We start from the raw sequence: 56306 nt of genomic DNA on the forward strand, positions 1-56306 counted from the left end.
ATCGACTGGCCGCGCGGCAAGCCGGTGCGCGTGCTCACGGCGACCAGCCCGGCGCTGAAGCTGGCGGTGGGCAGCGGCGCGGACTGGTTGTCGGTCGATGGCGAGCTGCGTGTCGACGAGCAGCGCGTGCTCGGCCTGCAGCAACTGCTGCAGCTGGTGCAGGACTCGCGCCGCAGCCGCTTCGTCGCGCTGGGCGAAGGCGAGTACCTGGCGCTGAGCGAGCAGCTGCGCCAGCAGCTGGCCGACCTGCAGGCGCTGGGCCAGCCGGCCAGGAAGGGCCTGCAGGTGCCGGCTGCGGCCGCCGCCTGGCTGGCCGAGACGCTGGAAGGCAGCGCGCTGTCCGGCGACCGGCGCTGGTCCCAACGCCTGAAAGCCCTGGAGGCCGCGGCCGCGCTGCAACCGGAGCCGCCGGCCGCCTTGCAGGCCCAGCTGCGCGGCTACCAGGCCGAGGGCTTTGCCTGGATGATGCGCTTGGCCCATGCCGGCCTGGGCGCCTGCCTGGCCGACGACATGGGCCTGGGCAAGACCGTGCAGACGCTGGCGATGCTGCTGGCGCGCGCGGCCGAGGGCCCGGCGCTGGTGCTGGCGCCGACCTCGGTGTGCGGCAACTGGGTGGCCGAGGCGCAGCGCTTCGCACCGGCCCTGCGCGTGCGGCTGTACGGCGAGGGCGATCGCGCGCAGGCGCTGCAGGGCCTGGGCCCGGGCGACCTGGTGGTGGCCTCTTACGCGCTGGCCCAGATCGACGACGAGGCCTTCGCGCCGGTGGCCTGGGCCACGCTGGTGCTCGACGAGGCCCAGGCGCTGAAGAACGCCGCCACCAAACGTGCAAAAGCCGTGGCCACGCTGCAGGCCGGCTTCCGCCTCGCGCTCACCGGCACGCCGGTGGAGAACCGGCTGGCCGACCTGTGGTCGATCATGAACCTGCTGAACCCGGGGCTGCTGGGCAGCGCGACGCAGTTCGCCGACCGTTTCGGCAATGCGATCGAGCGCGCCCGTGACGAGGCCGCGCGCCAGCGCCTGCGCCGGCTGGTCTCGCCCTTCCTGCTGCGCCGGACCAAGGCCCAGGTGCTGGACGACCTGCCGCCGCGCACCGAGATCATCCACCGCGTCGAGCCCGGCGCCGAAGAGCGCGCCTTCCTCGAAGCCACACGCCGGCAGGCGCTGGAGCGCGTCGAATCGCTGGGGCTGGAGCCCGGTGCGCCGCAGGCCTCGTTCCACCTGCTGGCCGAGCTGACCCGGCTGCGCCGCGCCGCCTGCGACCCGCGCCTGGTGGCGCCCGAATCGGGCCTGGTCGGCGCCAAGGTGCTCGAATTCGAACAGCTCGCGCTCGAACTGGTGGCCGGCCGCCACAAGGCGCTGGTGTTCAGCCAGTTCACCGACTTCCTGCGCCTGCTGGCCGAGCGCCTGCAGGCCGTCGGCATCGCCCACCAGTACCTCGACGGCAGCACGCCGGCCGCGGCACGCACGCAGCGCGTCGACGCCTTCCAGCGCGGAGAGGGCGATCTGTTCCTGATCAGCCTGAAGGCCGGCGGCTTCGGCCTGAACCTCACCGCGGCCGACTACGTGATCATCGTCGACCCCTGGTGGAACCCGGCCGCCGAAGACCAGGCCATGGGCCGCGCGCACCGTATCGGCCAGCAGCGGCCGGTCACCGTCTACCGGCTGGTAACGGCGGGCTCGATCGAGGAGCGCATCGTCGCGCTGCACCACGACAAGCGTGCGTTGGCCGAAGGCATCCTCGAAGGGCAGGACGGCGGCGCGCCGTTGCGGCCGGACGAGTTGCGCGTTCTGCTGTCTGCCGATTGACGCGTCAGCGACTTCGGGTTTTCACCGAGGCCTCCGCCCTTGTCGCTCCAGCGACATGCTCCGACGATGGTCGATCCATAGAATCGAACGATCGTGCTTTTTCCTGTTCCGACCTCCCCGCTGAAAGGGACTGCCTCATGAGCGCCAGCTACGAAGTTCGCGACGGTGTTGCCGTCATCACGATGAACAACCCGCCGGTCAACGGCCTGGGCTACGACACGCGGGTGGCGATGGCCGATGGCCTGGCGCGTGCGCAGGCCGATGCGGCGGTGAAGGCCATCGTGCTGACCGGTGCCGGCAAGGCCTTCTCGGGCGGAGCCGACATCCGCGAGTTCGGCTCGCCCAAGGCGATTGCCGAGCCGAACCTGCTGACACTGATCCGCATGGCCGAGCTGTGCGGCAAGCCCATCGTCGCGGCCATCCATTCGGTGTGCATGGGCGGCGGGTTGGAACTGGCGCTGGGCTGCCACTACCGCGTGGTGTCGCCCGGCACGCAGGTGGCGCTGCCCGAGGTGAAGATCGGCCTGATCCCCGGTGCCGGCGGCACGCAGCGCCTGCCGCGCGTGCTGGGCCTGGAGACCGCGCTGAACATGATCGTCAGCGGCGAGCCGGTGAAGAGCGAACTGCTGGCGATGCAGCCGGGCCAGAAGCTGTTCGACAAGCTGGTCGACGGCGACCTGATGGCCGGGGCCATCGCCTTCGCGCAGGAGGTGGCCGGCAAGCCGCTGCCGCCGCTGGTGCGTGACCTGAAGGTCTCGCACCCGAACCGCGAGGCCTACATCCAGTTCGCCCGCAACATGGTCAAGGGCATGTCCAAGAACTTCCCGGCGCCGGCCAAGTGCGTGGATGCCGTGGAGTATTCGCTAACGCGCAAATTCGATGACGGCATGGCCGGCGAGCGCGAGATCTTCACCGCGCTGATGTTCACGCCCGAGGCCAAGGCGCTGCGCCATGCCTTCCTGGGCGAGCGCGCCGCCAGCAAGATCCCCGACGTGCCCGAGTCGACCCCGGTGCGCGACATCAAGAAGGTGGGCGTCATCGGCGCCGGCACCATGGGCGGCGGCATCTCGATGAACTTCCTGAACGCCGGCGTGCCGGTGACCATCCTCGAGATGAAGCAGGAAGCGCTGGACCGCGGCGTGGCCACCATCCGCAAGAACTACGAGGCCCAGGTCAAGAAGGGCAAGTTGAAGCAGGACAAGTACGACCAGCGCATGGCGCTGCTGAGCACCACGCTGAGCTACGACGACCTGAAGGACTGCGACCTGATCATCGAGGCGGTGTTCGAGGAACTGGGCGTCAAGGAAACCGTGTTCAAGACGCTGGACGCCGTCGCCAAGCCTGGCGCCATCCTGGCGTCCAACACCTCGACGCTGGACGTCGACAAGATCGCCGCGTTCACGAAGCGCCCTCAGGACGTGGTCGGCATGCACTTCTTCAGCCCGGCCAACGTGATGAAGTTGCTGGAAGTGGTGCGCGGCAAGGCCACCGCGAAGGACGTGCTGGCCACCGTGATGGCCATCGGCAAGAAGATCAAGAAGACCGCGGTGGTGTCCGGCGTGTGCGACGGCTTCATCGGCAACCGCATGATCGAGCAGTACAGCCGCCAGGCCGGCTTCCTGCTGGACGAAGGCTGCACGCCGGCGCAGGTGGACAAGGCGATCGAGAAGTTCGGGTTCGCGATGGGCCCGTTCCGCATGGGCGACCTGGCCGGCAACGACATCGGCTGGGCCATCCGCAAGCGCCGCGCGATCGAGCACCCCGGCATGCGCTACAGCAAGACCGCCGACCTGCTGTGCGAGATGGGCCGCTACGGCCAGAAGACGCAGGCTGGTTGGTACGACTACCAAGCCGGCAAGCGTGACGCGATCCCGAGCGCCAAGGTCGACCAGATGATCGCCGACTACCGCAAGGAGCAGGGCATCACGCCGCGCAAGGTGAGCGACGAAGAGATCGTGCAACGCCTGGTGTTCGCGCTGGTCAACGAGGCGGCGAAGATCCTGGAAGAGGGCATTGCCAACAAGGCCAGCGACATCGACATGGTCTACCTCACCGGCTACGGCTTCCCGCTGCACCGCGGCGGCCCGCTGTGCTATGCCGACCAGGTGGGCCTGTACAACGTGGTCAGCACGATGAAGCGCTTCGCGGCCAACCCGCACGACGACGCGAGCTTCTGGCAACCCGCGCCGCTGCTGGCGAAGCTGGCGGCCGAAGGCAAGAGCTTCACCTGATCCATCGACGCTGACCTGCAAAAGGAGCGGCCATGAACGCCCGTGCCGAATTCACCCGGATGGAGGAATCCACCGCCGCCGACTGGCAGAAGATCGGCGCGGAGTTCATGCCCTTCGCGCAGAAGCTGCCCGAGCGGGTGCTGGCGCACCTGAAGCTGCTGGACGGCGACTACGGCGGCTTCCCGATCGACCGCTACCAGCATTCGCTGCAGACGGCGACCCGCGCGCTGAAGGACGGGCGCGACGAGGAATACGTGGTCTGCGCGCTGCTGCACGACATCGGCGACACGCTGGGCAGCTTCAACCACTTCGACATCGCCGCGGCGATCCTCAAGCCCTTCGTCTCGGAAGAGAACCTGTGGATGGTGCAGCACCACGGCATCTTCCAGGGCTATTACTTCTTCCACCACATCGGGCTGGATCGGAACCTGCGCGAGCAGTTCCGCGGCCATCCGCACTTCACCCGCACCGAGGAGTTCTGCGCGCTGTACGACAACCCGGCCTTCGACCCGAAGGCCGAGACGCTGCCGATCACCGAGTTCGAGCCGATGGTGCGCCGCGTGTTCGGCCAGGTGCGCCAGAGCGTGTACAAATCGGCCACGTCGGCCGTGGTGAGCTGACGCGGATAAGGAGCGTCCTCTCGTGGTCAAGCGTGCATTGCTGGGATTGGTGCTGTTGCTCGTGCTGCTGGCCGCCGCGCTGGCGGTGAACACCTGGCGCCAGGGTTCGGGCCAGCTCGATGTGCCGGCGGTGCAGGGCGTGGCGGTGGACGAAAAGGCGGTCGGCGAATCGCTGTCCGCGGCAATCCGGGCCCGCACCGTGTCGTCGCTGACCGAACCCCGGCTCAATGCCGAGCAGTTCGAGGCGCTGCACCTGCACCTGCAGACGCGCTACCCGAAGGTGCATGCCGCGCTGAAGCGCGAGGTGATCGGCGATTTCAGCCTGCTCTACACCTGGCCCGGCAGCGACCCCGCGGCGCCCGGCATCGCGCTGATGGCGCACCAGGACGTGGTGCCCATCGCCCCCGGCACCGAGGGCGACTGGCAGGCCGAGCCCTTTGGCGGTGCCCTCAAGGACGGCTTCGTCTGGGGCCGCGGCTCCTGGGACGACAAGGCCAACCTGATCTCCGAACTGGAAGCGGTGGAGATGCTGCTGGCCAGCGGCTTCAAGCCCAAGCGCACCATCTACCTGGTGTTCGGCGCCGACGAGGAAGTGGGCGGCGAGCGCGGCGCGCTGCAGATCGCCAAGCTGTTGCAGCAGCGCGGCGTCAAGCTCGACTTCGTGATCGACGAGGGCCTGCTGATCACCCAGGGCCTGATGCCCGGGCTGAAGGCACCTGCCGCGCTGGTGGGCGTGGCCGAGAAGGGCTACCTCTCGCTGGTGCTGCAGGCCAAGGCCACGCCCGGCCACTCGTCGATGCCGCCGGCGGCCCCGGGCCGCTCGGCCATCGGCCAGATGAGCGCGGCGCTGCAGCAACTGGACACGCACCCGCTGCCGGCCTCGATCAGCGGCGTGGCCGGCGAGATGTTCGATGCCGTGGCGCCCGAAATGAGCGGCTTCGGCCGCGTGGCCCTGAGCAACCGCTGGCTGCTGGGCCCGCTGGTGAAGAAGCAGCTGGAGCAGGGCAACAGCACCAACGCGCTGTTGCGTACGACCACCGCGCTGACGATGTTCAACGCCGGCAACAAGGACAACGTGCTGCCCGGCCGCGCCGAGGCCACGGTGAACTTCCGCATCCTGCCCGGCGAGACGCGCGAGAGCGTCACCGACTACGTCCGTCGCACCATCGCCAACGACGGCATCGAGCTCAAGCCGCTGGCCGGATCGAGCGACCCTTCTGCCGTGGCACCGACCGCCGGTGCGCCCTACCAGCTGATCAACCGCACCGTGCGCGAGCTGTTCCCGGGCACGCTGGTGGCGCCGGGGCTGATGCTGGCGGCCACCGATTCGCGCCACTTCCAGCCGCTGTCGGCCAACATCTTCAAGTTCTCGCCGGTGCGCGCCGGACCCGAGGACCTGAGCCGCTTCCACGGCACCAACGAACGCATCTCGCTGGCCAACCTGGCCGAGATGGTTCGCTTCTACCACCGGCTGCTGCAGCAATCCGCCGGCAGCTGACGTACCGACACCACCCGATTCACTGCATGCCACCAAGGAGCCTCGCATGAGCAACGCCGTCATCGTTTCCACCGCCCGCACCCCGCTCGCCAAGAGCTGGAAGGGCGCCTTCAACATGACGCATGGCGCCACGCTGGGCGGGCATGCGGTGCAGCATGCGGTGCAGCGCGCGGGCATCGACCCCGGCGCCATTGAAGACGTGCTGATGGGCTGTGCCAATCCCGAAGGCGCCACCGGCATGAACATCGCGCGCCAGATCGCGCTGCGCGCCGGGTTGCCGATCACGGTGAGCGGCGTGACGATCAACCGCTTCTGCTCCAGCGGGCTGCAGACCATCGCGATGGCAGCGCAGCGCATCATCGCCGGCGAGGGCGATGTGTACGTGGCCGGCGGCGTCGAGAGCATCTCCTGCGTGCAGCAGGAGATGAACCAGCACATGCTGATGGACCCGGCGCTGCAGAAGAGCAAGCCCGAGATCTACTGGACCATGCTGCAGACCGCCGAGAACGTGGCCAAGCGCTACAACATCTCGAAGGAGCGCATGGACCACTACGGTGCCGGCAGCCAGCAGAAGGCCTGCGCCGCGCAGGAGGCGGGCCTGTTCAAGGACGAGATCGCGCCGATCACCGTGACCGCCGGCGTGGCCGATGCGCAGCTGGGCCTGCGCAGCAAGGAGGTGACCGTCAGCGCCGATGAGGGCCTGCGCCCAGGCACCACCTACGAAGGCATCGTCGGCATCCGCTCCGCCATGCCGGGCGGCGTGGTGACGGCCGGCAATGCCAGCCAGTTCAGCGACGGCGCCGGTGCCTGTGTGCTGGTCAGCGACAGCTACGCGCAGCAGAAGGGCTTGAAGCCGCTGGGCCGCTTCCTCGGCTTTGCGGTGGCCGGCTGCGAGCCCGACGAGATGGGCATCGGCCCGGTCTTCGCGGTGCCCAAGGTGCTGGCCAAGCTGGGCCTGAAGGTGGACGACATCGACCTGTGGGAGCTGAACGAGGCCTTCGCGGTGCAGGTGCTGTACTGCGCCGACCGGCTGGGCATCCCGATGGACAGGCTCAACGTCAACGGCGGCGCCATTGCGGTGGGCCACCCCTACGGCGTCAGCGGCCAGCGCCTGACCGGCCATGCGTTGATCGAGGGCAAGCGCCGCGGCGCGAAGAAGGTCTGCGTGACGATGTGCATCGGCGGCGGCATGGGCGCGGCCGGGGTGTTCGAGGTGCTCTGACCATGACAGCGCTGCGCACTCCGGACGAACGGTTCCAGAACCTGCCGGGGTACGCGTTCGCGCCGCACTACCTCGAGAACCTGCCCAGCGCGCAGGGCCTGCGGCTGCACTACCTGGACGAAGGCCCGGCCGATGCGGCGGTGACGGCGCTGTGCCTGCACGGCAACCCCAGCTGGAGCTACCTGTACCGGCACATGATCCCGGTGTTCGCCGCCGCCGGCCTGCGGGTGGTGGCGCCGGACCTGATCGGCTTCGGCCGCTCCGACAAGCCCGCGGCGGAGGCTTGGCACCAGTTCGACCGGCACCGCCAGGTGCTGCTCGAGTTCGTCGACCAGCTCGACCTGCAGAACGTGCTGCTGGTGTGCCAGGACTGGGGCGGCCTGCTGGGCCTGACCTTGCCGCCGGCGCTGCCGATGCGCTTCACCCGCCTGCTGGTGATGAACACCACGCTGGGCACCGGAGAGGTGACCGAAGGCTTTCGCCAATGGCGCGCCTACTCGAACAGCCAGCCCGACATGGCCGTGGGCAAGCTGCTCGCGCGCGGCAAGCCGGACATGACACCGGCCGAGGCGGCCGCGTACGATGCGCCTTATCCCGATGCCGCGTTCAAGGCCGCGCTGCGCCGCTTCCCGAACATGGTGCCCGACGGTGCCGACGCACCCGGCGCCGCGGTCAGCCGCGAGGCCGCGGCGTTCTGGCGCCAGCAATGGCAGGGCGAGAGCTTCATGGCCGTCGGCATGAAGGACCCGGTGCTGGGGCCGGCCGCGATGGCCGCGCTGCGCGAGACGATCCGCGGCTGTCCGCCGCCGATGGAAATCGCCGAGGGCGGCCACTTCGTGCAGGAGTGGGGTGCGCCGATCGCGCGCGCCGCGCTGGCGCACTTCAAGCTGGGGTGACGAACATGACGCCGGAAGAACTCGAACGCTTCCTCGAACTCGGCCGCGAGGTGCTGGCCAAGCAGCCGTTCTCGGTGCTGGTCGGCGCGCAGCTGCTGCAGCTGAAGCCCGGCTTCTGCGAGCTGATGGTGCCGATGAGCGAAGAGATCCAGCAACAGCACGGCTTCGTGCACGGCGGGGTCATCAGCTACATGGCCGACAACGCGCTGACCTTTGCCGGCGGCACCGCGATGCGGGTGCCGGTGGTCACCGCCGAGTTCAAGATCAACTACCTGCGGCCGGCGGTCGGCGAGCGCTTCATCGCGCGCGCCGCGGCGGCCTACGTGGCGCGCAGCCAGTCGGTCTGCCGCTGCGAGGTGTTCGCGGTGAAGGACGGGCAGGAGAAGCTGTGCGCGATGGCCCAGGGCACGATCGCCAAGCTCGGCGAGGCGCCGCCCACCGGCACCGAGATGCAGTAGCGCTGCGCATGTCCGAAGCCTTCACGCTCGATCGCTGCCAGGCGATGTTCCGCGCCGCGCCCTTCGTCGCCGATGTCGGCATCGAGGCCACGGCCGTGTCGCCCGGCGAATGCCACAGCGCGCTGCAATTGCAGCCGCGCCACCTGCAGCACACCGGCGTCGTGCATGCCGGCGTGCTGACGACGATGGCCGACCACACCGCCGGCGCCGCCGCGCAGAGCAGCGTGCCGTCGGGCGGCGGCGTCATCCTCACCGCCGAGCTGAAGGTCAGCCTGTTGCGCGCGGCCCGCGGCCAAAGCCTGCGCTGCGCCGCCAAGGTGCTGAAGCCGGGGCGGCAGGTGGTGTTCGTCGAATCCGAGGTCTACGCGATCGACGGCGACAAGGAACAGCTGGTGGCCAAGCTCAGCGCGACGATGGCGGTGGTGGCCGCTGCCTTACCGGTTTAGCAATCTCACGAACGACGCCCTGCGATGCGACAGACCCTGGACTTCCTGCTCACCGACTGGCTGCGCGTGGCCGCGCTGACCGAGCGCCCGCGCTTTGCCGACCACACGCCCGAGACCTTCGGCCAGGTGCTGGACACCTGCGAACGCATCGCGCGCGAGAAGTACGCACCGTTCAACCGGCTGGTCGATACCGAAGAGCCGCGCTTCGACGGCGACAAGGTGATCCTGCCGGCCGCCACGCAGGCGGCCTGGAACGCCTATGCCGAGTCCGGCATGCTCAGCGCCGCGCAGGACTACGACATCGGCGGCATGCAGCTGCCCTACACGGTGGAGGCGGCGGCCAATGCCTTCTTCGCCAAGGCCTCGGTCAGCATCAGCAGCGCGCTGCTGACGGTGGGCAATGCCAACCTGCTGATGGCCCATGGCACCGAGGCGCAGAAGCGCGTGTTCGCGATGAACGAGTTCGCCGGCCGCTGGTCGGGCACGATGTGCCTGTCCGAGCCGCAGGCGGGCTCCAGCCTGTCCGACGTGGCCACCCGCGCCACGCCCGACGGCGCGGACTTCGAAGCCGACCTGCTGGGCCCGCGCTTCCGGCTGCGCGGCAACAAGATGTGGATCTCCTCGGGCGAGCACGAGCTCACCGAGAACATCGTGCACCTGGTGCTGGCCAAGATCCCGGGGCCGGACGGCAAGCCGGTGCCGGGCACCAAGGGCATCTCGCTGTTCATCGTGCCGAAGAAGCTGGTGGATGCCGAAGGCCGGCTGACCGGCGAGCGCAACGACGTGGCGCTGGCCGGCCTGAACCACAAGTGCGGCTGGCGCGGCACCACCAACACCTTGCTGAACTTCGGCGAAGGCCGCTTCACCCCCGGCGGCCAGGCCGGCGCGGTGGGCTACCTGGTGGGCCGCCCCGGCGAAGGCCTGCGCTGCATGTTCCACATGATGAACGAGGCGCGCATCGGCGTGGGCATGGCCGCCACGATGCTGGGCATGGCAGGCTACGAGGCCTCGCTGGCCTATGCGCGGCAGCGGCCGCAGGGCAGGCCGATCAGCAAGGGCGGCAAGGACGCCGCGCAGCCGCAGGTGCCCATCATCGAGCACGCCGACGTCAAGCGCATGCTGCTGGCGCAGAAGGCCTATGCCGAAGGCGCGCTGGCGCTGGAGCTGTACTGCGCGCGGCTGATCGACGAGCAGCACACCGGCGCGCCCGAGGCCGCCCGCGAGGCGGCGCTGCTGCTGGAAGTGCTGACGCCGATCGCCAAGAGCTGGCCCAGCGAGTGGTGCCTGGAAGCCAACAGCCTGGCGATCCAGGTGCACGGCGGCTACGGCTACACGCGCGACTTCCCGGTGGAGCAGTACTGGCGCGACAACCGGCTGAACATGATCCACGAAGGCACGCACGGCATCCAGGGCCTGGACCTGCTGGGCCGCAAGGTGGTGATGGACGGCGGCGCGGGGCTGAAGCTGCTGGCATCCAAAGTGAGCGACACCCTCCAGCGCGCCGGGCAGGTCGAAGGCCTGGCCGAGCACGGCCACGCGCTGGCCGGCGCGCTGCAGCGCCTGGGCGCGGCCACCAAGGCCGCCTGGGCCACCGGCGTGCCCGAAGAGGCCCTGGCCAATGCCACCGCCTACCTGCAGGCCTTCGGCCACGTGGTGCTGGCCTGGATCTGGCTGGACGTGGCGCTGGCCTCGCAGGCTCGGCTGGCCGAGGCACCGGACTTCCACCAGGGCAAGCTGCAGGCCTGCCGCTACTTCTTCGGCTACGAGTTGCCGAAGATCGACGGCTGGCTGGGCGTGGTGGCCAGCCGCAATGCCACCTGCCGCGAGATGCAGGACGCCTGGTTCTGAGCTTTACAGCGCCCGTCGTCCCCGTCGCCATCAACTCCGCGTATCGTCGCCGTCATGAACGCTTCGAAACTCGAAACCTGGGTCTGGGTGCTGATCTACGGCGGCCTGCTCACCGTGGTGCTGGGCCTGGCCGTCGAAGGCAAGGACTTCCCGTTGGGCTGGTCGATGGTGACCACCGGCGGCATCGCCGCCGCCTTGGGCGTGGTGCTGATCTTCGTGCGCGCCCGCCTCAAACCCTGAACACTTCCATCCTTTCATCATGAGCACACCGGTTCAACAACTGTTCGATTTGCGCGGCCAGGTCGCGCTGGTCACCGGCGGATCGCGCGGCCTCGGGCTGCAGATCGCCGAGGCGCTGGGCGAGGCCGGCGCGAAGATCATGCTCAGCTCGCGCAAGGCGGCCGACCTGGAGGAGGCCGCCGCGCACCTGAGCGAGCGCGGCATCGACGCGCGCTGGATCGCCGCCGACGCCGCGAACCCCGATGACGCGCGGCGCGTCTGCGCCGAGACGCTGGAGCGCCTGGGCCAGGTCGACATCCTGGTCAACAACGCCGGCGCCGCCTGGGGTGCACCGGCCGAGGACCATCCGCTCGAGGCCTGGGACAAGGTGATGAACCTGAACATCCGCAGCCTGTTCGTCTTCAGCCAGGCGGTGGCCAGGGACAGCATGATCCCGCGGCGCCGCGGCCGCATCCTGAACATCGCGTCCATCGCCGGGCTGGGCGGCAACCCGCCGGGCATGGAGACCATCGCCTACAACACCAGCAAGGGCGCGGTGGTGAACTTCACCCGCGCGCTGGCCTGCGAGTGGGGCGAGCACGGCATCACGGTGAACGCGCTGGCTCCCGGTTTCTTCCCGAGCAAGATGACCCGCGGCACGCTGGAGAAGTTCGGCGAGGACGCGATGGCCGCGCATGCGCCGCTGCGCCGGCTGGGCGACGACGACGACCTGAAGGGCGCGGCGTTGCTGCTGTGCTCGGCCGCCGGCAAGCACATCACCGGCCAGATCCTGGCGGTGGATGGCGGCGTGTCGGTCCTGACCGGCGGCTGATCCCTGATAACACCTGAAGAACGCGACACCATGAGCGCCATCGTCAACCACCAGATCCTGCTGGCCTCGCGCCCCGAAGGCGAAGCCAGCACCGCCAACTTCCGGCTGGCCCAGGCGCCGCTGCCCGCCCTGGCCGAGGGCCAGGTGCTGGTGCGCCACCACTACCTGAGCCTGGACCCCTACATGCGCGGCCGCATGAACGACAGCAAGAGCTACGCCGCGCCGCAGCCGCTGGGCCAGGTGATGGGCGGCGGCACGGTGGGCGAGATCGTCGAATCCCGCCATCCCCAGTTCCAGCCCGGCGACAAGGTCGTCGGCATGGGCGGCTGGCAGGAGTACAGCGTGGTCGACGCCGCGCAGCGCGGCACGCTGCGCAAGGTGGACACCACGCGCATCCCGCTGCCGGCCTACCTGGGCGCGGTGGGCATGCCCGGCGTCACGGCCTGGTACGGCCTGGTGAAGATCATCGCGCCCAAGGCCGGCGAGACGGTGCTCGTCAGTGCCGCCAGTGGCGCGGTGGGCGGCGCGGTGGGGCAGCTGGCCAAGGTGCGCGGCTGCCGCGCGGTGGGCATTGCCGGTGGGCCGGACAAGTGCCGCTACGTCACCGACGAACTCGGCTTCGATGCCTGCATCGACTACCGCCAGTACGCCGATGCCAAGGCGCTGGGCAAGGCGCTGCAGGCGGCCTGCCCGGACGGCATCGACGGCATCTTCGAGAACGTGGGCGGCATGGTGCTCGACGCGGCGATGCTCAACGCCAACGCGTTCTCGCGCATCGCGCTGTGCGGCATGATCAGCGGCTACGACGGCGCACCGATCCCGATGGCCGCGCCGCAACTGCTGCTGACGAACCGGATGAAGCTCGAGGGCTTCATCGTCAGCGAGCACATGGACGTGTGGCCCGAGGCGCTGAACGAGCTGGGCACGCTGGTGGCCACCGGCAAGCTGAAGTACCGCGAGACGGTGGCGCAAGGCATCGCCAGTGCGCCCGAGGCCTTCCTCGGCCTGCTGAAGGGCCGCAATTTCGGCAAGCAGCTGGTCAAGCTGACTTGAGCCGAGCGGCGATGACACCGCTCGGCTGGACCTGGCAGCGCTTCGGCGACCTGGGGGTCGATGGCGTCTACGACATGCTGGCGCTGCGCTGCCGCATCTTCATCCTCGAGCAGGGGCCCTACCTCGACCCCGACGGGCTGGACCGCGACAGCTGGCACCTGCTGGGCCGCGATGCCGGCGGCGAACTGCGCGCCTACCTGCGTGTCGTCGACCCGGGCCTGAAGTACGACGAGCCCTCGGTTGGCCGCGTGGTGCTGGACAAGGCGCTGCGCGGCAGCGGTGCAGGCGATGCGCTGGTCGCCGAAGGCGTGCGTCGCTGCGTGGCCGCGTGGCCCGGCCGCGGCATCCGCATCAGCGCGCAGGCGCACCTGCAGCGCTTCTATGGCCGCCAGGGCTTCGTCACGGTCGGCGACGAGTACCTGGAGGACAACATCCCCCATGTCGAGATGTGGAGGTCACCATGAGCGCAGCCTTGGTCACGCATGAGGTGCTGAACCAGAGCACGCCGCTGGTCGGCGCGAACCTGTTCACCGGCAACCGCGCGCTGCAGGACGCGCTCCGCTTCAACGCGCCGGCGCTGGACACCGCGCGGCTGGCCGTCCTCGGCGCCGAGATGGGCTCGGCCGAGATGCAGCAGCATGCGCGGCTGGCCAACCTGCACCCGCCGACGCTGCGCACGCACGACCGCTTCGGCCGCCGCGCCGACGAGGTCGAGTTCCATCCCAGCTACCACGCGCTGATCGGCAGCGCGATGCGCCATGGCCTGCATGGCACGCCCTGGGCGCAGGAGGCGGACGCGCACGTCGAGCGCGCCGCGGCCTTCATGCTGTTCACCGAGGCCGAGCCCTCGGTGCTGTGCCCGATCTCGATGAGCTATGCGGTGACGCCGGCGCTGCGCGCGAACGCCGCGCTGTACGCCGACTGGGCGCCGGGCCTGACCAGCACGCGCTACGACGGCCGCTTCCTGCCCTTCGACCAGAAGACCGGCCTGACCATGGGCATGGGCATGACCGAGAAGCAGGGCGGCTCGGACGTGCGCGCCAACACCACGCAGGCCGAACCTGCCGGCGAAGACCGCTGGGGCCAGCGCTACCGCATCACCGGCCACAAGTGGTTCTTCTCCGCGCCGATGTGCGACGCCTTCCTGGTGCTGGCGCAGACCCCCGCGGGCCTGAGCTGCTTCTTCCTGCCGCGCTGGCTGCCCGAATGGTGCGACGGTGGTGGCCTGAACGCGCTGCGCATCCAGCGCCTGAAGGACAAGCTCGGCAACCATGCCAACGCCAGCTCGGAGGTGGAGTTCCATGGCGCCACGGCCTGGCGGGTCGGCGACGAAGGCCGCGGCGTGCCGCAGATCCTGGCGATGGGCGCGCTGACGCGGCTGGACTGCGCGCTGGGCACCGCCGGCTTGATGCGCCAGGCGCTGTCGATCGCGCTGCACCACTGTGCCGAGCGCCAGGCCTTCGGCAGGCGCCTGGTCGAGCAGCCGATGATGCGCAACGTGCTGGCCGACCTGGCGCTGGAAAGCGAAGCCGCCACCGCCCTGGCGCTGCGCCTGGCGCGGTCCATCGACAAGACGGAAAACGGTCGCGACGAGCACGAGGCCTTGATGCGCCGCGTGCTGACGCCGATCTCGAAGTTCTGGATCTGCAAGCGCGGCAGCGCCTTCGCGCAGGAAGCGATGGAATGCCTGGGCGGCAACGGCTACGTCGAGGAGAACGGCGAGGGCGTGATGGCCCGCATCTACCGCGAGATGCCGCTCAACTCCATCTGGGAAGGCGCCGGCAACATCATGGCGCTGGACCTGCTGCGCTCGCTGCGCAGCGGACCGGTGGCCGAGGCGCTGGCGCACGAGGTGAGCCCGGCGAAGGGCGCGCACCCGGCCTTCGACGCGATGCGCGAGCGCGTGCTGCACGGCCTGGACGGCGCGACCGACGAGGCCCAGGCGCGCCGCCTGGCGCGCGACACCGCCCTGCTGGTGCAGGCCGCGCTGCTGCGCCAGCATGCGCCCGAACCCGTGTTCGCTGCCTTCTGCGCCGCCCGCCTGGGCGAGGGCAGCGACGTCTTCGGCGCGCTGCCGGCCGGCCATGACCTGGCCGCCATCCTCGAGCGCGCCCAACTCCACTAGCATCCAACATGAGCGACCTGATCCTCCACCACTACCCCAGCTCGCCGTTCTCCGAGAAGGTGCGGCTGATCTTCGGTTTCAAGGGCCTGGCCTGGCGCTCGGTGCACATCCCGGCCATCATGCCCAAGCCCGACGTGCTGGCGCTGACCGGCGGCTACCGCAAGACACCGTTCATGCAGATCGGGGCCGACATCTACTGCGACTCGGCGCTGATCGCCCGCGTGCTGGAAGCGCGCCAGCCCAGCCCGACGCTGTACCCGGCCAGCGCGCCGCTGGCGGTGCCGCTGGCGCAGTGGGCCGACTCGGCGCTGTTCTGGGCCGCGGTCACCTGGACCATGCAGCCTGCCGGCGTGTCGCACCTGTTCAACAACCCGGCGCCCGAGGTGATGAAGGCCTTTGGCGCCGACCGTGCGGCCTTCACCGGCAGCATGCGGCGGCTGACGCTGGCCGACGCCACCGCGCAGCTGGGCAGCTACCTCGGCTCGCTGGCCGCGCAGCTGCAGCAGCAGGGTGGGCCCTGGCTGTTCGGCGGCACGCCGACGATCGCCGACTTCTCGGTGGCCCATGCGCTGTGGTTCATCCGCCGCGGCGGGCCGGTGGCCGAGATCATCGGCCGCCATGCGGGCCTGAACGAGTGGCTCGACCGCGTGCTGGCGATTGGCCATGGCCGCAGCGAGCCGATGAGCAGCGCCGAGGCGATCGCAGTCGCGGCGGCGGGTGCCGCCGGTGGCCACGCCTTTTGCGAGGTAGGTGCCGGCCTCGGCTTCGAGCCCGGCCAGGCCGTGACGGTGGCCGCCACCGACTACGGCAGCGACCCGGTGGCCGGCACGCTGGTGGGCCTGAGCGCCGACGAGGTGGTGGTCCGCCGCACCGACGAGCGCGCCGGCACCGTGCACGTGCACTTCCCGCGCATCGGCTTCCAGATCAAGAAGGAGCAATCAGCATGATCGACTTCAAGGGCCGCACCGCGGTCATCACCGGCGCCGCGTCGGGCTTCGGCCTCGAGACCTCGCGCCAGTGCGCGCAGCTGGGCATGAACATCGTGATGGCCGACGTGCAGGCCGATGCGCTGGAACTCGCCGCGCGCGATGTGGCCGCGCTGGGCGCGCAGGTGCTGCCGTACCGGCTGGATGTGTCCAAGGCCGAGCAGGTGGAGGCCCTGGGCGCGGCCACGCAGGCCCGCTTCGGTGCGCCGCATTTCGTGTTCAACAACGCCGGCGTCGGCTCGGGCGGGCTGGTGTGGGAGAACAGCGTCAAGGACTGGGAGTGGGTGCTCGGCGTCAACCTCTGGGGCGTGATCCACGGCGTGCGCGTGTTCACGCCGATGATGCTGGCCGCCGCGCAGGCCGACCCGGGCTACGTCGGCCACATCGTCAACACGGCGTCGATGGCCGGCATGGTCAACCCACCGAACATGGGCGTCTACAACGTCAGCAAGCATGCGGTGGTGTCCCTGAGCGAGACGCTGTACCAGGACCTCTCGCTGGTCAGCGAGCAGGTGCATGCCCATGTGCTGTGCCCGTTCTTTGTGCCCACCGGCATCCACCAGAGCCACCGCAATCGGCCGGCCGACATCACCGACAAGCCCACCCGCAGCCAGCTGATCGGCCAGGCGATGAGCGAGAAGGCGGTCAGCAGCGGCAAGGTGACGGCGGCCGACGTGGCACGCAAGGTGATCGATGCGCTGCGCGAGAACCAGTTCTACGTCTTCAGCCATCCGAAGGCGCTGGGTTCGGTGCAGACGCGCCTGGAAGACGTGATGCAGGTGCGCAACCCCAGCGATCCGTTCAAGGACAAGCCCGAGGTCGGCGCGCAGCTGCGGCAGGCGCTGCGCGGCTGAAGGCCACTACTTCTCGGCCGGCGGCGGCGTGGTGCCGAAGGCCCAGGCGCGGGTCGACTGCGCCATCACGGCCTGAAGGCCGCCGAAGGCTTCGGCCAGCGGTGCGGCTTCTTCGAGGTCGCTTTCGTCCAGCACCTCGGCCAGCGCCAGGTAGGCGCACCACGGACCCTGGCGCTCCAGCAAAGCCAGTGCGGCCTGCGGGTGCAGCTGCAGCGCGGCCAGCGCGTCGGGCAGGGGGGTCTGCAGCAGCAGCGGCAGCATCGAAGCCAGGCCCAGCGTGAACAGCGCACCGGGCTGCGGCTCGCCTCGCGCTTCAGCCAGCAGTTCAAAGAAGCGGGCGCGGGCCAGCGCCATCGCCTGCAGCGCGGCCGAGGCCGGGCGCGCGGGCGCCTGGCGCACCAGCAGCACGCTGACCCAGCGGTAGAGCTCGTTGCGGCCCAGCAGCGCCACGGCCTGCTCGATCGACCCGAGCTCGCCACTGGCACACACCGCCGCGCTGTTGAGCTGGCGCAGCAGGCGGTAGCTCAGGCTCACGTCGGCCTTGATCGCGGCCACCAGGTCGGGCGTGTCGGCATCGCGCGCCAGCTGGTTCATCAACTTCAGCAGGCGCTGGGTCTGCGGCGTCAGCGGGCGTGCCTCGGGCGGCTCGGCGCGGCTGTCGATGTGGCAGCAGGCCAGGCGCACGCCAGCCCGCAGCGCGGCTTCGAGCGCCTCGATGCCGGGCAGGTCCAGCGCGATCAGCGGCAGGCCGCCCGGGTTTGCGCGCAGCGCGGCCACCAGGGCGGCGGCATCCAGTCCCGCGGTCGGCAGCACCTGGAAATCGGGTGCCGGCAGCACGGTGCCCACCCGGCTGCCGGCGCGCCAGCCCAGCTGCGCGCCCGCGGCGCGCCAGGCCTGCAGGCGCGGCAGCAGGGCAGTCAGTTCGGCGGGCTGCACGTCGTCGTCGTTCAGCGCCAGGAACATGTTCGCCTGCATGCTCTCGTGGCCCGTGGCATGCAGCAGCCAGGCCGCCGGCACTTCCCCGTAGGCCGCCTGGCCGTTCTGGGCGCAGGTGCGCATCGCCCCCAGCAGGCTGCCGATGCTGGCCGCCGCGGCGGCACTGTCGCCCCGGCCGCGCAGGCGGCGCAGCATGCCGTCGCCGAGGCGGAATTCGAAGCCGGCGATCTGGCCGCGCGGGCCGATCAAGGGCCGGTGCGCGCCCACCGGCACGCTGCGGCGCGCGTCGGGCGGCACGCTGGCAGGCCCGCCGGCGGCTGCGGCGCCCGGGCGCGACCGCACGCTGCCGCGCGGCGGCGGCGCCAGGGGCCTTGCGCGGCCGAGCAGGCGGTCGAACCAGGAGGCAAGCATGCGGGCGAGGCTACGCCGCTGCGGCGGCCGCGGTCTGCGAAAAAGCGCGCCAAATCAGGGGCAACCCGGAGCTTCGGTGCGCGGCCGGCGTGCCACGGTCCTCACTTGCGGGGGCGGCGACAGCGAGTCGACAACTACAATGGAAGGCTTGCCTGAACCTCGAAAACGCCTGGAAACCATGTCCCTGACCGCATCGTCGCCCACGCCAGATGCCGCGCCGAGCGCGCTCGAAGCCGAACTGGCGGTCCTGCTGGTCGAAGCGCTGAACCTCGACGTGGCCCCGGCCAGCATCGACCCCACGGCGCAGCTGTATGGCGAGGGCCTGGGCCTGGATTCGATCGACATCCTCGAGCTGGCGCTGGAGGTGTCCCGGCGCTATGGCTTCCAGCTGCGCTCGGACGACGAGAACAACCACCTGATCTTCCAGTCGCTGCGCACGCTGGCCGCCCATGTGGCCGCGCACCGCACCACCTGACGCGAGGCGGTGGCGGTGAGCCTGCGCATCACGCTGGGCCTGCTGGCGGTGGCGCTGTATGCGCTGGCCTCGCACTGGCTGATGGTGCATGCCGCCGACCGGCCCTGGGCGGTGGCCGCGCTGTTCGGCCCGCTGCTGCTGCCGGTGCTGGCGCTGGCCTGGCGCCGCGGCCAGGCCTTGCTGCTGGGCGTGTGCGCGCTGCTGGCCATGGGCCTGGTGTGGATCGTCTCGCAGGGCGGGCTGGGTAATGTACGGCGGCTGTACCTGGCCCAGCATGCCGGCGTGCACCTCGCGCTGGGGCTGAGCTTCCTGGCCAGCCTGCGCGGCGAGGGCGAGGCGCTGATCACGCAGATGGCGCGCCGCGTGCACGTGCTGACGCCGGCCATGCAGGCCTACACCGTGCGGGTCACGCGGCTGTGGGTCGGCTACTTCCTCGGCATGGTCCTGCTCTCGGTCGGCGTCTACGCGCTGCTGCCCTGGGAGGCCTGGTCGCTGCTGGCCAACGTGCTGACGCCGCTGCTGATCGGCGTGGTCTTCGTCGGTGAGCACTGGGCGCGCTACCGGCTGCACCCGGAGTTCGACCGCATCACGCTGGCGCAGATGGTGCAGTCCGTGCGCCACCCTTCCGGTGGCGCGGCGCGATGATGGTGGCCGGCACCTCGCCCCTGCTGGCCCCGCGTGACCTGGCCGCTCCTTTTGCGTGGCATCACGGGCGGCCGATCAGCGGCCACCGCTACCTGGCCGATGTGGCGGCGCTGGCCGCGCGCCTGCCGGCGGGCGCAGCGGTGATCAACCTGTGCCTCGACCGCTACCGCTTCGCCGTGGCGCTGGGGGCCGCGCTGCAGGCCGGCCGCACCAGCCTGCTGCCGCCGAACGCGCGGCCCGAGACCCTGCAGCAGCTGCGCGCCGACCATCCCCGGCTGTGCGCGCTGGCCGACGATGCCGCGCTGCAGATCGACGGCGTGCCGGTGCTGCAGGTGCCGCCCGCGGCCGAAGGCGATGCGACGCCGGCCGGCAGCGTGCCGGCCATCGACGCGCAGCTGTGCGCCGCGTGCCTGCTGACCTCGGGCTCCACCGGCGTGCCGCAGCCGCACCGCCGGCTGTGGGACGAGATCCGGCTCAGCGTGCAGGGCGCGACGCAGCGGCTGACCGAGACCCTCGGCCTGCCCTCGCTCGCCGGCCTGACGATCGTCGCCACCGTGCCGCCGCAGCACAGCTACGGGCTCGAATCCAGCGTGCTGCTGGCAATGCTGGGCGGCGCGGCCATCGACAGCGGCCGACCCTTCTACCCGGCCGACATCGCTGCCGCACTGGCCGCGGTGCCGCGGCCGCGCGCGCTGGTGACCACGCCGTTCCACCTGAAGGCGCTGCTCTCGGCCGGGCTGGCGCTGCCGCCGGTGGACGTGCTGCTGAGCGCGACCGCGCCGCTGTCGCCGCAACTGGCGCGCCAGGCCGAGCAGACGCTGGGCGGGCAGCTGATCGAGATCTACGGCTGCACCGAGGCCGGCCAGGTCGCCAGCCGTCGCACGGTCGAGAGCGAGGTGTGGTGCACCTTCGGCGAGATGCGCATCGCGCGGCTGGACCCGGGCGGCGGCGAGCCGGACCAGGACGAATGCTTCGTCGTGCAGGGCGGCCCGGTGCGCGAACCCACCCGCCTGGCCGACGTGCTGAAGCTCGAGGACGCGCGCCGCTTCCGGCTCTACGGCCGCGCCAACGACCTGATCCACGTGGCTGGCCGGCGCAGCTCGCTGGGCCACCTGAACTATCACCTGAACAGCCTGGAGGGGGTGCAGGACGGCGCGTTCTGGCTGCCCGATGAAGTGCCCGACGGCGTGGTGCGGCCGGTGGCCTTCGTCGTCGCGCCGGAGCTGAGCGCCGAGCAGGTCATCGCCGGGCTGCGCAGCCGGCTCGAGCCGGTGTTCGTGCCGCGGCGCGTGGTGCATGTGGACGCGCTGCCGCGCGAAGCCACCGGCAAGCTCACCGCGCAGGCCCTGCGCGCGCTGGCGCTGGCCCGCCTGGGCCCGGGCGCGGCACGGGGGCGCTGATGACCGGGCCCTTGCACGGCGAGCGCCGCATTCCGCCGGACCATCCCGCCTTTGCCGGCCACTTCCCGGGCCAGCCGCTGCTGCCCGGCGTGCTGCTGCTGGCCGAGGTGGCCGAACTGCTGCGCGAGGCCGGCGCACCCGAGGCGGCGCTGCACTTCGGCGCGGCCAAGTTCCTGGCGCCGGTGGGTCCGGGCGCGCTGCTGCGCATCCATGTGCAGGCGCCTGCGGCCGGCGCCGGCACGCGCCGCTTCGAGATCCTGCAGGACGAGCGGCTGGTGGCCACCGGCACGGTGGGCGCATGACGATCGAGCCGATCCACGCTTCGGCCGACGAAGCGCGCAACGCGCCCGGCTGGACCGCCGAACGCGAGCGCAGCAATGCCGCCACCCTGCGCGTGATGTGCTGGATCGCGCTGCGCTGCGGCCGGCGCGTCGCACGCTGGGTGCTGTACCCCATCGCGCTGTACTTCGTGCTGTTCTCGCCGCGCGCGCGCCGCAACAGCCGGCGCTACCTGGACCGCGCGCTGGGCCGGCCGGCCGGCTGGTCCGACGGCTTCCGCCATGTGTTCAGCTTCGCGTCGACCATCCTCGACCGCGTGTACTTCCTGCGCCACGAAGACCAGGCGATCGAGGTCGAGGTGCAGGGCCACGCGCATGTCGAGGCCTGTCTGGACGAGGGGCGCGGCGCCTTCCTGATCGGCGCGCATGTCGGCAGCTTCGAGGCCTTGCGCGTCTCCGGCCGCCACCGCGAGAACGTCGAGCTCACGATGGTGATGTACCCGGACAACGCGCGGCTGATCAACGCTGCGCTGGCCGCCATCGCGCCCGACGCGAAGCCGCAGATCATCGCGCTCGGCCGGCCGGAGTCGATGCTGCAGATCCGCGACAAGCTCGCCGCCGGCGGGCTGGTCGGCATGCTGGGCGACCGCTGGGTGCCCGGCGAATCGGTGCGCACGCGGCCGGTGCCGCTGCCCTTCCTGGGCCGCGACGCGCTGTTCAGCGACGGGCCCTTCCGCCTGGCCGCGCTGCTGCGCCAGAAGATGATCTTCATGGTCGGGCTGTACTGCGGCGGCGCACGCTACCAGGTGCGCTTCGTGCCGCTGGCCGACTTCAGCGTGCGCGATGCCGATGCCGCCGCGCGCGAGCAGCGCATCCAGGCGGCGATGGCCGCGTATGCCGCGCTCCTAGAATCGCTGTGCCGTGAGATGCCCTACAACTGGTTCAACTTCCATGACTTCTGGCAGGAAGATGCGGACTGAGTTCGCATCGGCACGGCGGCGCTGCCTGGCTGTCGTGCTGGCGCTGATGGCCGGCAGTGGCCTGGCGGCGGCGGCCCCGCTGCAGCTGGACGAACTGATGACCCTGCTGGCCCAGGTGCGCAGCGGCGAGGCCCGCTTCACCGAACAGCGCATCGTCAAGGGGCTCGACGCGCCCTTGCTCAGCAGCGGCACGCTGAGTTTCGCGGCGCCCGACCGCTTCGCCCGCCGCACGCTGGAGCCGCGGCCGGAGAGCATGGTGGTCGAAGGGCCGATCGTCACGCTGACCAAGGGTGGCCGCAGCCGCAGCCTGGTGCTCGACGCGTCGCCGGAGACCGAAGCCATCGTCGAAGCGGTGCGCGGCACCCTGACCGGCAATGCGCAGACCCTGAAGGCGCATTTCAAGGTCGCCGTCAGCGGCAGCACCGACCAGTGGGCGCTGGAGCTGCAGCCGATCGAGCCGCGGCTGCAGGTGATGCTGGCCAGCGTGCGCATCGCCGGCCGCCGCGCCGAGGTGCGGACGGTGGAAATGCGCATGGCCGATGGCGACCGCTCGGTGATGAGCATCGAGCCGCTGTCCGCCGACAAGAAGCCGTGAAGCCGGCCGATCCGGCCGCGCCGCTCACCTGGCGCCGCCGCCTCGCGGCGCTGCTGCTGTGGCTGGCCGCGCTGGCGGCCGGCGCGGTGTTCATCGCGCACAGCCGCTTCTCGGCCGACCTGTCGGCCTTCCTGCCGGCGAGCCCCGACGCGCGCCAGCAGTTGCTGATCGAGCAGATCCAGAGCGGCGTCGCGTCGCGGACGCTGATGATGGCTGTGAGCGGCGGCGACGCCACGCAGCGCGCCGAGGCTTCGCGCCAGCTCGCGCAGGCCTTGCGCGCCGGCGGCGGCTTCGAGCAGGTGCACAACGGCGACATCGCGTTCTGGCAGACCAGCGGCGCCGGCGAATGGCTGTTCGCGCACCGCTACCACCTGAGCCCGGCGGTCGATGCGCGACGCTTCACGGTGGAAGGGCTGCGCGACGCCATCGACGACACCGTCTCGCTGCTCGGCACGCCGGCCGGTGCCGCGATCAAGCCGCTGCTGGAGACCGACCCCACCGGCGAGACGCGCCGCATCGTCGAGGCCATGCTGCCGCCCGAAGCGCCGCGCAGCGAGCAGGGCGTGTGGGTCTCGCGCACGGCGCCGCGCGCGGTGCTGCTGGCGCAGGCCAGGGTGGCCGGTGGCGACCTCGACGGGCAGGCGGCGCTGCTGGCCTCGGTGCACGCGGCCTTCGACCAGGTGCGGCGCCAGCCAGGCCTGGGCGCACTGCAGCTGCAGATCAGCGGTCCGCCGGTGTTCGCGGTGGACAGCCGCGCGCAGATCGAGCGCGAGGTCAAGCAACTGGCCATCGTCGGCACGGTGCTGATGGGCGCGGTGCTGCTGGCCGCCTTCGCCTCGCTGCCGGCGCTGGGCGTGGCCTTCGTGCCGGTGGCCAGCGGCGTGGTCGGCGGCATCGTCGCGGTGAGCCTGGGCTTCGGCACGGTGCACGGCATCACGCTGGGCTTCGGCAGCACCTTGATCGGCGAGGCCGTGGACTATGCGATCTATTACCTGATCCAGGCGCGCGGCGCCGCACGGCCCGGCACCGGCTGGCGCCAGTGGCGCGCGGCTTCGTGGCCGACGGTGCGGCTGGGGCTGCTGACCTCGGTCTGTGGGTTTGCGGCGCTGGTGTTCTCGGGCTTTCCAGGCCTGGCGCAGCTGGGTGTCTTCTCGCTGGTCGGCCTGCTGACGGCGGCATTGGTCACCCGCTGGGTGCTGCCGGCGCTGATGCCCGATGGTGCCGCCGGCCTGGGCCTGCGCCGCTGGCTGGGCCAGCATGCGGCGGCACTGGCCGCGCGCCTGCCGGCGCTGCGGCGGCCGCTGTGGGCCATCAGCCTCGTCGTGCTGGCGGGCCTGCTGTGGCAGCACGACCGACTCTGGCGCGGCGACCTGGCCTCGCTGAGCCCGGTGCCGCGGGCGGCGATGGCGCTGGACGCCGAACTGCGCGCCGACCTTGCGGCCAGCGACGCGCGCACGCTGGTGGTGGTGCAGGGCGCCGACGAGCAGGCCGCGCTGCGTGCGGCCGAGGCCGCCGGCAGCAGGCTCGACGCGCTGGTCGAGCAGGGCCGCATCGCCGGATACGACAGCCCCGCGCGCTGGCTGCCCAGCCTGGCCACGCAGCAGGCACGGCTGGCGGCACTGCCCGATGCGCAGACGCTGCGCGAACGCCTGGCCCAGGCCACCGCCGGCGGGCCGCTGAAGGCCGAGCGGCTCGCGCCCTTCATCGACCAGGTGCAGCAGGCGCGCACGCGGCCGCCGGTCGACCGCGCCGCGCTGCGGGGCAGCCCGCTGGCGCCGCTGGTCGATGCGCTGCTGTTCCAGCGCCCGGGCGGCGGCTGGAGCGCGATGCTTTCGCTGCAGCCGGGCCGGCAGGCGATGGCCCCGGCGGCCCTGCGCGCGGCGCTGCAGGACGTGCCCGGCCTGCAGGTGGTGGACATCAAGCAGGAACTCGACAGCCTGTACCAGCGCTACCTGCGCGAGGCCTTGTGGCAGTCGCTGCTCGGCGCGCTGGCGGTTGTCGCGCTGCTGGCCTTCTCGCTGCGTTCGTGGCGGCGGCTGCTGGCGGTGTGCCAGCCGCTGGCGCTGGCGGTGCTGCTGACGCTGGGCGGCCTGGCGCTGGCGCAGGTGCCGCTGGGCATCCTGCACCTGGTGGGGCTGCTGCTGGTGGTGGCGGTGGGCTCGAACTACGCGCTGTTCTTCGACCAGATCAGCCACCAGGGCGGGGCCGATGCCGACACGCTGGCCTCGCTGGTGCTGGCCAACGGCACCACCGTGCTGTCGTTCGGGCTGATCGCGCTGTCGCACATCCCGGCGCTGTCGGCCATCGGCCAGGTGGTGGCGCCTGGCGCGCTGCTGGCGCTGCTGCTGTCGGCCACCTTCGTCGGCTGGCATGCCGGGGTGCCCATGGGAGAATCCGCGCCCGCCGAGGAGCCCCTGTCTTGACCGCCCGCGCCACCACCGCCGTCACGCCTGCGCGCAGCAGCGCGCCGCTGAGCCTGTTCCTGCGTGCGACGGTGGCCGTGCATGCCCTGCTGCTGCCGGCGCTGCTGATCTGGCCCGCGCAATGGCGCTGGGCGCTGGCGGCCCTGGTGCTCAACCACGGCCTGATCACGCTGGGCGGGCTGTGGCCGCGCGCCGGCTGGCTGGGCCCGAACCTGACGCGGCTGCCGCCGGCCGCAGCCGCGCGCGGCGAGGTGGCGCTGACCATCGACGACGGGCCCGATCCGGCGGTGACGCCGGCGGTGCTGCGGCTGCTGAAGGCGCATGAGGCCCGCGCCACCTTCTTCTGCATCGCGCAGCGCGCGGCCGAGCACCCCTCGCTGGTGGCCGACATCGTCGCCCAGGGCCACAGCGTGCAGAACCACAGCCTGCGGCACCGGCACACCTTCTCGTTCCTCGGGCCGCGTGGCTTCCTGGCCGAGATCAGCGAGGCGCAGCGCCTGCTCGGCGGCTTGACCGGTGAAGCACCGCGCTTCTTCCGTGCGCCGGCCGGCCTGCGCAACCCGTTCCTGCAGCCGGTGCTGCAGCGCCTGGGCCTGCAGCTGACGAGCTGGACGCGGCGTGGCTTTGATACCCGCGAGGTCGATGCCGAACGCGTGCTCGAACGCCTGACGCGGGGCCTGGCCGGCGGCGACATCCTGCTGCTGCACGACGGCCATGCCGCGCGCAACTCGCAGGGCCAGCCGGTGGTGCTGCAGGTGCTGCCGGCGCTGCTGGCGCGTATCCGCCAGCAGGGACTGCATTGCGTGACCCTGCCCGAGGCGATGGCCGACCCGCTGCCGGGCTCCTCGGTGTTCCTGCCGCTGCAGGCCTCGCCCGAGGCCTGATTGCCGTTCGACTCGTGACGATGACTTTGCCTGCTAGCGTTTCCCCGAGCACCGCGCTGCCGCAGCGCACGGCCGCCACCGACGCCGCCTGGCGCGCGCTGCACGAGGCGGCCTGCGCGCCGTACCGGCAGTCCGGCCGCTTCGCCTGGCATTTCGCGCGCGGCAAGCTCGGGCGCGACCCGGTGTTCCGCAACCTGCTGGAGCGCGGCCAGCTGCCGGCGCAGGGCCACGTGGTCGACATCGGCTGCGGCCAGGGCCTGCTGGCCAGCCTGATGGCGTCGATCGATGCGATGCATGCGCAGGGCCGCTGGCCGGCCCACTGGCCTGCGCCGCCGCTGGGCAACCGCTACACCGGCATCGAGCTGATGCCGCGCGACGTGGCCCGCGCCGAGACGGCGCTGGCCGGCCTGGTGCCCAAGCCCGGCTTCGTCTGTGGCGACATGCGCGAGGTGCCGCTGCCGCCCTGCGACGCGGTGGTGATCCTCGACGTGCTGCACTACGTCGACCATGCGGCGCAGGCCGCGCTGCTGAAGCGCGTGGCGCAGGCCCTGCGGCCGGGCGGCCGGCTGCTGCTGCGCGTGGGCGATGCCGACAGCCGGCGCGGCTTCGTGATCAGCCAGTGGGTCGACCGCATCGTCACGATGGTGCGCGGCCACCGTGTGCCGCCCACCTATGGCCGCCCGCTGCGCGCCTGGGTGGCGCTGCTGCAGCAGCAGGGCTTCCGCGTGGAGCCGCTGCCGATGAGCCAGGGCACGCCCTTCGCCAACGTGCTGCTGGTGGCCGAACGGGGGGATAGCGCGTGAAGACGCCGGCCACGCTGGACCGGGCCGGCATCGCCGCACGCATTCCGCATGCCGGCCGCATGTGCCTGCTGGACGCGATGCTGCACTGGGACCACGAGCGCATCGCCTGCGAGACCGACAGTCACCGCGCGGCCGACAACCCGCTGCGCAGCCGCAGCGGCCTGCAGGCGGCCTGCGCGATCGAGTACGCGGCGCAAGCCATGGCCTTGCACGGCGCGCTGGTGGCGCCGGCCGGCGCGGGTCCGCAGGCCGGCTACCTGGCCAGCGTGCGCGGCGTGAAGCTGGCGGTGGCGCGGCTGGACGAACTGCCCGGCCCGCTGCAGGTGCGGGCGCAGCGGCTGGCCGGCGACGAGCGCCAGGTGATGTACGCCTTCGAGCTGGACTGTGCGCCGCTGGGCCGCATTGCCGAAGGGCGCGCGACGGTGGTGCTGAACACGCCGCTGCCGGCGGCGTCGACGGAGGCGAGGGCATGACGACGGCTTCTTCCCTGCCGCTGGCCGGCAAGCGCGCGCTGGTCACCGGCGCCAGTGGCGCACTGGGCAGCGCCATCGCACGCCGGCTGGCCACCGATGGCGCGCAGCTGCTGCTGCACGCCAGCTCGCGGCCCGAGGCCATCGAGCAGCTGGCCGCCGAGCTGCGCGCCGCCGGCGCCGGTGCCGAGTGCCACGTGTTCGACGTGGCCGATGCCGCCGCCGCGCAGGCGGCCTGCGAGCGCATGCTGGCGGCCGGCGCGGTGCAGGTGATCGTCAACAACGCCGGCGTGCACGACGACGCGGTGTTCCCCGGCATGCGCGCCGCACAGTGGCACCGGGTCATCGATGTCTCGCTGCACGGCTTCTTCCACGTCACCCAGCCGCTGCTGCTGCCGATGCTGCGCACGCGCTGGGGCCGCATCGTCAACATCTCGTCGGTGGCGGCGCTGATGGGCAACCGCGGCCAGGTGAACTACGCCGCGGCCAAGGGCGCGCTGAACAGCGCGACCAAGGCGCTGTCGCTGGAGGTGGCCAGCCGCGGCGTGACGGTGAACGCGGTGGCACCCGGCATCATCGCCTCGCCGATGGCCGACGGCAGCTTCGACGCCGCGGCCATCGCGCAGCTGGTGCCGGCCAAGCGCGCCGGGCGGCCTGAGGAGGTGGCCGACCTGGTCGGCTTCCTTGCCGGGCCGCAGGCCGCCTACATCAGCGGCCAGGTCATCGCGATCAACGGCGGCATGTGCTGACCGCGCCGGCCGGCGAAGCGCTCAGCGCTGGAACGGCGGCCGCCGCAGCAGGCGCTTGATCAGCAGCAGTGGCAGCCGCAGGATGAACTCCAGCACCAGGCGGGTGTGCATCCACGTCAATAGCGCGTTATCGCGTCCGTACTTGAAGTGCGAGACGCCGCCGTCCTCGGGCCGCGGGTAGATCACCGGCGCATCCACGTTCATCGGCTTCACGCCGCGCCAGGCCAGGCGCACCACCGCCTCGGTGTCGAAGTCGAAGCGGCGCATCCAGGGCTGGCGCTCCATCACCGCGACCAGGTCCTTGATCGGGTAGACGCGGAAGCCGAACAGCGAATCGCCGATGCCGGCGCCCAGCGTCTCGAGGTTGGTCCAGGCGTTGGACACGCGGCGGCCGCGCACGCGCAGCAGCGGTGCGCTGGCGTCGAACACCGGCTTGCCCAGCACCATGGCCTCGGGCCGCTCGCGCGAGCGCTGCATGAAGCCCGGGATCAGCGCGGCCGGGTGCTGGCCGTCGGCATCCATCGTCAGCGCGTGGGTGAAGCCGGCGGCCTGCGCGGCGCGCAGCCCGTGCAGCACGGCCGCACCCTTGCCCTGGTTCTGCGGCAGCTGGAACACGCGCAGGCCGCTGTCGGCGGCCATCTCGCGCGCCAGCGCCTCACCCGAGCCGTCGGTGCTGCCGTCGATCACCACCCACACCGGGTTCCATTGGGCGCGTGCGGCGCGCACGGTCTGCGCCAGCAGCCGGCCGGTGTTGTAGCTGGGGATCAGCACCAGGTGGGTGCTGGAAGGGCGTTGCGGCGCGTTCATCGGCGCACGCCGGCGGCGAAGTAGGCCTCGAGCTCCTTCAGCAGCGCGTCGGGGTCGGGCGAGGGTTCGAAGCGCTGGCCCATGCGCACGGTGAAGACGATGGGCAACGGCGGCAGCTTCCACAGCGGCCAACCCTTGCCGAGGTAGGGGCTGTGGGTGTCGATGAACACGGTCTGGATCGGGGCCTTGGCCAGCTTGGCCATCAGCGTGACGCCGGGTCGGAACGGGTTGATCGGCGACTGCACCGTGCGCGTGCCCTCGGGGAACACCACCAGCTGCCCGCCTGCCTTCAGGTCGTTGACGGCCAGGCGCACCATCGTCAGCGGCGAGGCGTTGCTGACATAGCGTGCCAGCTTGGCGCCGGCGCCGAGGAACACGTTGCCCAGCAGGCTGGCCTTCATGATGCAGGCGGCACGCGGCAGGCGGGCCACCAGCATCAGCGCATCGAGCATGCTGGGGTGGTTGGCCACGACGATCAGCCCGCGCTCGTCGCGCAGCGCGTCCAGCACGCCGGCTTCGAGCCGGAGCATCCCGGTGACCGCCGCAATCGCCCAGAACAGCCGGTAGCCGTAGGCGATGCCGGCGCGGCCGATGGCCCGGCCGCGCGCCTGCGGCAGCAGCGGGTACAGCAGCGCGGCGATCAGGTTCCACGCCAGCGACATCAGGCCCAGCAGCAGCAGCAGCAGGTACAGCAGCAGCGTGGCCGGCAGCACCAGCGGCCAGGGCAGGGGCCGCGAACCGCGCCGCGGGCCGGGGCCGTCTGCGCGGTCGGCCGAGGGGCTGCGCGTCGGCTTCATTCTTCGTTGACGCTCACACGCTGGTCGGAACGGGCCAGGACCCAGGATACCGCGACACCCACCGACCACTGGCTGTGCTGCCGCACCAGCGGGCTGTCGGCAAAGCGGGCCCCGGAAAGCTGGTCGAACTTGATGAAGCCGCCGAGCCAGCGCTGGCCGTCGCGCTGCGACACCGCGGCCAGCAGCGTGCTGCCGCCGTAGCCGCCGGGGGCCGCGTAGGCCGGGCGCTGCGCGGTGGCGTAGGCCGGGGCCACCTCGTAGAAGTAGCTGTGCAGGCGGCGGTCGCCGAACACCGGGCCGCCGAGCAGGCCGATGTGCCAGGGCCCCTGGCGCAGGTCGAGGTTCAGGTTCGGCGTGCTGATCCAGCCGGCCAGGCGCGGCTGCGAGCCGACCGTGATCGCCGCCCGCACCGGCAGCCGCAGGTCCAGCTTCCAGTCGCGGCCGCGGCCCAGCGTCCAGTTCAGGTTGGGGCCGATTTCCACCGTGGGCTTCAGGTCCGGCATGCCTTCGCGCGCGCGGTTGTCGCGGCTGCGCGTGGGCGCGCTGGCCGACGCGCTCAGGTCGAGCTCGAAGCGCTCGGCATCGAGCAGCAGCGCTCGCGCGCCGTCGCGGTCGGCCTTGAAGATCTTGCCGCGGTAGACGATGTAGGGCACCGGCAGCAGCCAGGTGTGCGACTGGTCGGAGCCGCGGTAGTGCGGCAGCTGCAGCACACCGGCGCCGAGGCCCAGCTCCCACAGCGGGCGATCCACCGTGCGTGGCGCCGGCTTCTCTTCCGCCGCCTGCAGCCCGGTGGCGGCCAGGGCGGCCACCAGGCCGCCGCTGACGAAGGCGAGGCGGCTCATCGCAGCTGCCCTTCGCAGCGGGCCCAGGCCTCGATCTCGACCAGCAGGTCGGCGCGGCAGATGTCGGCTTCGAGGAACAGCGCGTGGCGCAGCAGCGGCGCCTCGGCGCCCAGCGCGCGCTGCAGCGCTTCGCGCAGGGCCGGGGCGTCTGCGGCGTGGCGCACGTACACGGTGGGCCGCAGGTCTTCGAGGCGCAGGCCGGTGGCGCCGCGGCGGGCCGCGCCATCGATCACCGCGCGCAGGTTGCGCAGCGTCTCCTGCAGCTGCGCCTGCACGTCGCCCGCATGCAGCGTGGCATGGCCGACGATGCTGGCCGTGCCCGAGACCAGCAGCAGGAGTTGCCCGTCGCCGGCATCGGCCAGCACTGCGCGCGAGAAGCTCGGCGCGCGCGGGCCGTATTGCGCGGGGTAGTGGTAGGCCGAGACCTGGCGCGGGTTCTCGATCGGCACGGCCGGCGAGCGGGCGGCCAACACGCGCAGGCAGAACGGGCCGTGGTGCGAGCCCAGCGCGCAGGCGGCCGGCGCGCCTTCGAACGCGGCATGGCCGGCTTCGAGGAAGGCCTGCTGCCGGCCGGCGTTGAAGTGGCGGTAGCGCTCCAGCCCGGCCTGCTCGGCATTGATGTGCGGCAGGTAGTTCCACAGGCGCAGCGGATGGATGTAGCCGCTGCGGCGCAGGCAGGCGAAGAGATCGAGGTAGGCGCCCCGCACCACGCCGGCGAGGTCACCGTCGGCCGGTTCGTCGACTTCCATCGAGGCGTACAGCCAGCGGCCGTCGCAGCGCCATTGCAGCAGGCCTTCGCTGCCGGATTCGATGGGAGCGTGGCTCGACAGCCAGTTCTCTTGCGCCGGCTCGCCGCACAGGCGCTGCAGCGTCGGCGCCAGATCCCGGTGCCTTGCGATGCCCTGTGCTGCGGCATCGAGCAAGCCCGGCCTCGTGTGATTCATGCCTTGTCCTGTTCGTGGGGCGTCCGCCGCGTGCTCCCTCGGTGCCACGCGCGTGGCAGGGCGGCGCCTGTCGGGCGGCGATTATGCCGAAGCCACCCGTGCGCCGACCTGGCCCTTCGGAGGGATGCGCGGGGGTGGCCCTATGGCAAACTCGCGCGCCTTGTTTTCCTGCCGGCCCCTTTGTGCGGGCCTTTCCCCTTGGACAAGATTCTTCTGCAGATCGCGGCCGAACTGAAGGTCGCGCCGCGCCAGATCCAGGCCGCGGTCGAGTTGCTGGACGGTGGTGCCACGGTGCCCTTCATCGCCCGCTACCGCAAGGAGGTGACGGACGGCCTGGACGACATCCAGCTGCGCGAGCTGGAAGCGCGCCTGGGCTACCTGCGCGAGCTGGAAGAACGCCGCGCCGCGGTGCTCAAGAGCATCGACGAACAGGGCAAGCTGACGCCCGAGCTGCGGGCCGCCATCGAGGCGGTGCCCACCAAGCAGGAACTCGAGGACCTGTACCTGCCGTACAAGCCCAAGCGCCGGACCAAGGGCATGATCGCCCGCGAAGCCGGGCTCGAGCCGCTGGCCGACAAGCTGTTCGCCGACCCCTCGCTGGACCCGCAGGTCGAAGCCCAGGCCTTCCTCAACGCCGAGGCCGGTTTTGCCGACGCCTACGCGGTGCTCGACGGCGTGCGCGACCTGCTGTCCGAGCGCTGGGCCGAGGACGCCGCGCTGGTGGGCAAGCTGCGCGAATGGCTGTGGGCCGAAGGGCGCTTCGCCTCCAAGCTGGTCGAGGGCAAGGACGTCAACCATCCGGACATCGCGAAGTTCCGCGACTACTTCGACTACGACGAGCCGATCCGCACCGTGCCCTCGCACCGCGCGCTGGCGGTGTTCCGCGGCCGCACGCAGGAATGCCTGGATGCGAAGCTGGTGCTCGACGAAGAGCTGGTGCCCGGTCAACCGTCCCTGGCCGAAGGCCGCATCGCCGTGCACCTGGGCTGGCGCCATGCCAAGCGGCCGGCCGACGAGCTGATCCGCAAGACCATCGCCTGGACCTGGAAGGTCAAGCTCTCGCTGAGCCTGGAGCGCGACTTGTTCTCGCGCCTGCGCGAGGCGGCCGAGGCCACCGCGATCAAGGTGTTCGCCGAGAACCTGCGCGACCTGCTGCTGGCCGCGCCCGCCGGCAAGCGCGTGGTGATGGGCCTGGACCCCGGCATCCGCACCGGCGTGAAGGTGGCGGTGGTGTCCGACACCGGCAAGGTCCTGGGCACGCACACGGTGTACCCGCACGAGCCGAAGAATGATTGGGAAGGCTCGCTGCACACGCTGGGCCGCCTGGTCGCGACGCACGGCGTGAACCTGATCGCCATCGGCAACGGCACCGCCAGCCGCGAGACCGACAAGCTGGCAGCCGACCTGATCAAGCGCATCACCTCGCTCGCGCCCGAGCACAAGATCGAGAAGGTGGTCGTCAGCGAGGCCGGCGCCTCGGTGTACTCGGCCAGCGAGTACGCCAGCAAGGAGCTGCCCGAGCTCGACGTCAGCCTGCGCGGCGCGGTGTCGATCGCGCGGCGGCTGCAGGACCCGCTGGCCGAGCTGGTGAAGATCGAGCCCAAGAGCATCGGCGTCGGCCAGTACCAGCACGACGTGAACCAGAGCGAGCTGGCGCGCATGCTCGATGCGGTGGTGGAAGACTGCGTCAACAAGGTCGGCGTCGACCTCAACACCGCGTCGGCGCCGCTGCTGTCGCGCGTGTCCGGCCTGTCGGGTTCGGTGGCCGCGTCGATCGTGCGATGGCGTGACGCGCATGGCGCGTTCCGCAACCGCCAGCAGCTGCTGGACGTGGCCGGGCTCGGGCCCAAGACCTTCGAGCAGGCCGCCGGCTTCCTGCGCATCCGCGACGGTGACAACCCGCTGGACCTGTCCGGCGTGCACCCCGAGACCTACCCGGTGGTGCAGCGCGTGCTGGACAAGCTGCAGCGCCCGATCACCGAGGTGCTCGGCAAGGCCGACGTGATCCGCACGCTGAGGCCCGAGGCCTTTGCCGACGAGAAGTTCGGCGCCATCACCGTGAAGGACATCTTCGCCGAGCTCGAGAAGCCGGGCCGCGACCCGCGCCCGGACTTCAAGGTGGCGCGCTTCAACGACGGCGTGGAAGACGTCAAGGACCTGCAGCCGGGCATGGTGCTGGAAGGCACGGTCAGCAACGTCGCGCAGTTCGGCGCCTTCGTCGACCTGGGCGTGCACCAGGACGGCCTGGTGCACGTGAGCCAGCTGTCGAACAAGTTCGTCAACGATGCGCGCGAGGTGGTCAAGACCGGTGACATCGTCAAGGTCAAGGTGCTGGAAGTGGACCTGGCCCGCAAGCGCATCTCGCTGACGATGAAGCTCGACGCCCAGCCGGCCAAGGGGGGCGGTGGCGCACGCGGTGACAACGGCTTCCGCCCCGCCGGCCGCAACGAGCGCGCGGCCCCGGGCCAGCGCGGCGCGGCGCAGCCGGCCGGGCAGGGCGCGATGGCGGCGGCCTTCGCCAAGCTGCAGTCCGGCAAGCGTTGAGCCGGGCCATGCGGCGCGGCTCGCCCGGGCTTGCCGCGTCCTGCCTGGTCGCCGCCGCGCTGATGCCTAGCGCTGAAAAGGCGCGTGCACAAGCCGCCGAGGGCGGCACTGCCCAGCAGGTCGAGGTGACCGGCCGGTCCCAGCTGTCCGACACCGAGCAGCGCCGCCGCGAGCCGGTGGCCAAGACGGTCTACGGCCGCGATGAGCTGGACAAGTACGGCGACACCGCGGTCAGCGACGTGCTCAAGCGCCTGCCCGGCATCAACCTGCAGGGCGGCAGCCCGCGCTTGCGCGGCCTGGGCGCGGGCTACACGCTGGTGCTGATCAACGGCGAGCCGGCGCCGCCGGGCTTCTCGCTGGACAACCTGTCGCCCGCGCAGGTCGAGCGCATCGAGGTCACCAAGGGCCCGACCGCCGAACACAGTGCGCAGGCGGTGGGCGGCACCATCAACATCATCCTGCGCGAGCCGCCGCGCCAGCGCCAGCGCGAGCTGCGCGTCGGCCTGGCCTATGTCGCCACGCGACCCACGGGCTCGTTCAACGGCACCTATGGCGACCGCTTCGGGGCCTTGAGCGTGGTGCTACCCCTGTCGCTGTACCAATGGCGCGGGGCCGCCCGTTCCGAGGGCGAACGCTACGCGGCGGACGTGCAGCAGGCCCAGCTGCATGCGCGCACCGCGAACCAGGAGGCGAACTGGGGCGGCGGCTTCAACCTCGGCCCGCGGCTGAGCTGGAAGCTCAGCGACACCGACAGCTTGAACCTGCAGAGCTTCGTGCAGCGCGGCGACTTCCGCAATGCCGGCCAGACCGTCACCGAGGTGCTCCAGGGCACGCCGCCGATCAGCGTGAACGACCGTTACCTCAACCGCGGTTTCTGGCAGATGGGGCGGGTGAACCTGCAGCTGGTGCGGCGCTGGGCCGATGGCGCGCGGCTCGAGGCCAGGGCCGGCGTTCAGGCCTCGGCCAGCCACTACGACACGCAGACCGTCGGCCTCGATGCGGCCGGCATCCCGACACTGGACCGCCACGCCAGCGGCGACAACCGCGAGCGGGGCGCCAGCAGCAGCGGCAAGTGGACCCGGCCCTGGCGCGAGGACCACACCTTCGCGCTGGGCTGGGACATCGAGCAGCGGCGGCGGCGCGAGCTGCGCACGGTGATCGAGAACGGCCAGTCGCAGCTGATCGGCTTCGACGGCGAACCCTTCGAGGCCCGCATCGAACGCCAGGCCCTGTACGCGCAGGACGAGTGGAACATCGCGCCGCGCTGGTCCACCTACCTGGGCCTGCGCGGCGAGCGCCTGCGCACCACCAGCGGCGGCAGCAGCGACGCGTCGCGCAGCAGCAGCCAGGTGCTGACGCCGGTGCTGCACCTGAACCACAAGCTCGACGACAAGGGCCGCGACCTGGTCCGCGCCAGCCTCACGCGCAGCTACCGCGCGCCCGAGACCGGCGCGCTGCTGGCCCGGCCCAGCATCAATGCCAGCTACCCGCTGGACACCACCAACCCCGAGATCGCGCCGGACCGCATCGGCAACCCGGCGCTGAAGCCCGAGCTGGCCACCGGCCTGGACATCGCGTTCGAGAAGTACTTCAGCGCCGGCGGGCTGATCAGCATCGGCGCCTTCCACCGCCGCATCGACGGGCTGATCCGCCAGCAGGTCACGTTGGAGCAGGTGGCCTGGGCCAGCGCGCCGCGCTGGGTGTCGCGGCCGGTGAACCTGCGCCGTGCCAGCAGCAGCGGGTTGGAGATCGAGCTCAAGGGCCGGGCCGGCGAGCTGTTGCCGGACTGGTTCGACCCGGCGCTGGCGCTGGATGTGCGGGCCTCGGCCAGCCTCTACCGCTCGCGCGTCGACGACATCCCTGGCCCGGACAACCGGCTCGAAGGCCAGCAGCCCTGGTCGATGACCCTCGGCTTCGACCACAAGCCCAAGGCATGGCCGCTCACTTACGGTGCCAGCTTCGCGTACACGCCGTCCTACCGTACCCAGCAGACGGTGGCGCAGTTGCAGGCCCAGGGGGTCACGCGCACGCTGGATGCCTACCTGCTGTGGGCCTTCGACCGCCAGACCACGCTGCGGCTGGCCGCCAACAACCTGCGGCCCTTGGATACCATCGGGCGCACCACGCTGCCCGATGACGGCGTGATCCGTCAGGACAGCCAAACTCGACGCCACGGCCGGACCAGTTTCCAGGCCTCGTGGACCCTGAAGTTCTGAGCAACCCACGCCCGCCGCCGATGCAAGCCCTGCAGGTCCACGCCGGAGCCCGTGCGCGCCAGCGCTTGCGCGAAGCAGGCCTGCGCCCGTCCGATGTGCGCGTCGTCGCCGGCGCGGCAGGGGGGCCCAAGGGCCTGGTGCTGAACCCGCTGGACCAGCTGCTGTTCGGCCACTGGCTCGCGGCCAGCCCGCAGAGCGTGCACCTGGTGGGCGCCTCGATCGGAGCATGGCGCCTGGCCTGCGCGACGATGGACGATCCCGAAGCCGCACTCGAGCGCCTGGCGCACGACTACATCCATCAGCAGTACGACGCCGTGCCCGGCCGGGGTAGCCTGGCCGCACAGATGTCGGCTATCTTCTCTGCGCGGCTGAACGAGCACTTCGCGGGCCGCGAGGCGCAGGTGCTCGGCCACCCGCGCTACCGCCTGCATGTGTTCACCAGCCTCGGCCGCGGGCTGTTGAAGCGCGAGGGCCGGCTGCGCACGCCGCTGGGCTACCTGGGTGCCTTCACCACCAACCTGGTCAGCCGCAAGGCCATGGGCGGCTGGCTGGAACGGGTGATCTTCTCGGACCCGCGCGAGCCCTTGCCCTTTCACCTGCACGACTACCGCACGCACCAGGTGCCGCTGGACGCGCAGAACCTCTCGCCCGCCGTGCTGGCCAGTTGCTCGATCCCGTTCCTGCTGGCCGCGGTGCACGACATCCCCGGGGGCCCGCGCGGCGCCTACTGGGACGGCGGCATCACCGACTACCACCTGCACCTGGATTACGCGTCGATGGCCGACGGCCTGGTGCTGTACCCCCACTTCCAGCGCCACCTGGTGCCGGGCTGGCTGGACAAGGCGCTGAAGCACCGGCACCGCGCCAGCGAGCGCCTGTCCAACGTGGTGGTGCTGGCGCCCAACCCCGAATGGGTGAAGACGCTGCCCAACGCCAAGCTGCCCGATCGCAGCGACTTCAAGGCCTACGGCAGCGACCATGCGGCCCGCATGCAGGCCTGGCGCAGCGCGCTGGTGCAAAGCCGGCAATTGGCCGACGAGTTCGCCGAACTCGCGCAGCGGCCGTCGATCGAGGCGATGCCACTGAGCTGATCGTTCTTCGGCGCCGCGCATCCGATTCGGGCGGGCCTGCGTATCAGGCCGCAGACACCCGGATCGACGCTTTCCCCAGGGTGTCCAGCAAGTCCGCTGCTGCCAAGCCGCGGGCGGATGGAATCCACACGCTTCGAGGACGACCCCATGACCCGACTTTCCACCCCGGCGCAGCGCCTGCTGCCCATCACCGTGGCGGTGCTCGCCGCCATCGCCGGCACGGCCTTCGCGCCGGCCCAGGCCTCCAGCCATCGCGAGGCGCCCAGCATCACGACGACCCCCAAGGTCGACGGCACCGACTTCTACATGTTCTCCAGCTACGAGCCCGGTCGCAGCGGCTACGTCACGCTGATCGCCAACTACCAGCCGCTGCAGGCGCCGTACGGCGGGCCGAACTACTTCTCGATGGACCCGAACGCGCTGTACGAGATCCACATCGACAACAACGGCGATGCGAAGGAAGACATCACCTTCCAGTTCCGCTTCAAGAACGCGCTCAAGGGCATCACGCTGCCGATCGGTGGCAAGAACGTCGCGATTCCGCTGATCCAGGCCGGCGGCGTCACCGATCCCGCCGCGGCGACGCTCAACGTCAACGAGACCTACACGGTCGACATCGTGCGCGGCGATCGCCGCAGCGGCACCAAGGCCGCGGTCACCAATGCCAGCGGCGGCAGCGCGACCTTCAACAAGCCGGTCGACAACATCGGCACCAAGACGATTCCCGACTACGCGGCCTATGCGGCCAAGCACATCTACAGTGTCAACATTCCGGGCTGCACGCAGCCGGCCAGGCTGTTCGTCGGCCAGAGGAAGGACCCCTTCGCGGTGAACCTGGGCACGATCTTCGACCTGGTGAATGCACCGCTGTCGGTGATCACCGACTCCGCACTGATCAATGCGGTGCCCAACACCATCGACGACGCCAGCGTCACGACCTTGGCGATGGAAGTGCACAAGAGTTGCCTGACGCAGGGCAGCGAGCCGGTGATCGGCGCCTGGACCACGGCCAGCCTGCGGCAGGGCCAGCTGCTGAACCCCAACCCCGCCAAGGGCCACCAGACTGCGATGGTGCCGGGCGGCGCATGGACGCAGGTCTCGCGCCTGGGCATGCCGCTGGTCAACGAGGTGGTGATCGGCCTGCCGGACAAGGACCGCTTCAACGCCAGCAAGCCCAAGGATGACGCTCAGTTTGCAGACTATGTGACCAATCCGACCTTGCCGGCGCTGCTGGAAATCGCGCTGAACCTGCCGGGCACCGCGCCGAAGAACCTGCCGCGCACGGACCTGGTGACCGCCTTCCTCACCGGCATCAAGGGCGTGAACCAGCCGGCGGGCGTGGTGGCGTCGGAGATGCTTCGCCTGAACACCAACATCGCGCCGACGATGGAAGCCTCGCAGAACCGCCTGGGCGTGCCTGGCGGCGACCTGGCCGGTTTCCCGAACGGCCGCCGGCCGAAGGACGATGTGGTGGACATCTCGCTGGTCGCGGTGATGGGCGGGCTGTGCATGCTGAACGGCGATGGCAACACGCTGCAGCTGGGCGCGGACTGCAAGCCCGCGAACGTGCCGCTGGGCAGCACCTCGCTGAAGCTGCATGACGCGGTGGACCAGGCCGTGGTGCCGCTGCTGCCGGCCTTCCCGTACCTGTTCACGCCGGCCCCGGGCGCCGGCGGCAAGTGAAGGAGCGTGGCGATGAAGCACAAGCAACTCTCCCTGAGCCTGGCCTTTGCGTCGGTGGCCCTGCTCGGTGGCTGCTTCGGCGGTGGCGGTGACGACAGCATGCCGGCCCCGCCGCCACCGGCCCCGGCGCCGGCCCCGGCCGATCCGCTGGCCGCGGTGCCCGACAGCGCCAAGCAGTCGGCCGACGGCCTGGTGGGCTACCTGAAGACCTTGAGCGCGAACACCACCGACACGCGCGAGGCGATCGACGTCACCGGCCTCTCGCTGCCGCAAAGCGACACCACCGAGCCTTCGCCGCTGTAGCGCGAAAGCCAGTCCGCCCGGGAGTCCGGCGCCGCACAATGCGCCGGGTTCCCGGGCTGTTCTCCGTCATCAGCGAGGAAAGGTAGAGATGCGACTGCTGGGCTGTGGCCTGACGATCCTGTGCATGGCCTGGCAGGCCGCTGCGACGCCGATCACGCCGACCCGTGATGACGAAGTCATCGAGCGGCTGCCGGCGACCGTGGCGCGCACCAGCGCCAGCACCGATCCGGCCGTGGCGCTGCGCGAGGCGCGTGCGCTGCTCGAGGCCGGGCGCCGCGAAGGCGATCCGCGCCCGGTCGGGCGAGCGCTGGCCCGGCTGGCGCGCTGGGAGCGCGATCCGCAGGCGCCGCCCGAGCTGCTGCTGACGCTGGCCAGCGCCGAGCAGTACCTGCACCAGTTCGAACGTGCGATCGCCCGGCTGCAGGCCCTGGTGCAGCGCGATCCCCGCCAGGCCCAGGCCTGGCTGATGCTGGCCACGCTGCACCGCGTGCAGGGCCGCTATGCCGAATCCGACGCGGGCTGTCGTGCGCTGCTGGGCCTGCGCGCGCAGCCGTATGCGCAGGCCTGTGTCGCCGAGAACCAGGCGCTGCGCGGCGAGACCGACGCCGCGCGGCAGCAGCTGCAGGCCTTGATCGCGGCGGCGGGCGACGGTGCCACGCGCGGCTGGCTGCTGACGACGCTGGCCGAACTGGAACAACGCGCCGGCCGCACCGCGGCGTCTGACCTGGCCTGGCGCCAGGCACTGCAGGCCGATGCCGACAACTACACCGCGATCGGCTATGCCGACTTCCTGCTCGACAACCAGCGCCCGCGCGAGGCTTGGGGCGTGCTGCAGCGCGAAGTGCGCAGCGACGCCGTGCTGCTGCGCCTGGCCATCGCGGCGCAGCGCGCCAAGTTGCCCGAGGCCACGGCATTGCAGGCCGAGCTGCGCGATCGTTTCGCGCTGGCCGACCAGCGCATCGGCCCCAGTGGCCACGAGCGCGAGCGCGCGATGATGGCACTGGAGATCGAAGGCGATCCGGCCGCGGCCCTGCGCGCGGCGCGGGTCAATGTCGAACACCAGCGTGAGCCGCTGGACATCCTGCTGCTGGCACGCTGCGCGGCCGCGGCCGGCGATGCCGCCGCGCGGCGCGAGGCCGTGGCCCTGGCCACCACGATGGGGTTGCACGATGCACGGCTGGCGGCGCAGTAAGGCGGGGGACGTCGTGCGCGCTCGGCTGCTCGCGGCCGTGCTGTGCATCGTGGGACTGCTGGTCGCGCTGCCCGCGCAGGCGCACAAGTCCAGCGATGCCTACCTGTTCGTTGACAGCCGCGAGGGCCAGACCACGCTGCGCTGGGACATCGCGCTGCGCGACCTGGACGCGGCGCTGCCGGCCCTCGACGCTGACGGCGACCGCCAGCTGACCTGGGCCGAGGTGCGTTCGGCCTGGCCGGTGATCGACGCGCTGGCGCTGGCCGCGCTGTCGGTGCCGGGCTGTCGCTTCGAGATCCAGGGCCATGCGCTGGAGCGTCGCAACGATGGTGCCTACGCGGTGCTGCAGCTGACCGCACCGTGCCGTGTCGACGAGCAGACGCCCTGGCAGTACCACCTGTTCGCCGACATCGACCCGACGCACCGCGGCATCCTGCGCTTTCAGCGCGCCGATGGCAGCAGCGGCGTGCGGCTGCTCGACCCGCGGGCCGAAGGGCCGGCTGCGGCCGGTGGCGCGGCCGCGTCAGCCCCGGGCGCCGCGGCGACGGGCGAACATCCTTCGTTTCTGCGCGAGGGCGTCCACCACATCCTGACCGGCTACGACCACGTGCTGTTCCTGCTGTGCCTGCTGCTGCCCGCGGTGTTGCGGCGGGAGCAGGGCCGCTGGGTCGCGGTCGAGGGCTGGCGCGGCGCGCTGTGGCCGGTGGCGCGTACGGTCACGCTCTTCACGCTGGCGCATTCGGTCACGCTGGCCCTGGCCGCCACCGGGCTGGTGAAGCTGTCGCCGAAGTTCGTCGAGCCGGCGATCGCGGTGACCATCATGCTGGCCGCACTGGACAACATCCGGCCGCTGATAGGCGGTCGGCGCGGCTTCGTGACCTTCTTCTTCGGCCTGATCCACGGCTTCGGCTTCGCGGGTGTCCTGGGCGAGCTGCAGCTGCCGACGGCGGCCTTCGGCTGGGCGCTGCTGCAGTTCAACCTGGGCATCGAGGTCGGGCAGCTGATGATCGTGGCGTTGGTGGTGCCGCTGCTGTTCCTCGTGCGGCGCCGGCGGCTCTATGTGCCGTGCGTGATGGTCGCCGGCTCTGCGGCGGCCATGCTGCTGGCGGGGGTCTGGTTGGTCGAGCGCACGGCTGACGTCAGCTTGCTGCCATTCTGAAATCCGCTGGACTACAATTTCAGGACCTGCACCTCACAAGAGCGAGAAAGGCATCATGGTTATGACACCGCGGACTACGCCGTTCGCCACTGCCGCTTGATCCCGGCCGCGCTGTCACGCCTGTTCGCACACCTCTCCCTCGAACACTGAAAAGCGCGGCCACCCCCGCGCTTTTTTGTTGTCGCTTCGAAGGAGACTTCCATGATCACGATCACGCTGCCCGATGGCTCCCGACGCCAGTTCGAGCAGGCTCTCACGGTGGCCGAGGTGGCCGCCTCGATTGGCGCCGGCCTCGCGAAGGCTGCGCTGGCGGGCCGCATCGGTGAAGGCGAGGGCGCTCGCCTCGTCGACACGAGCCACCGCATCGAGTCCGACGCACGGCTGGCCATCGTCACGGACAAGGACGCCGACGGCCTCGACCTGATCCGCCATTCCACGGCCCACCTGCTGGCCTATGCGGTGAAGGAGCTGTTCCCGGATGCGCAGGTGACGATCGGCCCGGTCATCGAGAACGGCTTCTACTACGACTTCGCGTACAAGCGCCCGTTCACCCCCGAGGACCTGGCCGCCATCGAGCAGCGCATGGGCGAGCTGGCGAAGAAGGACGAGCCGGTCACGCGCCGCGTGCTCCCGCGCGATGAGGCGGTGGACTACTTCAAGCGCCTGGGCGAGCACTACAAGGCCGAGATCATCGCCAGCATCCCGGCCGACCAGGACGTCTCCTTGTACCGGGAAGGCGGCTTCGAGGACCTGTGCCGCGGCCCGCACGTGCCGAGCACGGGCAAGCTCAAGCACTTCAAGCTCATGAAGGTGGCCGGCGCCTACTGGCGTGGCGACCACCACAACGAGCAGCTGCAGCGCATCTATGGCACGGCCTGGGCGACGAAGGACGACCTGCAGAAGTACCTGACGATGCTCGAGGAGGCCGAGAAGCGCGACCACCGCAAGCTCGGCCGCGAACTCGACCTGTTCCACCTGGACGAGCATTCGCCCGGCACGGTGTTCTGGCACCCCAAGGGCTGGGCCGTGTGGCAGCAGGTCGAGCAGTACATGCGGGCTGTCTACCGCGACAACGGCTACCTGGAAGTGAAGGGGCCGCAGATCCTCGACAAGTCGCTGTGGGAAAAGACGGGCCACTGGCAGAAGTACCGCGAGAACATGTTCACGACGGAATCGGAGAAGCGCGACTACGCGCTGAAGCCGATGAACTGCCCCGGCCACATCCTGATCTTCAAGCAGGGCATCAAGAGCTACCGCGACCTGCCGCTGCGCTTCGGCGAGTTCGGCCAGTGCCACCGCAACGAGCCGACGGGCGGGCTGCACGGCATCATGCGCGTGCGCGGCTTCACGCAGGACGACGGCCACATCTTCTGCACCGAGGACATGATCCTCGACGAGTGCGTGGCCTACACGGCGCTGCTCCAGAGGGTGTATGCCGACTTCGGCTTCCACAACATCCTCTACAAGGTGGCGACGCGGCCCGAGGCCCGCATCGGCAGCGAGGAAAGCTGGGACAAGGCGGAGCATGCGCTGATGGAGAGCCTGCGCCGCTCGGGTTGCGAGTTCGTCATCTCGCCTGGCGACGGCGCCTTCTACGGACCGAAGATCGAGTACACGCTGAAGGACGCCCTGGGCCGCGAGTGGCAGTGCGGCACGATGCAGGTCGATTTCTTCATGGCCGAGCGCCTGGGCGCCGAGTACGTGGCCGAGTCGGGCGAGCGCAAGACGCCGGTCATGCTGCACCGGGCCATCGTCGGCAGCCTGGAGCGTTTCATCGGCATCCTGATCGAACAGCACGCCGGCGCGCTGCCGGCCTGGCTGGCGCCCGTGCAGGTGGTGATCGCCAATATCACCGACGGCCAAGCGGATTACGCCGCTCAAGTCGCGAAAACGCTGCAAAAACAAGGAGTTAGAGTCGCGACGGATTTGCGGAACGAAAAGATCACGTATAAAATCCGCGAGCATTCATTGCAAAAGGTCCCGTACATCCTCGTCGCTGGCGACAAGGAGAAGGCAAGCGGGGCCGTTGCCGTGCGCGCTCGGGGCAACCGTGACCTGGGTGTGATGGCTCTCGACGACTTCGCCCGCAAGCTCGCCGAAGACATCGCCACCAAGGCCTGAAGGTGCAGCCCCTCAGCGCGCGCATTGCTTTTTGCATGGCCTGTTGCTTGCCTTGGGGTCGTTGAGGGGTTTGCACCATCGCTACGTTTCTTGATCGCCGGATGCCCAATGTCGAGCGCAAGCATCGGCTCAACCGCGAGATCATGGCGCCCACCGTGCGCTTGAATGGGGTCAACAACGAGCCCTTGGGCATCGTCACCATCCAGGAGGCCTTGCGCCTGTCCGGTGAGGCCGATGTCGATCTGGTCGAGATTGCGGCCGCGGCCGATCCGCCGGTCTGCCGGCTGATGGATTACGGCAAGTTCAAGTACCTGGAACAGAAGAAGGCCGCAGAAGCCAAGTCCAAGCAGAAGGTCATCGAGGTCAAGGAAGTCAAGTTCCGGCCCGGTACCGACGAGGGCGACTACAACATCAAGATGCGCAACCTGCGGCGGTTCATCGCCGAGGACGGCGACAAGGGCAAGGTCACGCTGCGCTTCCGCGGCCGCGAGATCACCCACCAGGACATCGGCATGCGGCTGCTCGAGCGCATCCGCGATGAACTGGCGGATGTGGCAGTGGTGGAGCACATGCCCAAGCTGGAAGGGCGCCAGATGATCATGGTGCTGGCCCCGAAGAAGAAGCAGTGAGCTTCTGAAGTTTTGAAGTTTCCGCGGCGTGGTTTGGTCACCGCGCCGATTGGAAGAGAAGCCGATGCACGGCAGTTCAAGTGTCGGGGCACCTGCCCCGGCCGCCTGCAGATGGCAATTTAGAAGGAGCAGTCATGCCCAAGATGAAGACCAAGAAGAGCGCGGCCAAGCGGTTCCGCGTCCGTCCGGGTGGTACCGTCAAGCGCGGTCAGGCGTTCAAGCGCCACATCCTCACGAAGAAGTCCACCACGCGCAAGCGCCAACTCCGTGGCGCCGTGAACGTGCACGAGACCAACATGGGCCACATGGCGCAGATGCTGCCATTCGCCGGCCTGTGATCTGAAGACGGATAGAAGGAGCTACACATGCCTCGCGTCAAACGTGGTGTAACCGCACGCGCCCGCCACAAGAAGATCCTGGCCCTGGCCAAGGGTTACCGTGGTCGCCGCAAGAATGTCTTCCGCGTCGCCAAGCAGGCGGTGATGAAGGCAGGCCAATACGCCTACCGTGACCGCCGCACCCGCAAGCGCGTCTTCCGCCAGCTGTGGATTGCCCGTATCAACGCCGCCGCGCGGGGTCTGGGCATCACCTACAGCAAGTTCATGGCCGGCCTGAAGAAGGCCTCGATCGACATCGACCGCAAGGTCCTGGCCGATCTGGCCGTCAACGATCCGGCTGCTTTTGGCAGCATCGTCGACAAGGTGAAGGCCCAACTCGCTTGATGTCCGCCGGGCCGGTTCCGCAAGGGGCCGGCACGGTCGCAAGCTTTCAAGGCCGTCACCTTCGGGGCGGCCTTTTTCTTTTCTCCGATTGACGATGAACGATCTCGATCAACTGGTGGCCGGCGCCGGCGAAGCCTTCGCCGCAGCGCCGACACCGGCCGAGCTGGAAAACGCCAAGGCGCGCTACCTTGGCAAGTCCGGGCATGTGACCGAACTGCTGAAGGGCCTGGCCGCACTGGCGCCCGACGAGAAGAAGGCCCGTGGCGCCGAGATCAACCAGGCCAAGCAGCGCATCGAAGCCGCGCTGAACGCGCGCCGCCAGGCCTTGGCCGAGGCCGAGCTCGAGGCCCAGCTCAAGGCCGAGGCGCTGGACGTCACGCTGCCAGGTCGCCAACGCGGCGTGGGCGGCCTGCACCCGGTGTCGCGCACGATGGAGCGCATCGAGGCCATCTTCGGATCGATGGGCTTTGACGTCGCCGAAGGCCCCGAGATCGAGACCGACTGGATGAGCTTCACGGCGCTGAACAACCCGGAGAACCATCCGGCGCGTTCGATGCAGGACACCTTCTACGTCGACATGAAGGACGATGAAGGCCGCTGGCTGAACCTGCGCCCGCACACCTCGCCGATGCAGGTGCGCTACGCACGCGCTCATGCTGCGCGTTATGCGGATGTGCTGGCCCGCGGTGAGGCCATGCCCGAGATCCGCGTGATCGCGCCAGGCCGCACCTACCGTGTCGACAGCGACGCGACGCACTCCCCGATGTTCCATCAGTGCGAAGGCCTGTGGATCGGCGAGAACGTCAGCTTCAAGGACCTGAAGGCCGTCTTCACCGACTTCTGTCGCCGCTTCTTCGAGAGCGACGACCTGCAACTGCGCTTCCGGCCTTCGTTCTTCCCGTTCACCGAGCCTTCGGCCGAGATCGACATCGCGTTTGCCAGCGGCCCGCTGAAGGGCAAGTGGCTCGAGGTGGCGGGCTCCGGCCAGGTGCACCCGAATGTGGTGCGCAACTTCGGGCTGGACCCCGAGCGCTACATCGGCTTCGCCTTCGGCATGGGGCCTGACCGGCTGACGATGCTGCGCTATGGCGTGAACGACCTGCGCCTGTTCTTCGACGGTGACCTGCGCTTCCTGTCGCAGTTTCGTTGAGTCACCCCCGGATCACGAGAGACCATGCAATTCCCTGAGTCCTGGTTGCGCGAGTTCTGCAACCCCCCGCTCGATACCCAGGCGCTGGCCAACCTGCTCACCATGTCCGGCATGGAGGTGGAAGAGCTGCGCCCCGCCGCGCCGCCCTTCAGCGGCGTGGTGGTGGCCGAGATCGTCGAGGCCGAGCAGCACCCGAACGCCGACCGCTTGCGCGTGTGCCGCGTCGACGCCGGTGTGTTCTCGAAGGACGGCCCGCTGCAGATCGTCTGCGGCGCGCCGAATGCGCGCGTGGGCATCCGCGTGCCGCTGGCCATCGTCGGTGCAGTGCTGCCGCCGGCGGAAGAGGGTGGCGCGCCGTTCCAGATCAAGACCGGCAAGCTGCGCGGTGTCGAGAGCTTCGGCATGCTGTGCTCGGCGCGCGAGCTGAAGCTGAGCGAAGACCACGGTGGCCTGCTCGAACTGGCGGCCGTTGCCCCGGTGGGCACCGACCTGCGCGAGCTGCTGAAGCTCGACGACACCTTGTTCACGCTGAAGCTCACGCCGAACCTGGGTCACTGCCTGTCGGTGTACGGCATCGCGCGCGAGGTGTCGGCCCTCACCGGCACGCCGCTGAAGACGCCGAGTTTCCCGCCGGTGCAGCCGAAGCACGATGCCCGCCTGCCGGTGCGCATTGAAGCCGGCGATCTGTGCGGTCGCTTCTCCGGCCGGGTGGTGCGCGGTGTCAACACGCAGGCGAAAACGCCTCAGTGGATGGTCGACCGCCTGGCGCGCTGCGGCCAGCGCTCGGTGACGGCGCTCGTCGACATCTCGAACTACGTGATGTTCGAGTACGGCCGGCCTTCGCACATCTTCGACCTCGACAAGATCCACGACGAACTGGTCGTGCGCTGGGGCCGCAGCGGCGAATCGCTGAAGCTGCTGAACGGCAACACCATCGAACTGGACGAGAAGGTCGGCGTCATTGCCGATGCGCAGGCGGTGGAATCGCTGGCCGGCATCATGGGCGGCGATGCCACGGCCGTGTCGGATGACACCCGCAACGTTTATGTCGAGGCGGCCTTCTGGTGGCCGGAAGCGGTGGCCGGGCGCTCGCGCCGCTACAACTTCTCCACCGATGCAGGTCATCGCTTCGAACGCGGCGTCGACCCGGCGCAGACGGTCGAGCACATCGAGCACATCACCCGGCTGATCATCGACATCTGCGGCGGGGAGGCGGGCCCGATGGATGACCAACGGGTCAACCTGCCGACTGCCAAGCCGGTGACATTGCGGATCGCGCGCGCGGCCAAGGTGATCGGCATGCCGGTCACGCAGGCCCAGTGCGCCGAGGTCTTCCGCCGGCTCGAGCTGCCATTCACCGAGAGCGCGGGCAGCCTGACCGTCACGCCGCCGAGCTGGCGTTTCGACCTGACGATCGAGGAAGACCTGATCGAGGAAGTGGCGCGCGTGATCGGCTACGACAAGCTGCCACCCGCGCCGCCGCTGGCACCGGTGACGGCGCGTGAAATCGTGGAGGCACGGCGCAGCGGCAACGCCGTGCGCCATGCGATGGCCGGTCTGGACTATCAGGAAACGATCAACTTCAGCTTTGTCGAGGCGCGCTGGGAAAGCGAACTGGCCGGCAATGACGATCCGATCCGCGTGCTGAACCCGATCGCGGCCCCCTTGGCCGTCATGCGCTCCAGCCTGATCGGCAGCCTGGTGCAGGTGCTGCGGCATAACCTGGCGCGCAAGACCACGCGGGTGCGGGTTTTCGAGCTCGGCCGCGTGTCGCGCCGGGATGCGTCGGTGTTCGCCGGGCCTTTGACGGTGGCGGGCATCGACCAGCCGATGAAGCTGGGTGGTCTGGCCTATGGGCCGGTGCAGCCGACGCAGTGGGGCAGCAAGGAGAAGGCGGTCGACTTCTTCGACGTCAAGGGCGATCTGGAGGCCCTGTTGGCGCCGGCCACGCTGCGCTTCGAGGCGGCAACGCACCCCGCGCTGCACCCGGGCCGCAGCGCCCGCGTGATGCTGGGCGAGCAGGCCATCGGTGTGATCGGCGAGTTGCATCCACGCTGGCGCCAGGGCTATGAGCTGCCGCACGCGCCCGTCGTGTTCGAGCTGGACCTGGCGGCCGTCCTGGCGCGCGCGGTGCCGCAGGCCGAGCCGATCCCGCGCCACCAGCCGGCTTGGCGCGACCTGGCCCTGCTGGTGCCCGACGAGGCCACGCACGATGCGCTGATCGCCGCGCTGCGTGCCGACCCCGCAGGGCATGTGCGCAGTGCCACCCTGTTCGACGTCTACAAGCCCCAGGTGGGGGCTACCGCAACAGGCCCGTCCGAGCGCAGCATGGCCGTGCGACTGGAGCTTCTGGACCCCGAATCCACCTGGACCGACGAACGCATCGATGCCGTCGTACAGGCTGCGGTTGCACGTGCCGGGCAGGCAGTTGGGGCCCGCCTGCGCAGCTGACCCGGTCGACCCTCACTGCACCACAAGATTCGACAACACCGCATGAGCCCCGAGGATCCGACCCCCGAGCGTGTGATCCTGCCGTCGCTGGAGACGCCGACCTTGACCAAGGCCGAGCTGGCCGAACTGCTGTTCGAACGGCTTGGCCTGAACAAGCGCGAATCCAAGGACATGGTCGAGGCCTTCTTCGAGCTGGTGCACCACACCCTGGTGAATGGTGACGACGTCAAGCTCTCCGGCTTCGGCAACTTCAATATCCGGCGCAAGGCGCCGCGGCCTGGGCGCAATCCGCGCACCGGCGAAGCCATTCCGATCAAGGCCCGCAACGTCGTGACGTTTCATGCAAGTCACAAGCTGAAGGCTGTCGTGCAGGGAGACACGCCGATTGGCGAGGAGTTCGAGTAGAGTCTAAGTTTCCCTGCACACCCCGTTGATTTCAATGGAGAAACCGCTTCCCGCCATCCCGGCCAAGCGTTACTTCACGATCGGTGAGGTGAGCGATTTGTGCGGCGTGAAGCCCTATGTGCTGCGCTATTGGGAACAGGAGTTCACGCAACTCAAGCCGATGAAGCGGCGCGGCAACCGCCGCTACTACCAGCACCATGAGGTGCTGCTGATCCGCCGCATTCGCGAGTTGCTCTATGACCAGGGCTTCACGATCAGCGGAGCGCGCAACCAGCTGACGGACCTTCAGCTCAGCGGCCGCGGCGCCGACGGCAACAGCGTGGCCAGTGGGGACATCGCGATGATGATCCACGACGAGGTCGAGGTCGACGAGGTGCCGGACGCGGTGGTCGACTTGCCGGTGCCGGAAGTGCTGGAACTGGCGCCTTCGCAGCTGCGGGCCGAGTTGTTGTCGATCCGTGAGCTGCTCTTGGCCGAAGGCTGAAAACACCGGGTATACTGCTTGGCTTCGTCGGGGTGTAGCGCAGCCTGGTAGCGCACTTGCATGGGGTGCAAGGGGTCGCGAGTTCGAATCCCGCCACCCCGACCATTGTTTGACGACCAAAGCCTGCCTTGGCCAAAAGCCTGGCAGGCTTTTTTCGTTGGGGCCGCAATTCGTCGTGGGCCCGAAATTGCGCTCAAGTTCGTCGGCGGACTGCCGATGTACTCCGGATGAGCCTGACTTCTGTCTCCTCGATCGCCCTGTCGGGCATGGGCAGCGCTGTGCAGCGGCTCAATGGCACCAGCGCGAACATGGCCCGCATGGCCGCTCAGCCGGACATCGACACCGAAGACCTTGCGCGCAATGCGGTCGAGCAGCGTGTGGCGCTCTACGAGTTCAAGGCCAATATGCAGACGTTCAAGACCGGGCAGGAAATGCTGGGCACGCTGCTCGACATCCGCGGTTGAGCCTGCGGTGTCACGAAACAGAAAAGGCCAGCCCGAGGGCTGGCCTTTGTGCTTCTGGCGGGACGCTACCCGCTGGCGCTAGTTCGAAGCTGCCGAAGCCGGGGCCGCCGGGGCGCTGGCCATCGCGGCAGGCGCCTCGTGCTTCGCCACCGGCGCGTTGCCGGTGGCCGCGCTGATCGGCAGCAGCGGCACGATCAGCAGCGCGACGATGTTGATGATCTTGATCAGCGGGTTCACGGCCGGGCCGGCGGTGTCCTTGTAGGGGTCACCCACCGTGTCGCCGGTCACCGCGGCCTTGTGGGCCTCGCTGCCCTTCTTGTGCAACTTGCCGTCGGCGTCCGTGAAGCCTTCTTCGATCAGCTTCTTCGCGTTGTCCCAGGCACCGCCGCCGGTGCACATCGAGATGCCGACGAAGAGGCCGGTCACGATCGTGCCCATCAGCAGACCGCCCAGTGCTGCCGGTCCCAGCAGCAGGCCGACCAGGATGGGCACCACCACGGGCAGCAGCGAGGGCACGATCATTTCCTTGATCGCTGCCGTCGTCAGCATGTCCACCGCCGCGCCGTATTCGGGCTTGGCCGTGCCTTCCATGATGCCCTTGATCTCGCGGAACTGGCGGCGCACTTCGACCACCACCGAGCCGGCAGCGCGGCCGACCGCTTCCATCGCCATCGCACCGAACAGGTAGGGGATCAGGCCGCCGATGAACAGGCCGACGATCACCATGTGGTTCGACAGGTCGAAGCTCACGTGCATGCCGCGCGACTCGAGCGCGTGCGTGTAGTCGGCAAACAGCACCAGCGCAGCGAGGCCGGCAGAGCCGATGGCATAGCCCTTGGTGACCGCCTTGGTGGTGTTGCCCACCGCGTCCAGCGGATCGGTGATGTCGCGCACCGCCGCCGGCAGTTCGGCCATCTCGGCGATGCCACCGGCGTTGTCCGTGATGGGCCCGTAGGCGTCGAGCGCGACGACGATGCCGGCCATGCTGAGCATCGAGGTGGCGGCCACCGCGATGCCATAGAGGCCTGCCAGCATGTAAGCGGCAACGATGGCGAGGCAGACGAAGATCACCGGCCAGGCGGTGGACTTCATCGAGACGCCGAGGCCCGCGATGATGTTGGTGCCGTGGCCGGTGGTGGAGGCCTGCGCCACATGCTGCACCGGCTTGTAGTCGGTGCCGGTGTAGTACTCGGTGATCCATACCATGCCGGCCGTCAGCACCAGGCCGACGATGCAGGCGCCGAACAAGCGCATCTGCGTGCCCGCGCCGAGCGCGTCATCGGGAATCATCGCCTTGGTGACGAAGAAGAAGGCGATCAGCGACAGGATGCCCGCGACGATCAGGCCCTTGTACAGCGCGGGCATCACGTTCTTCATGCCAGGCGAGGCCTTCACGAAGCCGCAGCCGATGATCGACGCGATGATCGACACGCCCCCCAGCAGCAGCGGGTACACCACCGCCTGCATCGGCGCCGAGGCCACCACCAGTGCGCCGAGCGCCATGGTGGCGATCAGCGTCACCGCATAGGTCTCGAACAGGTCGGCGGCCATGCCGGCGCAGTCGCCCACGTTGTCGCCGACGTTGTCAGCGATGACCGCGGGGTTGCGGGGGTCGTCTTCCGGAATGCCGGCTTCGACCTTCCCCACCAGGTCGGCGCCGACGTCAGCGCCCTTCGTGAAGATGCCGCCGCCCAGGCGCGCGAAGATCGAGATCAGCGACGAGCCGAAGGCCAGGCCCAGCAGCGGTTTCAGCACCGCGGACAGGCTCTTGTCCGGCGTGAGGTTGCCGTTGCCGGTAATGAACCAGAAGAAGATGCCCACGCCCAGCAGGCCCAGGCCGACCACCAGCATGCCGGTGATCGCGCCGCCCTTGAACGCGACGTTCAGCGCCGGGCCGATGCCCAGCGTGGCCGCCTGCGCCGTGCGCACGTTGGCGCGCACCGAAGTGTTCATGCCGATGAAGCCGCAAGCACCTGAAAGCACCGCACCCAGCACGAAGCCGGCGGCGGTGGTGCCATCGAGGAACACGCCGATCAGCACGGCCAGCACGATGCCGACGATGCCAATGGTCTTGTACTGCCTTGCGAGGTAAGCGGCAGCACCCTGCTGGATGGCTCCCGCAATCTCCTGCATGCGCGCACTGCCTGCGTCCTGGCTCAGGATCCAGCTGCGCTGGACGAAGCCATACAACACGGCCGCAAGGCCGCACGCCAGCGCCACATAGAGCGCCATGGTGGTCGAAATCAAGGTATCTCCTTCCTCGAACTTGCCCTGTGAGTGGTGCGCTGCCGTTGTTGCCGAGCCCCTTTGTCTGCATGGGGCGGTAGTCGCAAAAAGCATGCTACGGGATGATGCTGCGCCGCGGCACCGTGTTTTCCTGCGGTAAGTCAATCGCGCCGCGCGGCACGGCTGTGTCAGGGCAAGGCAAGCCGGCTTCGTAGAATGCGGGTTTCCCCTTGAGCCCGAGCCATCCCATGAGCCTGCACAACGTGACCCCTGGCGCGAAGGCGCCCAACGAGTTCAACGTGATCATCGAGATCCCGATGAATGCCGACCCGATCAAGTACGAGGTGGACGAAGAATCGGGCGCGTTGTTCGTCGATCGCTTCATGGGCACCGCGATGCACTACCCGTGCAACTACGGCTACATCCCGCAGACGCTGGCCGACGATGGCGATCCGGTGGACGTGCTGGTGATCACGCCCGTGCCGCTGATCCCGGGCGTGGTGGTGACTTGCCGGCCGCTGGGCATGCTGAAGATGAGCGACGAGGCGGGTGGCGACAACAAGCTGCTGGCGGTGCCGATCGACAAGATCCTGTCGATCTACACGCAGTGGCAGAAGCCCGAAGACCTGAACCCGATGCGTCTGAAGACCATCCAGCATTTCTTCGAGCACTACAAGGACCTCGAGCCGGGCAAGTGGGTCAAGGTCGAGGGCTGGACCGGGCCGGACGGCGCGCGCGCAGAGGTGAGCAGCGGCATGGCCCGCTGGGCTGACAGCAACAAGAAGGCTTGACGCCGGCGCGGCGGCGGCGCCTCACGGGCCTTCGGCTGCCGACTTGAAGGGCGAGTGCTCGCGCAGCTCGTCGGCATAGGCCTCGATGCCGCTCGCTTCACGCGAGAGGAAATCCTGCACGGCGCGTGCGAACTGCGGGTGCGCCAGCCAGTGGGCTGAAGCGGTGCCTACCGGCATCAGCCCACGCGCCATCTTGTGCTCGCCCTGCGCACCGCCTTCGAAGCGGCGGTAACCGTGCTCGATGCACCACTGCAAGGGCTGGTAATAGCAGGCCTCGAAGTGCAGGCAGGGGATGTACTCCGTACAGCCCCAGTAGCGGCCATAGGCCTCGCGCGTGGCGGGGTCGATCGCGATCAGCGAGCAACCGAGTCGCTGGCCGGCCCGGCGCGCGACGAACATCACCCAGTGCCCGGCCATCGTGGCCGCCATGCGGTCGAAGAAGTCGCGCGTCAGGTACGGCGAAGAGTGATGAGCCCGGTAGGTCAGACGGTAGCAGTGGTGGAAGAAGTCCCACAGCGACGCATCGATTTCCGGGCCGGCGTGGGCCGTGAACTGCACGCCGGCATCGGCCACTTTGCGGCGTTCCTGCTGGATCTTCTTGCGCTTCTCGCGCTGCATGGTCGCCAGGTAGTCGGCCATCGTCGAAACGGGCTGCGCGTCGTCGGCGGTCCAGTGGAACTGGATGCCCTGGCGCGGCATCCAGCCCAGGGCTCGTGCCGCCTCTGCATCGGCCTCGTCGTGGAACAGCAGATGGGCTGAGGACAGCTCATGCCCCTGGGCATGCGCCTGCAGCGCGGCCAGCAGCTGAACGCGTGCCTCGGCATCCACCGCCAGCAGGCGCGAGCCGGGCACCGGCGTGAACGGCACAGCCACCAGCAGCTTCGGGTAGTACGCCAGGCCATGGCGCTGGTAGGCATCGGCCCAGGCCCAATCGAACACGTACTCGCCGTAGGAGTGGCTCTTCAGGTAGGCCGGTGCCGCGGCGTACAGCCTGCCATCGCGATGCAGCGTGATCCACTGCGGAAGCCAGCCAGCGCGCGCCACTGCGCTGCCTGAGGCATGCAGGGCCGCAAGGTACTCATGCCGCATGAAAGGCGTGGGTCGTGCCTGCTGCGCGAGCAGTGCATTCCAGGCCTGCGGGTCGATGCTCGCCGGGTCGTCATGGACGCGGATAACATCGTTCGATCCTGTCAAGCGCCGCGCGTCTTTCACCTATGTCCACTCCCACCACGGTCAGGATCGCCCTGGCGCAGATCAATGCCACGGTCGGCGACCTGGCTGGCAATGCGCAGCGCATTGTCGATGCCGCGGCCCAGGCGCACGCGGCCGGCGCCGCCGTGCTGATCGCGCCCGAACTGGCGCTCACCGGCTACCCGCCGGAAGACCTGCTGCTGCGCCCGGCGTTCATGCAGGGCTGTGCGCAGGCGCTCGCCGAACTGGCGGCGCGGCTGGCGGTGTTTGGCGATCTGCAGGTGGTGGTGGGTCATCCGCATCAGTTCGGTGAACGCGGCGATCTCCGTTCCCGCTCGGTCGTGGTGCAGCAGCGCTTCAACGCGGCATCCGTATTGCGTGCCGGCAAGGTGCATGCCACGTACTGCAAGCGGGACCTGCCGAACTACCAGGTGTTCGATGAACGGCGCTACTTTGCCTCGGGTCGCGATGCCGGGCAGGGCGCGGTGGTATTCGAAGCCGCCGGCCGCTGCTTTGGCCTGCTGATCTGCGAGGACGCCTGGTTCGAGGAGCCGGCGCGGCTGGCGCGCTCGGCCGGCGCCGATGTGCTGTGCGTGCTGAACGCCTCGCCGTTCCACCTGGGCAAGGCCGGCGAGCGCGAGGCGCGCATGGTCGATCGTGTCCGCGACACGGGCTTGCCGCTGCTCTTCTCGCACCTGAGCGGGGGGCAGGACGAGGTGGTCTTCGACGGCGCTTCGTTTGCCGTCGATGCGCGGGGCGAAGTGGCGGTGCGAGGGCCGAGCTTCGAAGAGGCGCTGGTGCTCGTCGATCTGCACGCGGATGGGACCATCGACGGCGAACGCCAGCCCGTGCCGAGCTATGAGGCGCAGGCCTGGGGCGCGCTCGTCACCGGCGTGCGCGACTACATCGGCAAGAACGGCTTTCCCGGCGCCATCATCGGACTCTCCGGCGGCATCGATTCGGCGCTGGTGCTGGCCATTGCGGTCGATGCGCTCGGCGCCGAACGCGTGCGCGCGGTGATGATGCCGTCGCCGTACACCGCCGACATTTCATGGCTCGATGCGCGTGACATGGCCCAACGCCTGGGTGTGCGCTACGACGAACATTCGATCACGCCGATGTTCGAGGCCTTCCGCACCAGCCTGGCGCAGGAGTTTGCCGGGTTGAAGGAGGATGCGACCGAAGAGAACATCCAGGCCCGCGTGCGCGGCACCCTGCTGATGGCCCTGTCGAACAAGTTCGGCTCGATCGTGCTGACCACCGGCAACAAGAGCGAGATGGCCACCGGCTACTGCACGCTGTACGGCGACATGGCTGGCGGCTTCGCGGTGATCAAGGACGTCGCCAAGACGCTGGTCTACCGCCTGGCTGACTGGCGGAACCAACAGCCGACCCTGCGCGCTGACGGCACTGTCGGCCCGGTGATCCCGCAGCGCATCATCACCCGGCCGCCTTCTGCCGAACTGCGGCCCGACCAGAAGGACCAGGACAGCCTGCCGCCCTATGAGGTGCTGGACGCCATCCTTGCGCGCTACATGGAAGAGGACCAGGGCATTGCCGAGATCATCGCCGCCGGCTTTGATGCGGCCGATGTCGAGCGCGTGACCCGGCTCATCAAGATCAACGAGTACAAGCGGCGCCAGGCGCCGGTGGGAATCCGCATCACGCACCGTGCATTCGGACGCGACTGGCGCTATCCCATCACCTCGAAGTTCCGTGCTTAAATCCAAGCCAGTTGACGATCAAGGTACGGAGGCCCCATGAAACAGATCAGCGCGATCATCAAGCCCTTCAAGCTCGAAGAGGTGCGTGAGGCATTGGCCGATGTCGGCGTCTCCGGCCTCACCGTCACCGAGGTCAAGGGCTTCGGCCGCCAGAAGGGCCATACCGAGCTGTACCGAGGCGCCGAGTACGTGGTCGACTTCCTGCCGAAGGTGAAGGTCGAGGTGGT

General features: G+C 69.9%; 53 protein-coding genes and 1 tRNA gene (1 of these 54 running past the window's edge). 47 read left to right on the forward strand and 7 right to left on the reverse strand.

Annotated elements, in window-relative coordinates; genetic code table 11:
- The 16 genes from ACILR4_RS06535 to ACILR4_RS06610 all read left to right on the forward strand — a co-directional run.
- Positions 1 to 1806, forward strand: a 1806-nt coding sequence (locus ACILR4_RS06535; protein ID WP_395700033.1) for a DEAD/DEAH box helicase, incomplete at its 5' end; no start/stop codon positions are given.
- Between the two features lie 137 nt (positions 1807 to 1943).
- On the forward strand, positions 1944 to 4037 hold the full coding sequence (locus ACILR4_RS06540) for a 3-hydroxyacyl-CoA dehydrogenase NAD-binding domain-containing protein (RefSeq protein WP_395700034.1): 2094 nt from the start codon (positions 1944 to 1946) through the stop codon (positions 4035 to 4037).
- 32 nt (positions 4038 to 4069) lie between these two features.
- Positions 4070 to 4657: an HD domain-containing protein gene (locus ACILR4_RS06545; RefSeq protein WP_395700035.1), complete on the forward strand. Its 588-nt coding sequence runs from the start codon at positions 4070 to 4072 to the stop codon at positions 4655 to 4657.
- Positions 4658 to 4679: 22 nt separating this feature from the next.
- Positions 4680 to 6155 (forward strand): M20 family peptidase, encoded by a 1476-nt coding sequence (locus ACILR4_RS06550; RefSeq protein WP_395700036.1) that lies wholly within the window; start codon positions 4680 to 4682, stop codon positions 6153 to 6155.
- A 46-nt stretch (positions 6156 to 6201) separates the two neighbouring features.
- On the forward strand, positions 6202 to 7377 hold the full coding sequence (locus ACILR4_RS06555) for an acetyl-CoA C-acyltransferase (RefSeq protein WP_395700037.1): 1176 nt from the start codon (positions 6202 to 6204) through the stop codon (positions 7375 to 7377).
- Positions 7378 to 7379: 2 nt separating this feature from the next.
- Positions 7380 to 8273: a haloalkane dehalogenase gene (locus ACILR4_RS06560; RefSeq protein WP_395700038.1), complete on the forward strand. Its 894-nt coding sequence runs from the start codon at positions 7380 to 7382 to the stop codon at positions 8271 to 8273.
- Positions 8274 to 8278: 5 nt separating this feature from the next.
- Positions 8279 to 8731, forward strand: a complete 453-nt coding sequence (locus ACILR4_RS06565) for a PaaI family thioesterase (RefSeq protein ID WP_395700039.1) — start codon at positions 8279 to 8281, stop codon at positions 8729 to 8731.
- A gap of 8 nt (positions 8732 to 8739) precedes the next feature.
- A complete protein-coding gene (locus ACILR4_RS06570) occupies positions 8740 to 9177 on the forward strand; it encodes a PaaI family thioesterase (protein ID WP_395700040.1) in 438 nt (145 codons plus the stop codon).
- A 24-nt stretch (positions 9178 to 9201) separates the two neighbouring features.
- Positions 9202 to 11025, forward strand: a complete 1824-nt coding sequence (locus ACILR4_RS06575; protein ID WP_395700041.1) for an acyl-CoA dehydrogenase — start codon at positions 9202 to 9204, stop codon at positions 11023 to 11025.
- A 54-nt stretch (positions 11026 to 11079) separates the two neighbouring features.
- Positions 11080 to 11265 carry a hypothetical protein gene (locus ACILR4_RS06580; protein WP_395700042.1) on the forward strand — a complete coding sequence of 62 codons (186 nt, stop codon included), beginning with the start codon at positions 11080 to 11082 and terminating at the stop codon, positions 11263 to 11265.
- Between the two features lie 19 nt (positions 11266 to 11284).
- Entirely contained in the window at positions 11285 to 12076 is a 792-nt protein-coding gene (locus ACILR4_RS06585; RefSeq protein WP_395700043.1) for an SDR family oxidoreductase, read from the forward strand.
- A gap of 30 nt (positions 12077 to 12106) precedes the next feature.
- Complete coding sequence (locus ACILR4_RS06590; protein WP_395700044.1) at positions 12107 to 13129, forward strand: NADP-dependent oxidoreductase; 1023 nt, start codon at positions 12107 to 12109, stop codon at positions 13127 to 13129.
- 11 nt (positions 13130 to 13140) lie between these two features.
- On the forward strand, positions 13141 to 13593 hold the full coding sequence (locus ACILR4_RS06595) for a GNAT family N-acetyltransferase (RefSeq protein WP_395700045.1): 453 nt from the start codon (positions 13141 to 13143) through the stop codon (positions 13591 to 13593).
- Positions 13590 to 15254 carry an isovaleryl-CoA dehydrogenase gene (locus ACILR4_RS06600; protein ID WP_395700046.1) on the forward strand — a complete coding sequence of 555 codons (1665 nt, stop codon included), beginning with the start codon at positions 13590 to 13592 and terminating at the stop codon, positions 15252 to 15254. Before ACILR4_RS06595 ends, ACILR4_RS06600 begins: the two co-directional genes overlap by 4 nt.
- Positions 15255 to 15262: 8 nt before the next feature.
- The gene (locus tag ACILR4_RS06605; protein WP_395700047.1) at positions 15263 to 16201 is read left to right on the forward strand and encodes a glutathione S-transferase family protein; all 939 of its coding nucleotides are present in this window, start codon (positions 15263 to 15265) and stop codon (positions 16199 to 16201) included.
- On the forward strand, positions 16198 to 17094 hold the full coding sequence (locus ACILR4_RS06610; RefSeq protein ID WP_395700048.1) for an SDR family oxidoreductase: 897 nt from the start codon (positions 16198 to 16200) through the stop codon (positions 17092 to 17094). Before ACILR4_RS06605 ends, ACILR4_RS06610 begins: the two co-directional genes overlap by 4 nt.
- Before the next feature lie 6 nt (positions 17095 to 17100).
- Here ACILR4_RS06610 and ACILR4_RS06615 read toward each other — a convergent pair whose 3' ends face one another.
- Positions 17101 to 18441 (reverse strand): HDOD domain-containing protein, encoded by a 1341-nt coding sequence (locus ACILR4_RS06615; RefSeq protein ID WP_395700049.1) that lies wholly within the window; start codon positions 18439 to 18441, stop codon positions 17101 to 17103.
- A 178-nt stretch (positions 18442 to 18619) separates the two neighbouring features.
- On the opposite strand from ACILR4_RS06615, the gene ACILR4_RS06620 reads away from it, so the two are divergent.
- From ACILR4_RS06620 to fabG, 11 genes are read left to right on the forward strand one after another with little or no spacing between them, the layout of a single operon-like run.
- The gene (locus tag ACILR4_RS06620; protein ID WP_395700050.1) at positions 18620 to 18916 is read left to right on the forward strand and encodes a phosphopantetheine-binding protein; all 297 of its coding nucleotides are present in this window, start codon (positions 18620 to 18622) and stop codon (positions 18914 to 18916) included.
- 15 nt (positions 18917 to 18931) lie between these two features.
- Positions 18932 to 19561, forward strand: coding sequence for a hypothetical protein (locus ACILR4_RS06625; protein WP_395700051.1), 630 nt, complete (start codon positions 18932 to 18934; stop codon positions 19559 to 19561).
- Positions 19558 to 20961: an AMP-binding protein gene (locus ACILR4_RS06630; protein WP_395700052.1), complete on the forward strand. Its 1404-nt coding sequence runs from the start codon at positions 19558 to 19560 to the stop codon at positions 20959 to 20961. Before ACILR4_RS06625 ends, ACILR4_RS06630 begins: the two co-directional genes overlap by 4 nt.
- Positions 20961 to 21263: a 3-hydroxyacyl-ACP dehydratase gene (locus ACILR4_RS06635; RefSeq protein WP_395700053.1), complete on the forward strand. Its 303-nt coding sequence runs from the start codon at positions 20961 to 20963 to the stop codon at positions 21261 to 21263. Before ACILR4_RS06630 ends, ACILR4_RS06635 begins: the two co-directional genes overlap by 1 nt.
- On the forward strand, positions 21260 to 22219 hold the full coding sequence (locus ACILR4_RS06640; protein ID WP_395700054.1) for an acyl-CoA synthetase: 960 nt from the start codon (positions 21260 to 21262) through the stop codon (positions 22217 to 22219). Before ACILR4_RS06635 ends, ACILR4_RS06640 begins: the two co-directional genes overlap by 4 nt.
- Entirely contained in the window at positions 22209 to 22814 is a 606-nt protein-coding gene (locus tag ACILR4_RS06645; RefSeq protein WP_395700055.1) for an outer membrane lipoprotein carrier protein LolA, read from the forward strand. The genes ACILR4_RS06640 and ACILR4_RS06645 overlap by 11 nt, the downstream gene beginning before the upstream one ends.
- Positions 22811 to 25237: an MMPL family transporter gene (locus ACILR4_RS06650; protein WP_395700056.1), complete on the forward strand. Its 2427-nt coding sequence runs from the start codon at positions 22811 to 22813 to the stop codon at positions 25235 to 25237. The genes ACILR4_RS06645 and ACILR4_RS06650 overlap by 4 nt, the downstream gene beginning before the upstream one ends.
- The gene (locus tag ACILR4_RS06655; protein WP_395700057.1) at positions 25234 to 26121 is read left to right on the forward strand and encodes a polysaccharide deacetylase family protein; all 888 of its coding nucleotides are present in this window, start codon (positions 25234 to 25236) and stop codon (positions 26119 to 26121) included. Before ACILR4_RS06650 ends, ACILR4_RS06655 begins: the two co-directional genes overlap by 4 nt.
- 20 nt (positions 26122 to 26141) lie before the next feature.
- Positions 26142 to 26924, forward strand: coding sequence for a methyltransferase domain-containing protein (locus ACILR4_RS06660; RefSeq protein ID WP_395700058.1), 783 nt, complete (start codon positions 26142 to 26144; stop codon positions 26922 to 26924).
- The gene (locus ACILR4_RS06665) at positions 26921 to 27397 is read left to right on the forward strand and encodes a hydroxymyristoyl-ACP dehydratase (RefSeq protein WP_395700059.1); all 477 of its coding nucleotides are present in this window, start codon (positions 26921 to 26923) and stop codon (positions 27395 to 27397) included. Before ACILR4_RS06660 ends, ACILR4_RS06665 begins: the two co-directional genes overlap by 4 nt.
- A 14-nt stretch (positions 27398 to 27411) precedes the next feature.
- A complete protein-coding gene (gene fabG, locus ACILR4_RS06670; RefSeq protein ID WP_395700132.1) occupies positions 27412 to 28143 on the forward strand; it encodes a 3-oxoacyl-ACP reductase FabG in 732 nt (243 codons plus the stop codon).
- 21 nt (positions 28144 to 28164) lie between these two features.
- Here the strand turns inward: fabG and ACILR4_RS06675 are convergent, their stop codons facing one another.
- From ACILR4_RS06675 to ACILR4_RS06690, 4 genes are read right to left on the reverse strand one after another with little or no spacing between them, the layout of a single operon-like run.
- The gene (locus ACILR4_RS06675; RefSeq protein ID WP_395700060.1) at positions 28165 to 28950 is read right to left on the reverse strand and encodes a glycosyltransferase family 2 protein; all 786 of its coding nucleotides are present in this window, start codon (positions 28948 to 28950) and stop codon (positions 28165 to 28167) included.
- Positions 28947 to 29747, reverse strand: a complete 801-nt coding sequence (locus ACILR4_RS06680; RefSeq protein ID WP_395700061.1) for a lysophospholipid acyltransferase family protein — start codon at positions 29745 to 29747, stop codon at positions 28947 to 28949. The genes ACILR4_RS06675 and ACILR4_RS06680 overlap by 4 nt, the downstream gene beginning before the upstream one ends.
- Positions 29744 to 30589 (reverse strand): MipA/OmpV family protein, encoded by an 846-nt coding sequence (locus ACILR4_RS06685; RefSeq protein WP_395700062.1) that lies wholly within the window; start codon positions 30587 to 30589, stop codon positions 29744 to 29746. Before ACILR4_RS06685 ends, ACILR4_RS06680 begins: the two co-directional genes overlap by 4 nt.
- On the reverse strand, positions 30586 to 31533 hold the full coding sequence (locus ACILR4_RS06690; RefSeq protein ID WP_395700063.1) for a hypothetical protein: 948 nt from the start codon (positions 31531 to 31533) through the stop codon (positions 30586 to 30588). Before ACILR4_RS06690 ends, ACILR4_RS06685 begins: the two co-directional genes overlap by 4 nt.
- A gap of 198 nt (positions 31534 to 31731) precedes the next feature.
- Here ACILR4_RS06690 and ACILR4_RS06695 point away from each other — a divergent pair, with 198 nt between their 5' ends.
- The 17 genes from ACILR4_RS06695 to ACILR4_RS06775 all read left to right on the forward strand — a co-directional run bounded on the left by ACILR4_RS06695 (position 31732) and on the right by ACILR4_RS06775 (position 50147).
- Positions 31732 to 34077 carry a Tex family protein gene (locus tag ACILR4_RS06695; protein WP_395700064.1) on the forward strand — a complete coding sequence of 782 codons (2346 nt, stop codon included), beginning with the start codon at positions 31732 to 31734 and terminating at the stop codon, positions 34075 to 34077.
- Positions 34078 to 34139: 62 nt separating this feature from the next.
- The gene (locus ACILR4_RS06700; protein ID WP_395700065.1) at positions 34140 to 36293 is read left to right on the forward strand and encodes a TonB-dependent receptor plug domain-containing protein; all 2154 of its coding nucleotides are present in this window, start codon (positions 34140 to 34142) and stop codon (positions 36291 to 36293) included.
- Positions 36294 to 36313: 20 nt separating this feature from the next.
- Positions 36314 to 37384 carry a patatin-like phospholipase family protein gene (locus ACILR4_RS06705; RefSeq protein ID WP_395700066.1) on the forward strand — a complete coding sequence of 357 codons (1071 nt, stop codon included), beginning with the start codon at positions 36314 to 36316 and terminating at the stop codon, positions 37382 to 37384.
- A 147-nt stretch (positions 37385 to 37531) separates the two neighbouring features.
- Positions 37532 to 39067 (forward strand): DUF4331 domain-containing protein, encoded by a 1536-nt coding sequence (locus ACILR4_RS06710; RefSeq protein WP_395700067.1) that lies wholly within the window; start codon positions 37532 to 37534, stop codon positions 39065 to 39067.
- Between the two features lie 12 nt (positions 39068 to 39079).
- Positions 39080 to 39370, forward strand: a complete 291-nt coding sequence (locus tag ACILR4_RS06715) for a hypothetical protein (protein ID WP_395700068.1) — start codon at positions 39080 to 39082, stop codon at positions 39368 to 39370.
- A gap of 88 nt (positions 39371 to 39458) precedes the next feature.
- Positions 39459 to 40562 (forward strand): tetratricopeptide repeat protein, encoded by a 1104-nt coding sequence (locus ACILR4_RS06720; protein WP_395700069.1) that lies wholly within the window; start codon positions 39459 to 39461, stop codon positions 40560 to 40562.
- Positions 40563 to 40575: 13 nt separating this feature from the next.
- Positions 40576 to 41721: a HupE/UreJ family protein gene (locus ACILR4_RS06725; RefSeq protein ID WP_395700070.1), complete on the forward strand. Its 1146-nt coding sequence runs from the start codon at positions 40576 to 40578 to the stop codon at positions 41719 to 41721.
- A gap of 201 nt (positions 41722 to 41922) precedes the next feature.
- On the forward strand, positions 41923 to 43842 hold the full coding sequence (gene thrS, locus ACILR4_RS06730; protein ID WP_395700071.1) for a threonine--tRNA ligase: 1920 nt from the start codon (positions 41923 to 41925) through the stop codon (positions 43840 to 43842).
- A 101-nt stretch (positions 43843 to 43943) separates the two neighbouring features.
- Positions 43944 to 44471, forward strand: coding sequence for a translation initiation factor IF-3 (gene infC / locus ACILR4_RS06735; RefSeq protein ID WP_395700072.1), 528 nt, complete (start codon positions 43944 to 43946; stop codon positions 44469 to 44471).
- 134 nt (positions 44472 to 44605) lie between these two features.
- Positions 44606 to 44809, forward strand: a complete 204-nt coding sequence (rpmI, locus tag ACILR4_RS06740) for a 50S ribosomal protein L35 (protein ID WP_395700073.1) — start codon at positions 44606 to 44608, stop codon at positions 44807 to 44809.
- A gap of 27 nt (positions 44810 to 44836) precedes the next feature.
- Entirely contained in the window at positions 44837 to 45193 is a 357-nt protein-coding gene (rplT, locus tag ACILR4_RS06745) for a 50S ribosomal protein L20 (protein WP_395700074.1), read from the forward strand.
- 94 nt (positions 45194 to 45287) lie between these two features.
- Positions 45288 to 46343 carry a phenylalanine--tRNA ligase subunit alpha gene (gene pheS, locus ACILR4_RS06750; protein ID WP_395700075.1) on the forward strand — a complete coding sequence of 352 codons (1056 nt, stop codon included), beginning with the start codon at positions 45288 to 45290 and terminating at the stop codon, positions 46341 to 46343.
- 24 nt (positions 46344 to 46367) lie between these two features.
- The gene (pheT, locus tag ACILR4_RS06755; RefSeq protein WP_395700076.1) at positions 46368 to 48794 is read left to right on the forward strand and encodes a phenylalanine--tRNA ligase subunit beta; all 2427 of its coding nucleotides are present in this window, start codon (positions 46368 to 46370) and stop codon (positions 48792 to 48794) included.
- Positions 48795 to 48836: 42 nt separating this feature from the next.
- A complete protein-coding gene (locus tag ACILR4_RS06760) occupies positions 48837 to 49199 on the forward strand; it encodes an integration host factor subunit alpha (RefSeq protein ID WP_395700077.1) in 363 nt (120 codons plus the stop codon).
- 34 nt (positions 49200 to 49233) lie between these two features.
- Positions 49234 to 49683 (forward strand): MerR family transcriptional regulator, encoded by a 450-nt coding sequence (locus tag ACILR4_RS06765; RefSeq protein ID WP_395700078.1) that lies wholly within the window; start codon positions 49234 to 49236, stop codon positions 49681 to 49683.
- A gap of 28 nt (positions 49684 to 49711) precedes the next feature.
- A tRNA-Pro gene (locus tag ACILR4_RS06770) sits at positions 49712 to 49788 on the forward strand.
- Positions 49789 to 49910: 122 nt separating this feature from the next.
- Entirely contained in the window at positions 49911 to 50147 is a 237-nt protein-coding gene (locus ACILR4_RS06775; RefSeq protein ID WP_395700079.1) for a hypothetical protein, read from the forward strand.
- A gap of 78 nt (positions 50148 to 50225) precedes the next feature.
- Here ACILR4_RS06775 and ACILR4_RS06780 read toward each other — a convergent pair whose 3' ends face one another.
- Complete coding sequence (locus ACILR4_RS06780) at positions 50226 to 52391, reverse strand: sodium-translocating pyrophosphatase (RefSeq protein ID WP_395700133.1); 2166 nt, start codon at positions 52389 to 52391, stop codon at positions 50226 to 50228.
- 230 nt (positions 52392 to 52621) lie between these two features.
- On the opposite strand from ACILR4_RS06780, the gene ppa reads away from it, so the two are divergent.
- A complete protein-coding gene (gene ppa, locus ACILR4_RS06785; protein WP_395700080.1) occupies positions 52622 to 53164 on the forward strand; it encodes an inorganic diphosphatase in 543 nt (180 codons plus the stop codon).
- A 21-nt stretch (positions 53165 to 53185) separates the two neighbouring features.
- Here ppa and ACILR4_RS06790 read toward each other — a convergent pair whose 3' ends face one another.
- Entirely contained in the window at positions 53186 to 54358 is a 1173-nt protein-coding gene (locus ACILR4_RS06790) for a GNAT family N-acetyltransferase (protein ID WP_395700081.1), read from the reverse strand.
- Between the two features lie 20 nt (positions 54359 to 54378).
- On the opposite strand from ACILR4_RS06790, the gene ACILR4_RS06795 reads away from it, so the two are divergent.
- Positions 54379 to 56079, forward strand: coding sequence for an NAD+ synthase (locus tag ACILR4_RS06795; protein ID WP_395700082.1), 1701 nt, complete (start codon positions 54379 to 54381; stop codon positions 56077 to 56079).
- 36 nt (positions 56080 to 56115) lie between these two features.
- A protein-coding gene (locus ACILR4_RS06800; RefSeq protein ID WP_395700083.1) for a P-II family nitrogen regulator crosses the window boundary here: on the forward strand, positions 56116 to 56306 show its 5' portion. The gene runs 148 nt beyond the window's last position; 191 of the gene's 339 nt are visible here — the first part of the coding sequence; the start codon lies at positions 56116 to 56118; its stop codon lies off the right edge, out of view.

The organism is Aquabacterium sp., from assembly GCF_044226965.1.
Classification (GTDB): Bacteria; Pseudomonadota; Gammaproteobacteria; order Burkholderiales; family Burkholderiaceae_C; genus Pseudaquabacterium.

Bases quoted from the DNA above. Each gene is read 5' to 3' on its own strand.
- ACILR4_RS06540 (WP_395700034.1), top strand. From the start codon at position 1,944: ATGAGCGCCAGCTACGAAGTTCGCGACGGTGTTGCCGTCATCACGATG.
- ACILR4_RS06545 (WP_395700035.1), top strand. From the start codon at position 4,070: ATGAACGCCCGTGCCGAATTCACCCGGATGGAGGAATCCACCGCCGCC.
- ACILR4_RS06555 (WP_395700037.1), top strand. From the start codon at position 6,202: ATGAGCAACGCCGTCATCGTTTCCACCGCCCGCACCCCGCTCGCCAAG.
- ACILR4_RS06560 (WP_395700038.1), top strand. From the start codon at position 7,380: ATGACAGCGCTGCGCACTCCGGACGAACGGTTCCAGAACCTGCCGGGG.
- ACILR4_RS06565 (WP_395700039.1), top strand. From the start codon at position 8,279: ATGACGCCGGAAGAACTCGAACGCTTCCTCGAACTCGGCCGCGAGGTG.
- ACILR4_RS06570 (WP_395700040.1), top strand. From the start codon at position 8,740: ATGTCCGAAGCCTTCACGCTCGATCGCTGCCAGGCGATGTTCCGCGCC.
- ACILR4_RS06575 (WP_395700041.1), top strand. From the start codon at position 9,202: ATGCGACAGACCCTGGACTTCCTGCTCACCGACTGGCTGCGCGTGGCC.
- ACILR4_RS06580 (WP_395700042.1), top strand. From the start codon at position 11,080: ATGAACGCTTCGAAACTCGAAACCTGGGTCTGGGTGCTGATCTACGGC.
- ACILR4_RS06585 (WP_395700043.1), top strand. From the start codon at position 11,285: ATGAGCACACCGGTTCAACAACTGTTCGATTTGCGCGGCCAGGTCGCG.
- ACILR4_RS06590 (WP_395700044.1), top strand. From the start codon at position 12,107: ATGAGCGCCATCGTCAACCACCAGATCCTGCTGGCCTCGCGCCCCGAA.
- ACILR4_RS06595 (WP_395700045.1), top strand. From the start codon at position 13,141: ATGACACCGCTCGGCTGGACCTGGCAGCGCTTCGGCGACCTGGGGGTC.
- ACILR4_RS06600 (WP_395700046.1), top strand. From the start codon at position 13,590: ATGAGCGCAGCCTTGGTCACGCATGAGGTGCTGAACCAGAGCACGCCG.
- ACILR4_RS06605 (WP_395700047.1), top strand. From the start codon at position 15,263: ATGAGCGACCTGATCCTCCACCACTACCCCAGCTCGCCGTTCTCCGAG.
- ACILR4_RS06610 (WP_395700048.1), top strand. From the start codon at position 16,198: ATGATCGACTTCAAGGGCCGCACCGCGGTCATCACCGGCGCCGCGTCG.
- ACILR4_RS06615 (WP_395700049.1), bottom strand. From the start codon at position 18,441: ATGCTTGCCTCCTGGTTCGACCGCCTGCTCGGCCGCGCAAGGCCCCTG.
- ACILR4_RS06620 (WP_395700050.1), top strand. From the start codon at position 18,620: ATGTCCCTGACCGCATCGTCGCCCACGCCAGATGCCGCGCCGAGCGCG.
- ACILR4_RS06630 (WP_395700052.1), top strand. From the start codon at position 19,558: ATGATGGTGGCCGGCACCTCGCCCCTGCTGGCCCCGCGTGACCTGGCC.
- ACILR4_RS06635 (WP_395700053.1), top strand. From the start codon at position 20,961: ATGACCGGGCCCTTGCACGGCGAGCGCCGCATTCCGCCGGACCATCCC.
- ACILR4_RS06640 (WP_395700054.1), top strand. From the start codon at position 21,260: ATGACGATCGAGCCGATCCACGCTTCGGCCGACGAAGCGCGCAACGCG.
- ACILR4_RS06645 (WP_395700055.1), top strand. From the start codon at position 22,209: ATGCGGACTGAGTTCGCATCGGCACGGCGGCGCTGCCTGGCTGTCGTG.
- ACILR4_RS06660 (WP_395700058.1), top strand. From the start codon at position 26,142: ATGACTTTGCCTGCTAGCGTTTCCCCGAGCACCGCGCTGCCGCAGCGC.
- ACILR4_RS06675 (WP_395700060.1), bottom strand. From the start codon at position 28,950: ATGAACGCGCCGCAACGCCCTTCCAGCACCCACCTGGTGCTGATCCCC.
- ACILR4_RS06680 (WP_395700061.1), bottom strand. From the start codon at position 29,747: ATGAAGCCGACGCGCAGCCCCTCGGCCGACCGCGCAGACGGCCCCGGC.
- ACILR4_RS06685 (WP_395700062.1), bottom strand. From the start codon at position 30,589: ATGAGCCGCCTCGCCTTCGTCAGCGGCGGCCTGGTGGCCGCCCTGGCC.
- ACILR4_RS06690 (WP_395700063.1), bottom strand. From the start codon at position 31,533: ATGAATCACACGAGGCCGGGCTTGCTCGATGCCGCAGCACAGGGCATC.
- ACILR4_RS06700 (WP_395700065.1), top strand. From the start codon at position 34,140: ATGCCTAGCGCTGAAAAGGCGCGTGCACAAGCCGCCGAGGGCGGCACT.
- ACILR4_RS06705 (WP_395700066.1), top strand. From the start codon at position 36,314: ATGCAAGCCCTGCAGGTCCACGCCGGAGCCCGTGCGCGCCAGCGCTTG.
- ACILR4_RS06710 (WP_395700067.1), top strand. From the start codon at position 37,532: ATGACCCGACTTTCCACCCCGGCGCAGCGCCTGCTGCCCATCACCGTG.
- ACILR4_RS06715 (WP_395700068.1), top strand. From the start codon at position 39,080: ATGAAGCACAAGCAACTCTCCCTGAGCCTGGCCTTTGCGTCGGTGGCC.
- ACILR4_RS06720 (WP_395700069.1), top strand. From the start codon at position 39,459: ATGCGACTGCTGGGCTGTGGCCTGACGATCCTGTGCATGGCCTGGCAG.
- thrS (WP_395700071.1), top strand. From the start codon at position 41,923: ATGATCACGATCACGCTGCCCGATGGCTCCCGACGCCAGTTCGAGCAG.
- infC (WP_395700072.1), top strand. From the start codon at position 43,944: ATGCCCAATGTCGAGCGCAAGCATCGGCTCAACCGCGAGATCATGGCG.
- rpmI (WP_395700073.1), top strand. From the start codon at position 44,606: ATGCCCAAGATGAAGACCAAGAAGAGCGCGGCCAAGCGGTTCCGCGTC.
- rplT (WP_395700074.1), top strand. From the start codon at position 44,837: ATGCCTCGCGTCAAACGTGGTGTAACCGCACGCGCCCGCCACAAGAAG.
- pheS (WP_395700075.1), top strand. From the start codon at position 45,288: ATGAACGATCTCGATCAACTGGTGGCCGGCGCCGGCGAAGCCTTCGCC.
- pheT (WP_395700076.1), top strand. From the start codon at position 46,368: ATGCAATTCCCTGAGTCCTGGTTGCGCGAGTTCTGCAACCCCCCGCTC.
- ACILR4_RS06760 (WP_395700077.1), top strand. From the start codon at position 48,837: ATGAGCCCCGAGGATCCGACCCCCGAGCGTGTGATCCTGCCGTCGCTG.
- ACILR4_RS06765 (WP_395700078.1), top strand. From the start codon at position 49,234: ATGGAGAAACCGCTTCCCGCCATCCCGGCCAAGCGTTACTTCACGATC.
- ACILR4_RS06775 (WP_395700079.1), top strand. From the start codon at position 49,911: ATGAGCCTGACTTCTGTCTCCTCGATCGCCCTGTCGGGCATGGGCAGC.
- ppa (WP_395700080.1), top strand. From the start codon at position 52,622: ATGAGCCTGCACAACGTGACCCCTGGCGCGAAGGCGCCCAACGAGTTC.
- ACILR4_RS06795 (WP_395700082.1), top strand. From the start codon at position 54,379: ATGTCCACTCCCACCACGGTCAGGATCGCCCTGGCGCAGATCAATGCC.